Source organism: Acidaminococcus nyctereutis (genome assembly GCF_052216985.1).
Taxonomy (GTDB): domain Bacteria; phylum Bacillota; class Negativicutes; order Acidaminococcales; family Acidaminococcaceae; genus Acidaminococcus; species Acidaminococcus fermentans_A.
The window spans coordinates 1-55,257 of record NZ_JBQOUY010000008.1 but is presented as its reverse complement, the minus strand read 5'-3'; the positions used below and the strand labels follow the sequence as shown (position 1 = coordinate 55,257).

Annotated in this window: 64 protein-coding genes and 1 tRNA gene; 57 read left to right on the top strand and 8 right to left on the bottom strand. The window is 49.8% G+C overall.

Going from position 1 to position 55,257, the window contains the following annotated elements:
* Window positions 1–10 precede the first annotated feature (10 nt).
* The 5 genes from ACTUHY_RS05810 to ACTUHY_RS05790 are packed head-to-tail and all read left to right on the top strand — an operon-like array spanning window position 11 to window position 4,264.
* Entirely contained in the window at window positions 11–280 is a 270-nt protein-coding gene (locus ACTUHY_RS05810; RefSeq protein ID WP_012938827.1) for an ACT domain-containing protein, read from the top strand.
* A 12-nt stretch (window positions 281–292) separates the two neighbouring features.
* Window positions 293–1,654 carry a PFL family protein gene (locus tag ACTUHY_RS05805; RefSeq protein ID WP_442826961.1) on the top strand — a complete coding sequence of 454 codons (1,362 nt, stop codon included), beginning with the start codon at window positions 293–295 and terminating at the stop codon, window positions 1,652–1,654.
* Entirely contained in the window at window positions 1,654–2,286 is a 633-nt protein-coding gene (nth, locus tag ACTUHY_RS05800) for an endonuclease III (RefSeq protein WP_442826960.1), read from the top strand. The genes ACTUHY_RS05805 and nth overlap by 1 nt, the downstream gene beginning before the upstream one ends.
* 40 nt (window positions 2,287–2,326) lie before the next feature.
* Window positions 2,327–3,853: a hypothetical protein gene (locus tag ACTUHY_RS05795; protein WP_442826959.1), complete on the top strand. Its 1,527-nt coding sequence runs from the start codon at window positions 2,327–2,329 to the stop codon at window positions 3,851–3,853.
* Window positions 3,854–3,862: 9 nt separating this feature from the next.
* The gene (locus ACTUHY_RS05790) at window positions 3,863–4,264 is read left to right on the top strand and encodes a hypothetical protein (RefSeq protein ID WP_442826958.1); all 402 of its coding nucleotides are present in this window, start codon (window positions 3,863–3,865) and stop codon (window positions 4,262–4,264) included.
* A gap of 141 nt (window positions 4,265–4,405) precedes the next feature.
* Here the strand turns inward: ACTUHY_RS05790 and ACTUHY_RS05785 are convergent, their stop codons facing one another.
* Complete coding sequence (locus ACTUHY_RS05785; RefSeq protein WP_442826957.1) at window positions 4,406–5,545, bottom strand: site-specific integrase; 1,140 nt, start codon at window positions 5,543–5,545, stop codon at window positions 4,406–4,408.
* Window positions 5,546–5,877: 332 nt separating this feature from the next.
* On the opposite strand from ACTUHY_RS05785, the gene ACTUHY_RS05780 reads away from it, so the two are divergent.
* Window positions 5,878–5,964: transfer RNA gene (locus ACTUHY_RS05780), tRNA-Tyr, on the top strand.
* Window positions 5,965–6,731: 767 nt separating this feature from the next.
* Here ACTUHY_RS05780 and ACTUHY_RS05775 read toward each other — a convergent pair.
* The 3 genes from ACTUHY_RS05775 to ACTUHY_RS05765 are packed head-to-tail and all read right to left on the bottom strand — an operon-like array spanning window position 6,732 to window position 8,194.
* Complete coding sequence (locus ACTUHY_RS05775) at window positions 6,732–7,232, bottom strand: hypothetical protein (RefSeq protein ID WP_442826956.1); 501 nt, start codon at window positions 7,230–7,232, stop codon at window positions 6,732–6,734.
* Window positions 7,233–7,246: 14 nt separating this feature from the next.
* Window positions 7,247–7,570 carry a hypothetical protein gene (locus ACTUHY_RS05770; protein WP_442826955.1) on the bottom strand — a complete coding sequence of 108 codons (324 nt, stop codon included), beginning with the start codon at window positions 7,568–7,570 and terminating at the stop codon, window positions 7,247–7,249.
* 12 nt (window positions 7,571–7,582) lie between these two features.
* A complete protein-coding gene (locus ACTUHY_RS05765) occupies window positions 7,583–8,194 on the bottom strand; it encodes a LexA family protein (RefSeq protein WP_442826954.1) in 612 nt (203 codons plus the stop codon).
* Window positions 8,195–8,332: 138 nt separating this feature from the next.
* Between ACTUHY_RS05765 and ACTUHY_RS05760 the strand changes: the two genes are divergently transcribed.
* Window positions 8,333–8,545, top strand: a complete 213-nt coding sequence (locus ACTUHY_RS05760) for an XRE family transcriptional regulator (protein WP_442826953.1) — start codon at window positions 8,333–8,335, stop codon at window positions 8,543–8,545.
* Window positions 8,546–8,569: 24 nt separating this feature from the next.
* Window positions 8,570–8,836, top strand: a complete 267-nt coding sequence (locus ACTUHY_RS05755; protein WP_442826952.1) for a hypothetical protein — start codon at window positions 8,570–8,572, stop codon at window positions 8,834–8,836.
* Window positions 8,837–9,148: 312 nt separating this feature from the next.
* Here the strand turns inward: ACTUHY_RS05755 and ACTUHY_RS05750 are convergent, their stop codons facing one another.
* Complete coding sequence (locus ACTUHY_RS05750) at window positions 9,149–9,499, bottom strand: hypothetical protein (RefSeq protein WP_442826951.1); 351 nt, start codon at window positions 9,497–9,499, stop codon at window positions 9,149–9,151.
* A 56-nt stretch (window positions 9,500–9,555) separates the two neighbouring features.
* On the opposite strand from ACTUHY_RS05750, the gene ACTUHY_RS05745 reads away from it, so the two are divergent.
* The 21 genes from ACTUHY_RS05745 to ACTUHY_RS05645 all read left to right on the top strand — a co-directional run bounded on the left by ACTUHY_RS05745 (window position 9,556) and on the right by ACTUHY_RS05645 (window position 19,923).
* Window positions 9,556–10,314: a phage antirepressor KilAC domain-containing protein gene (locus ACTUHY_RS05745; RefSeq protein ID WP_442826950.1), complete on the top strand. Its 759-nt coding sequence runs from the start codon at window positions 9,556–9,558 to the stop codon at window positions 10,312–10,314.
* A gap of 12 nt (window positions 10,315–10,326) precedes the next feature.
* The gene (locus tag ACTUHY_RS05740) at window positions 10,327–10,737 is read left to right on the top strand and encodes a hypothetical protein (protein ID WP_442826949.1); all 411 of its coding nucleotides are present in this window, start codon (window positions 10,327–10,329) and stop codon (window positions 10,735–10,737) included.
* Window positions 10,738–11,044: 307 nt separating this feature from the next.
* On the top strand, window positions 11,045–11,338 hold the full coding sequence (locus ACTUHY_RS05735) for a helix-turn-helix domain-containing protein (RefSeq protein ID WP_442826948.1): 294 nt from the start codon (window positions 11,045–11,047) through the stop codon (window positions 11,336–11,338).
* Window positions 11,322–11,573 carry a hypothetical protein gene (locus ACTUHY_RS05730; RefSeq protein ID WP_442826947.1) on the top strand — a complete coding sequence of 84 codons (252 nt, stop codon included), beginning with the start codon at window positions 11,322–11,324 and terminating at the stop codon, window positions 11,571–11,573. Before ACTUHY_RS05735 ends, ACTUHY_RS05730 begins: the two co-directional genes overlap by 17 nt.
* 10 nt (window positions 11,574–11,583) lie before the next feature.
* On the top strand, window positions 11,584–11,787 hold the full coding sequence (locus ACTUHY_RS05725; protein ID WP_442826946.1) for a hypothetical protein: 204 nt from the start codon (window positions 11,584–11,586) through the stop codon (window positions 11,785–11,787).
* Window positions 11,784–12,428, top strand: a complete 645-nt coding sequence (locus ACTUHY_RS05720) for a hypothetical protein (protein ID WP_442826945.1) — start codon at window positions 11,784–11,786, stop codon at window positions 12,426–12,428. The genes ACTUHY_RS05725 and ACTUHY_RS05720 overlap by 4 nt, the downstream gene beginning before the upstream one ends.
* A gap of 283 nt (window positions 12,429–12,711) precedes the next feature.
* On the top strand, window positions 12,712–13,248 hold the full coding sequence (locus ACTUHY_RS05715; RefSeq protein ID WP_442826944.1) for a hypothetical protein: 537 nt from the start codon (window positions 12,712–12,714) through the stop codon (window positions 13,246–13,248).
* Window positions 13,245–13,508, top strand: a complete 264-nt coding sequence (locus ACTUHY_RS05710) for a hypothetical protein (protein ID WP_442826943.1) — start codon at window positions 13,245–13,247, stop codon at window positions 13,506–13,508. The genes ACTUHY_RS05715 and ACTUHY_RS05710 overlap by 4 nt, the downstream gene beginning before the upstream one ends.
* A complete protein-coding gene (locus ACTUHY_RS05705; RefSeq protein ID WP_442826942.1) occupies window positions 13,495–14,373 on the top strand; it encodes a phage replisome organizer N-terminal domain-containing protein in 879 nt (292 codons plus the stop codon). The genes ACTUHY_RS05710 and ACTUHY_RS05705 overlap by 14 nt, the downstream gene beginning before the upstream one ends.
* Window positions 14,366–14,887 (top strand): hypothetical protein, encoded by a 522-nt coding sequence (locus ACTUHY_RS05700; RefSeq protein ID WP_442826941.1) that lies wholly within the window; start codon window positions 14,366–14,368, stop codon window positions 14,885–14,887. The genes ACTUHY_RS05705 and ACTUHY_RS05700 overlap by 8 nt, the downstream gene beginning before the upstream one ends.
* A gap of 12 nt (window positions 14,888–14,899) precedes the next feature.
* The gene (locus tag ACTUHY_RS05695; RefSeq protein ID WP_442826940.1) at window positions 14,900–15,313 is read left to right on the top strand and encodes a YopX family protein; all 414 of its coding nucleotides are present in this window, start codon (window positions 14,900–14,902) and stop codon (window positions 15,311–15,313) included.
* Between the two features lie 222 nt (window positions 15,314–15,535).
* Entirely contained in the window at window positions 15,536–15,760 is a 225-nt protein-coding gene (locus tag ACTUHY_RS05690) for a hypothetical protein (protein ID WP_442826939.1), read from the top strand.
* Window positions 15,761–15,777: 17 nt separating this feature from the next.
* Window positions 15,778–16,134 (top strand): hypothetical protein, encoded by a 357-nt coding sequence (locus ACTUHY_RS05685; protein WP_442826938.1) that lies wholly within the window; start codon window positions 15,778–15,780, stop codon window positions 16,132–16,134.
* A 344-nt stretch (window positions 16,135–16,478) separates the two neighbouring features.
* Window positions 16,479–16,673, top strand: a complete 195-nt coding sequence (locus ACTUHY_RS05680; protein ID WP_442826937.1) for a hypothetical protein — start codon at window positions 16,479–16,481, stop codon at window positions 16,671–16,673.
* Window positions 16,670–17,050, top strand: coding sequence for a nucleoside triphosphate pyrophosphohydrolase family protein (locus tag ACTUHY_RS05675; protein ID WP_442826936.1), 381 nt, complete (start codon window positions 16,670–16,672; stop codon window positions 17,048–17,050). Before ACTUHY_RS05680 ends, ACTUHY_RS05675 begins: the two co-directional genes overlap by 4 nt.
* Window positions 17,043–17,432: a single-stranded DNA-binding protein gene (locus ACTUHY_RS05670; protein WP_442826935.1), complete on the top strand. Its 390-nt coding sequence runs from the start codon at window positions 17,043–17,045 to the stop codon at window positions 17,430–17,432. Before ACTUHY_RS05675 ends, ACTUHY_RS05670 begins: the two co-directional genes overlap by 8 nt.
* A gap of 81 nt (window positions 17,433–17,513) precedes the next feature.
* Window positions 17,514–17,945: a hypothetical protein gene (locus tag ACTUHY_RS05665; RefSeq protein ID WP_442826934.1), complete on the top strand. Its 432-nt coding sequence runs from the start codon at window positions 17,514–17,516 to the stop codon at window positions 17,943–17,945.
* 441 nt (window positions 17,946–18,386) lie between these two features.
* Window positions 18,387–18,638, top strand: coding sequence for a hypothetical protein (locus ACTUHY_RS05660; protein ID WP_442826933.1), 252 nt, complete (start codon window positions 18,387–18,389; stop codon window positions 18,636–18,638).
* Entirely contained in the window at window positions 18,635–19,066 is a 432-nt protein-coding gene (locus tag ACTUHY_RS05655; protein WP_442826932.1) for a hypothetical protein, read from the top strand. The genes ACTUHY_RS05660 and ACTUHY_RS05655 overlap by 4 nt, the downstream gene beginning before the upstream one ends.
* Before the next feature lie 130 nt (window positions 19,067–19,196).
* Window positions 19,197–19,469 (top strand): hypothetical protein, encoded by a 273-nt coding sequence (locus tag ACTUHY_RS05650; protein ID WP_442826931.1) that lies wholly within the window; start codon window positions 19,197–19,199, stop codon window positions 19,467–19,469.
* Entirely contained in the window at window positions 19,456–19,923 is a 468-nt protein-coding gene (locus tag ACTUHY_RS05645) for a hypothetical protein (RefSeq protein WP_442826930.1), read from the top strand. The genes ACTUHY_RS05650 and ACTUHY_RS05645 overlap by 14 nt, the downstream gene beginning before the upstream one ends.
* Before the next feature lie 34 nt (window positions 19,924–19,957).
* Here the strand turns inward: ACTUHY_RS05645 and ACTUHY_RS05640 are convergent, their stop codons facing one another.
* The 3 genes from ACTUHY_RS05640 to ACTUHY_RS05630 are packed head-to-tail and all read right to left on the bottom strand — an operon-like array spanning window position 19,958 to window position 20,789.
* Window positions 19,958–20,254: a hypothetical protein gene (locus ACTUHY_RS05640; RefSeq protein WP_442826929.1), complete on the bottom strand. Its 297-nt coding sequence runs from the start codon at window positions 20,252–20,254 to the stop codon at window positions 19,958–19,960.
* A 19-nt stretch (window positions 20,255–20,273) separates the two neighbouring features.
* Window positions 20,274–20,504, bottom strand: coding sequence for a hypothetical protein (locus ACTUHY_RS05635; protein ID WP_442826928.1), 231 nt, complete (start codon window positions 20,502–20,504; stop codon window positions 20,274–20,276).
* Window positions 20,505–20,555: 51 nt separating this feature from the next.
* Window positions 20,556–20,789, bottom strand: a complete 234-nt coding sequence (locus tag ACTUHY_RS05630) for a hypothetical protein (RefSeq protein WP_442826927.1) — start codon at window positions 20,787–20,789, stop codon at window positions 20,556–20,558.
* A gap of 362 nt (window positions 20,790–21,151) precedes the next feature.
* On the opposite strand from ACTUHY_RS05630, the gene ACTUHY_RS05625 reads away from it, so the two are divergent.
* The 28 genes from ACTUHY_RS05625 to ACTUHY_RS05490 all read left to right on the top strand — a co-directional run bounded on the left by ACTUHY_RS05625 (window position 21,152) and on the right by ACTUHY_RS05490 (window position 55,103).
* Window positions 21,152–21,556: a hypothetical protein gene (locus ACTUHY_RS05625; protein ID WP_442826926.1), complete on the top strand. Its 405-nt coding sequence runs from the start codon at window positions 21,152–21,154 to the stop codon at window positions 21,554–21,556.
* Window positions 21,549–22,889: a terminase large subunit gene (locus ACTUHY_RS05620; RefSeq protein ID WP_442826925.1), complete on the top strand. Its 1,341-nt coding sequence runs from the start codon at window positions 21,549–21,551 to the stop codon at window positions 22,887–22,889. The genes ACTUHY_RS05625 and ACTUHY_RS05620 overlap by 8 nt, the downstream gene beginning before the upstream one ends.
* Before the next feature lies 1 nt (window position 22,890).
* Window positions 22,891–23,130: a hypothetical protein gene (locus ACTUHY_RS05615; RefSeq protein WP_442826924.1), complete on the top strand. Its 240-nt coding sequence runs from the start codon at window positions 22,891–22,893 to the stop codon at window positions 23,128–23,130.
* A 3-nt stretch (window positions 23,131–23,133) separates the two neighbouring features.
* A complete protein-coding gene (locus tag ACTUHY_RS05610) occupies window positions 23,134–24,870 on the top strand; it encodes a portal protein (RefSeq protein ID WP_442826923.1) in 1,737 nt (578 codons plus the stop codon).
* Window positions 24,871–25,230 carry a Bbp19 family protein gene (locus tag ACTUHY_RS05605; RefSeq protein WP_442826922.1) on the top strand — a complete coding sequence of 120 codons (360 nt, stop codon included), beginning with the start codon at window positions 24,871–24,873 and terminating at the stop codon, window positions 25,228–25,230.
* Between the two features lies 1 nt (window position 25,231).
* The gene (locus ACTUHY_RS05600; RefSeq protein ID WP_442826921.1) at window positions 25,232–25,846 is read left to right on the top strand and encodes a hypothetical protein; all 615 of its coding nucleotides are present in this window, start codon (window positions 25,232–25,234) and stop codon (window positions 25,844–25,846) included.
* Window positions 25,847–25,860: 14 nt separating this feature from the next.
* Entirely contained in the window at window positions 25,861–26,856 is a 996-nt protein-coding gene (locus ACTUHY_RS05595; RefSeq protein WP_442826920.1) for a major capsid protein, read from the top strand.
* 18 nt (window positions 26,857–26,874) lie between these two features.
* Window positions 26,875–27,234: a hypothetical protein gene (locus ACTUHY_RS05590; protein ID WP_442826919.1), complete on the top strand. Its 360-nt coding sequence runs from the start codon at window positions 26,875–26,877 to the stop codon at window positions 27,232–27,234.
* A gap of 49 nt (window positions 27,235–27,283) precedes the next feature.
* Window positions 27,284–27,889 (top strand): phage connector family protein, encoded by a 606-nt coding sequence (locus tag ACTUHY_RS05585; protein ID WP_442826918.1) that lies wholly within the window; start codon window positions 27,284–27,286, stop codon window positions 27,887–27,889.
* 2 nt (window positions 27,890–27,891) lie between these two features.
* Window positions 27,892–30,702 carry a phage tail protein gene (locus tag ACTUHY_RS05580; protein WP_442826917.1) on the top strand — a complete coding sequence of 937 codons (2,811 nt, stop codon included), beginning with the start codon at window positions 27,892–27,894 and terminating at the stop codon, window positions 30,700–30,702.
* Window positions 30,703–30,712: 10 nt separating this feature from the next.
* Entirely contained in the window at window positions 30,713–31,153 is a 441-nt protein-coding gene (locus ACTUHY_RS05575; protein ID WP_442826916.1) for a hypothetical protein, read from the top strand.
* 4 nt (window positions 31,154–31,157) lie between these two features.
* The gene (locus ACTUHY_RS05570; RefSeq protein ID WP_442826915.1) at window positions 31,158–31,871 is read left to right on the top strand and encodes a virion core protein, T7 gp14 family; all 714 of its coding nucleotides are present in this window, start codon (window positions 31,158–31,160) and stop codon (window positions 31,869–31,871) included.
* Entirely contained in the window at window positions 31,868–34,003 is a 2,136-nt protein-coding gene (locus tag ACTUHY_RS05565) for a CHAP domain-containing protein (protein ID WP_442826914.1), read from the top strand. The genes ACTUHY_RS05570 and ACTUHY_RS05565 overlap by 4 nt, the downstream gene beginning before the upstream one ends.
* A 53-nt stretch (window positions 34,004–34,056) precedes the next feature.
* Window positions 34,057–42,738, top strand: a complete 8,682-nt coding sequence (locus ACTUHY_RS05560) for a hypothetical protein (RefSeq protein ID WP_442826913.1) — start codon at window positions 34,057–34,059, stop codon at window positions 42,736–42,738.
* A 53-nt stretch (window positions 42,739–42,791) separates the two neighbouring features.
* Complete coding sequence (locus ACTUHY_RS05555) at window positions 42,792–43,109, top strand: hypothetical protein (protein WP_442826912.1); 318 nt, start codon at window positions 42,792–42,794, stop codon at window positions 43,107–43,109.
* Window positions 43,096–43,446 carry a hypothetical protein gene (locus tag ACTUHY_RS05550; protein ID WP_442826911.1) on the top strand — a complete coding sequence of 117 codons (351 nt, stop codon included), beginning with the start codon at window positions 43,096–43,098 and terminating at the stop codon, window positions 43,444–43,446. The genes ACTUHY_RS05555 and ACTUHY_RS05550 overlap by 14 nt, the downstream gene beginning before the upstream one ends.
* Complete coding sequence (locus tag ACTUHY_RS05545) at window positions 43,406–44,023, top strand: peptidoglycan recognition protein family protein (RefSeq protein ID WP_442826910.1); 618 nt, start codon at window positions 43,406–43,408, stop codon at window positions 44,021–44,023. The genes ACTUHY_RS05550 and ACTUHY_RS05545 overlap by 41 nt, the downstream gene beginning before the upstream one ends.
* Before the next feature lie 135 nt (window positions 44,024–44,158).
* A complete protein-coding gene (locus tag ACTUHY_RS05540) occupies window positions 44,159–44,527 on the top strand; it encodes a hypothetical protein (protein WP_442826909.1) in 369 nt (122 codons plus the stop codon).
* An 87-nt stretch (window positions 44,528–44,614) separates the two neighbouring features.
* Window positions 44,615–44,929 carry a hypothetical protein gene (locus ACTUHY_RS05535; protein WP_279002048.1) on the top strand — a complete coding sequence of 105 codons (315 nt, stop codon included), beginning with the start codon at window positions 44,615–44,617 and terminating at the stop codon, window positions 44,927–44,929.
* A gap of 1 nt (window position 44,930) precedes the next feature.
* Window positions 44,931–46,766: a collagen-like domain-containing protein gene (locus ACTUHY_RS05530; RefSeq protein WP_442826908.1), complete on the top strand. Its 1,836-nt coding sequence runs from the start codon at window positions 44,931–44,933 to the stop codon at window positions 46,764–46,766.
* Between the two features lie 10 nt (window positions 46,767–46,776).
* The gene (locus tag ACTUHY_RS05525) at window positions 46,777–47,298 is read left to right on the top strand and encodes a hypothetical protein (RefSeq protein WP_442826907.1); all 522 of its coding nucleotides are present in this window, start codon (window positions 46,777–46,779) and stop codon (window positions 47,296–47,298) included.
* Between the two features lie 16 nt (window positions 47,299–47,314).
* Window positions 47,315–47,929: a DUF7338 family protein gene (locus ACTUHY_RS05520; protein ID WP_442826906.1), complete on the top strand. Its 615-nt coding sequence runs from the start codon at window positions 47,315–47,317 to the stop codon at window positions 47,927–47,929.
* A gap of 291 nt (window positions 47,930–48,220) precedes the next feature.
* Window positions 48,221–49,402, top strand: coding sequence for an acetyl-CoA C-acetyltransferase (locus ACTUHY_RS05515; RefSeq protein WP_442826905.1), 1,182 nt, complete (start codon window positions 48,221–48,223; stop codon window positions 49,400–49,402).
* 89 nt (window positions 49,403–49,491) lie between these two features.
* Window positions 49,492–50,643, top strand: coding sequence for an acyl-CoA dehydrogenase (locus ACTUHY_RS05510; protein WP_278675776.1), 1,152 nt, complete (start codon window positions 49,492–49,494; stop codon window positions 50,641–50,643).
* Window positions 50,644–50,784: 141 nt separating this feature from the next.
* Window positions 50,785–51,642: a 3-hydroxybutyryl-CoA dehydrogenase gene (locus ACTUHY_RS05505; protein WP_442826904.1), complete on the top strand. Its 858-nt coding sequence runs from the start codon at window positions 50,785–50,787 to the stop codon at window positions 51,640–51,642.
* A 24-nt stretch (window positions 51,643–51,666) separates the two neighbouring features.
* Window positions 51,667–52,455, top strand: a complete 789-nt coding sequence (locus ACTUHY_RS05500) for an enoyl-CoA hydratase-related protein (protein ID WP_278675774.1) — start codon at window positions 51,667–51,669, stop codon at window positions 52,453–52,455.
* A 101-nt stretch (window positions 52,456–52,556) separates the two neighbouring features.
* Window positions 52,557–53,666, top strand: a complete 1,110-nt coding sequence (locus ACTUHY_RS05495) for a glycoside hydrolase family 3 N-terminal domain-containing protein (protein ID WP_442826903.1) — start codon at window positions 52,557–52,559, stop codon at window positions 53,664–53,666.
* 63 nt (window positions 53,667–53,729) lie between these two features.
* A complete protein-coding gene (locus ACTUHY_RS05490) occupies window positions 53,730–55,103 on the top strand; it encodes an aminopeptidase (RefSeq protein ID WP_442826902.1) in 1,374 nt (457 codons plus the stop codon).
* Window positions 55,104–55,257: the final 154 nt, after the last annotated feature.

Genomic DNA, 55,257 nt, shown 5'->3' with positions numbered 1-55,257 from the left:
GATGTTATCTATGCGTATCGTTATGACCATCGTAGGTGTGGACAAAGTGGGCATCATCGCCAAGGCAAGCACGCTGCTGGCGGAAAACAATGTGAATATCCTGAACATCAACCAGAACATCGATGACGGATTCTTCAACATGGTCCTGATCGGCGACCTGGACAATGCGGCTGTATCTGTGGAAGCCCTGAAAGAAAAGGCCACGGCCCTGGGCAAGGAACTGGGCGTGGAAATCCGCGTACAGAGCGAACAGATCTTTACGGCCATGCACCGGATTTAAGGAGGCCCGTACATGTTCTACGAAATCAAAGATGTACTGGAAACCACCCGGATGATCACCCAGAATAACTTGGATGTGCGCACCATCACCATGGGCATCAGCCTCCGGGACTGCGCGGATCCGGATGTGAAGGTCTGTGCCCGGAAGATCTATGACAAGATCACAGACAAAGCCCGGAACCTGGTGAAGGTGGGCGAACAGCTGGAAGCAGAACTGGGGGTGCCCATCATCCACAAACGGATCTCTGTGACCCCGATCTCTCTGGTGGGAGAAGCCTGCCAGACGGACAGCTACGTGCCCCTGGCCAAAGCCCTGGATGACGCGGCCAAAGCCGTAGGGGTGAACTTCATCGGCGGCTTCAGCGCCCTGGTGGAAAAAGGGTACACCCATGGGGATCGGACCCTGATCCGTTCCATCCCGGAAGTTCTTGCTACCACGGACATCGTATGCTCTTCTGTGGCCATCGGTTCCACCAAGGCCGGCATCAATATGGACGCCGTCCGGGAAATGGGCCAGGTGGTGAAGGAAACCGCCCGTCTCACCGCGGACCAGGATGCCCTGGGCTGTGCCAAACTGGTGATCTTCTGCAACCCGGTCCAGGATAACCCCTTCATGGCCGGGGCCTTCCATGGAGTCACGGAACCAGAGACCGTCATCAATGTAGGGGTATCCGGTCCCGGCGTGGTGAAGCACGCCCTGGAAGCGGTCCGGGGAGAAGATATCGGCGTGGTGGCGGAGACCATCAAGAAGACAGCCTTCAAGATCACCCGGGTAGGCCAGCTGGTGGCCCAGGAAGCGGCCAAACGGCTGGATACCCAGTTCGGGATCATCGACCTGTCCCTGGCGCCCACCCCGGCGGTAGGGGATTCCGTAGCCCATATCCTGGAAGAGATCGGCCTGGAATCCTGTGGCTGCCCGGGCACCACGGCGGCCCTGGCCATGCTGAACGATGCAGTGAAAAAAGGCGGCCTGATGGCCTCCAGCTATGTAGGCGGCCTGAGCGGTGCTTTCATCCCTGTATCGGAAGATGCCGGCATGATCGCGGCTGTGGAAAAGGGTTCCCTGACCATCGAGAAACTGGAAGCCATGACCTGCGTGTGCTCAGTGGGGCTGGATATGATCGCCGTTCCGGGGGATACTACCGCAGAAACCATCTCCGCCGTCATCGCCGACGAAGCGGCTGTGGGCATGATCAACAACAAGACCACCGCGGTGCGGCTGATCCCTGTGCCCGGCAAGAAGGTAGGGGACAAAGTAGAATTCGGCGGTCTCCTGGGCTATGCGCCCATCATCGCCGTCAATCCTTTCAAACCGGATGTGTTCATCCATCGGGGCGGACGGATCCCGGCACCGGTACGGAGCCTGACCAACTGATGCGGAAGAAAGAACGGGTGCAGGCCATCTTGAAGGGCCTGGAGGAAACCTATCGGGGGCAGGGGACGGCCCTCCACTATGGGTCTCCTTTTGAGCTGCTGGTGGCGGTGGTCCTTTCGGCCCAGTGCACCGATGAACGGGTGAACAAGGTGACGGCCCGGCTGTTCCCGGAATTCGATACGCCGGAAAAGCTGGGGGCTCTCACCCAAGAACAGCTGGAAGAAAAAATCCGGGACTGCGGCCTGTTCCGCTCCAAAGCCCGGAATATCCTGGGCCTGTGCCGGAAGCTGGTGGAGGAGTTCCATTCGGAAGTCCCCCAGGACATGAAAAGCCTCCTGAGCCTGCCCGGAGTGGGGCGGAAAACGGCGGATGTGATGCTGAGCGTGGCTTTCGGCCAGCCGGCTATCGCCGTAGATACCCATGTGTTCCGGGTGGCCCATCGGCTGGGGCTTTCCGAAGGGAATGATCCCCTGGCCGTGGAACAGGATCTGATGAAGCTGATTCCCCGGTCCCAGTGGGGAGAGGCCCATCACTGGTTCATCTGGCATGGCCGGAAAATCTGCAAGGCCCGGAAGCCGGACTGCGGGGCCTGCCCGGTAGTGGACTTCTGTTCTTCCCGGATCTTGGGCTGAGGGCCTGTTGATAGCAAACAATGAAGTAAGGTGACAAACAATGCCGAATGTCTATGATGCAATAGAAAGTTTTTACAGTAATGATACCGGCTGGGAATTGGTGCTGCCCCAGGAAGATGTGGAAGCGTACTTCCGCCATCTGGGCTGGCACGGAGTGGATGACCCGGCCATGCAGCATCAGTGGGGACAGCTGGTGATGCTGTGCATCTATATCGAGAACGCAGAAATGACCTTGGAAGAGATGACAGAAGACGACATTGTGGATCTGGTTTCCTGGTGCGGCCGGAATGTGGTGGATTTCCAGGTTTCCTACGCTTCCGTGAAGGATTTCCTGGATACCCTGGGAAGCTTTTTCGTGTTCTTGAAGCAGGAGGGGAAACTGTCCAGTTCCCTGGCTCCCTATCTGGCCCGGGAACAGCTGCTCCGGGACGACGGAACCCTGGCCATCATCGATGAGAGCGGGGTGTATCTCCCTGGAGAAGAAGCCCGGGAAGAGAAGAGCGCCCCTCCCCCGGAAGGCAGGGTGTTCCTGAATGCGGGAGAATCCCTCCGAGGGGTGATGGAAGAGATCCATCAGTTTTTCCAGAAAGATGAATTCAACCTGGATTTTGACCGTTCCGTCACCCTGTATGAAACGGCCCTGGGGACCCTGGACCTGGAAAACGATGGGATGGATGCCTTCTGGCGGGGCTATTGGGATTATTTCCTCTTTGATTACCACCTGATCGAAGGGGACCTGACCCCTCTGGAATATTTCCGGAAGAATGGGCACAGTGCCTATCCCCAGCTGGTGAACGAACTATGCCTGGGGTTCCTGTCCATTTTTACCATCGAGGAGCCCATTGATGAATACCGGTATGTCTGCCGGGATTTCCTGACGGGAGAGCCCTATTACCTGACTTTCCCCCTGGAAGGGGAGACCCCCCTGGAAGACCGGGTCATGATGGGCCATGTGTTCTATAACAGGAGCATGGGGATGAACTATCTCCAGACCTACAGCCTGAAGCCCTTGGCCCGGAAACGGCTGCTGGAAGTGCTGACGGAATGCCGGGACTGGTACGATGTCCAGAAGCCCGGAGCGGACTGGACGGAATTCCTTTCCCGGCAGGCCCTGGTCTGCCGCCAGGTGCTGCGCCTCATGAGCAAGAATCCCGCCGGCTGCCGGTTCCCCTATGAGACCAGGCAGCAGGAATACCAGCCCAGCGTGCTGCCGGAGAACCTCTCTCCGGTGGAGAAGATCATCCAGGAAATCCTGCTGGTCAGCGGACGCAGCGAATACGATATTCGTCTCCTCCGCCATATGTGGGCGGACTTCCAGACCTCGGAGCCCTATACCGGTGCGCTGGAGGCCCAGGTGTGGGCGGCGGCTTTGGTGGAGAATTTCTTGGAGATCAATGAGAAGCGGGCTGCCCAAAAGAAACCTTTCTATCTGGAAACCTTCGGCATTCCCCACCGGGACCTGACCCGGGCCTATATGGAGATCCGGAATCAGCTGAAACTGGAACCATCGGATCCCCGGTACCTGGATGAAATGGGATTCCTGATGCTGTTTTCTCAATTTGTGTAGGAGTAATCTATGATCTGTAAGCATTGTGGACTGGAATATCCGGACGATATGGAAGCCTGCCCGGGCTGCGGCACGCCCAATGAGGACGTGGAAGCCCAGGTGATGAGCGCGGAAGAACGGGATTCCTTTGATGGGGTGACTATTGAAACAGGACAGGAGGGCCCTCGCGATGGGGACTGGAGAGTCTATGATCGGGAAGACCTGCGCCGGGAACAGGAAAAAGCGGCCCGGAAAGCCAAATGGCGAGGCATTTGGGAACTGGTGAAGATGAACGCCCGACTGGTCCTGGTGATGGCAGCCCTGCTCCTGGGCGTCGTGTTCCTGCTGCCCACCCTTCTGGGGTTTGCCCTGGTGGGGCTGGGCGCCATCCTGGTATGGACATTTTTTCGTAATTTTTTCATCAGATGGTAAAAAGAAAATTTTCAGTAAACTGGAGGCTTCCTTTTGCGCTATAATTGGAAGAAGAATCCCGGACACGCTTGAATACTGCGGTTCCGGGTCTTTCTTTTTATATGGACTGCACAAAAACTGCACGGGAAATGATTAAAAAAATTATTGCCCCATGAAGCGGGCGAATTGTTCTGCTACTTGCTTTCTCCGTCCTTTGGTGACGTGCAAGTAAATCCTCCGGGTCACGCCGTCGGCGGTATGGCCTAGCCGGTCGACTATCTCTTCTAAGCTGACTCCGGCTTCTGCTAGCAGGCTGGCATGGGTGTGGCGGAAAGAATGGGGATGGATGAACGGAAGGTCTGGGCAGAGCTTCAGCACGGCCTTGATATGCTCCCGCCAGTACGAACGATTTGTGGCTCGTCCTGGATCTGTAGGTGTGGTAAAAACGTAATTCTCCGGCTTGTGCCAGTGGCTCCCGGCGGCTAACCTGGCTCCGGCTTGCTCCCGCTTGTGCGATTTTAAAGCAGATAGAACTACGGCAGGAACGTCCAGGACGCGATTAGAACGGCGGGTCTTCGGCGTGGTCAATTTATATTTCCCTGCTGAATAGAACAAGGTCTTATTGACTGTAATCTGTCCGGCTGAGAAGTCAACGTCTTCCCATGTCAAGGCCATTGCTTCCCCGATTCTCAATCCGGTGTAGGCCAACAAAAGGAACATTGTGTAATCCTGCTCCGGGCGGGATGCTTTCGTGGCTTCTAAAAACTCTTCCAGCTGTTCCCGGTCTAAATAGGTCGGTAGCTTTACCCCTATGCTGTCGGGAGCTTTTGGAAGTCTTGCGAACTCCGTAGGATCTTTTGCTATGATTTCATACCGCCTAGCGTCCTTAAATATCATCTGTGCGCTGTTGTGGATGAGCCTAAGAGTAGATATAGCATAGTGCTTTGAAAGCTCGTTTATGGCGCTCTGATACGTTCGTAGGTCAATCTTCTGGATAGGGACCTTGCCGAACTGAGATAGCAAGGCGTTCACATCCGGGATCCGAGCCTTGTATGTTGATTCTTTAACCGTCAACCTATATCGCTCCATCCACTCCCGGCTGAACTGTTCGAACGTCAACGGGCTGTCCATGACATACGTTTGCCGTTGTATCTGCGTCTGCAATTCCCGGGCGGCGGCTTCTGCGTCTTTCTTTCTCTGGAAGCCCTGGCGGGACTTCTGACGGCGTTTTCCAGTCCGGGGGTCCATTCCTATATCAATCCGAAATGCCCACGTTCCAGCGGGCGTTTTGAAGATATACATATTGCCTCCTTGGGTCTAGGTCATAACGGTGGAATGAGGTATAATAATAATGCGGGTGGAATTGTCTCTGACTTATGTCTTTTTGTTCCATAGCACCTCCTTTCTTTACAGGAAAAGTCCTTGACCATGGGAGAAGCGGGCTTTCCAGATAAGCCATATGGCCATATGGCGTTTCGATTTTCACCGCTTCCATTTCTCCTTAGAATCCTCGGCTGGCCAATACCGGAGACTTCTTTTTCAGGCCGCTCGTGAAGGAAAAAAGCTGTGTTCCCGAATGGGAGTAGGCGAAAGCTTAGAAATCACATGCTCCTGGGGCTGGCCTGTTAACTCGTGGTAGGGTGTGGCTAGCGGTCAATGCCAGTGGACTGTAAATCCACCGCCTCCGGCTTCGAAAGGTTCGACTCCTTCCCTTACCACCATCTTTTAATAATACCGCCGGGTACAGCGATGGTGAAATACCAGCACTCCTGAAAAGTGTGGAAATTCGCTCCGGGGTATTCATATGGCCCGGCCGATTATGGCTAGCTAATCGGTTAACGGGTCCCCGGGATAAATATTGGACGCTAGCAGGGTTCGAATCCCTTCCCGGGCGCAATAAATTGGGCTTCCCTTCGGGGAAGCTCTTTTTTTTATGCGTAAAAGGGGCTGGAGTTTCCCAGCCCCTAGTGCTTAGTTATTATTATATCCTCTTTTTCCGGTGTAGGGGTTGGTGTTGCCGTGGTGGCTCCAGTTATTCCCCGTATATCCGTCGGGGTCACTCCTGTGATGTGACTGCACGTATGTACCATCGTGTCTGTAGTACCCGTTCACATACGTATCTGCAAAGCAAATACTAGACAGGGCCATTACTAACAGGGTGGTTAATGCCAAAACCTTTTTCATTCTTATCATCCTTTCCTTGACTGTATACCATATCGTGCAGGTGCACGGTATATCTTTATTTAAGGCCGACACACCTTACATGGCACGTAGCCTTCGTCAATTGCTTATTCTCTTGTTTCAATGTATTCCTTGTTGCTTTCTGACATACGTTGGACATACCTGCATCCGTCCCTATGGAACTTCCCTGTTCGGGTGTTGCCAACATAGGCGAACGCAGTAGAGCAGACTAAAACTAACATGGCGGTTAAAACTAAAATTTTCTTTCTCATAGGATAACCTCCATTCTTACATGAGCCTTTTGCTTTTATATCGGGGGAAGCTTCTTTAGCGTTTTGGCAACTTTTGGGCTGTTAAAATCGTCAAGATCGGAAACGCTGATATCTTGGGAATCGTGTTTTGTAATCCTCCCGGTTATAGCGGCGGACGACGCAGTATCTTGAATAATTGTTTGTGGCTCTATTATACATAACGCCATTAGCCCAACCAGTTTAGCCAGCTTAAAATGGTTTGCTAGCACAACAAAAGCAAGAACGCCCGGCCATGATATTCCAACATCCTTAGCCCTGCGCAATATATAGTTAAATTCTAATAATCTCAATCCGATAATGAGCCAAATAAACATAGAGCTAATTACGTTTCCTGTGCCGTTTTTAATAAGTGAAATTATAAAGCGGTGAACCTGTTCAATGTTAGCATAATAATAAAATGTTCCCAGGAATCCAATGAGCTCAATAACAACTATTCTTTTAGTAAACGCTTTTCTTCCCATAGGTTTAATAGAGTGGTTTCTTATAAGGCTTAACATTTTTCTTCTCCTTTCTATAAAATGTTGAAAAATTTTAAAATATCATACACTAGCAGAATAACTCCGACGGCAAACAATCCCATTGCTATTTTGTTGGGGATATACCCATATTTTCTTGAAAATGCAGACTGAAAATAATAAGGAACCTCTGGGTTATACCCGAACACTACGGTAATGAACATAGCTAGCAGGAATAGGCAATACCACACGGGTGCGAATATTAGAGCAATAAGAGGCAGAACAATGGCCAGAATGGGGGACAGAATTCTTACCTGCTTTACAAGAATACTAGAAATAAAATAATAGGCAATCAGAATTAATAGTTCTCCCCAAGTCATAATTCTCCTCCTTTATAGTTTCCCCCTTAGCTCAACAACCTTCCCGATGATCCTGACGGGGAGTTCTTCAATTTCCTTGTTGCTGTAAAAATGCGGACTATAAACCGCCATGTTATTTGCTATGAGCATAATGCCTTCTTCTGTCTTCTTAACTTTCTTTACTGTAGCTTCTCCACCGTTGATTAATACTATAGCCGTGTCGCCGCTTTCAATATCCTCTTGTTTTCGTACTACTACTATATCCCCTTCACAAATTCGAGGCTCCATGGAAGTGCCCTTTATCCGTAAGGCAAAGTGTTCCCCAGTGGCCGCCATAGCGGGGCTGATTTCTTCCCACCCGATTATATTTTCTACGGCATCTAACGGAATTCCGGCTACCACTGTTCCTAGGACGGGGATTTTTACAGCCTTTACTATGGGCGTTTCCTCCATGCCTAAAAGGTAGGACGGCTTAACGTCAAAAAGGCTTGCTAGTTTTTCGATTAATCCGCGCTTAGGATTAACCACGATTCCATGTTCATATTTATAGATTGCGGCCTTTTGAAGCCCCACATGCTCGGCGACTTCTTCCAGAGTCATGTTGTTCTTGATTCTCAATTCTCTCAGCCTGTCTTTGAATTCCATCGTCAGTTCTCCTTTCTTCTTATTATTGTCTTGATTATATCACGGCTGTTCAAAAAAATAAATAAAAATGTCTTGCAAGGATACGGAAGTTATGCTATGATATAAGTATCTTAAAAAGATACAAAAGGGGGTGATGAGATGAACAAGAATAAATTGCGGGCCGTCATGGTTTTAAATGACGACACTGTCAGAAGCCTGTCTGCTGCTATGGGGATGGCTCGACAGACCTTCTACAGCAAGATGAATGGAGCGTCTGACTTTAAACAATCCGAAATTGGATTCATCCAGAAACGCTATGATTTGACCGCCGAAAATGTAAATGAAATTTTTTTTGATTCTAAAGTGTCCTAAAAAGATACAAAAGGAGCCTAGACAATGAGAGAAATGATTATTTATAAGGGTTCTGCACTCCCGGTGCTTAGCATCGAAGAGGTAACAGAGATGGAAAAGAGACGGTTAAAAATGAAGTGGATTAAAACAACGAAAGATATTCCATGGTGTGGTAAATCCCTGGAAGAACAGACTGTCGTAACTGTAGTCAACGGTATTTTGGACTTGTTAAAAGAAAATCACATCAAACGGAACCAAGTGCAAGAGGTCTTTAGCTCCGTTGATGCGGTTCTTAAGGGAATGGAGATTTAAGGTGGCCGGAGGTGGATTGAATGATTAAAACCGACAATATCCCCAAGGGCACCATAATTTATTTCCATTTTGATAGTGGAGGCTTGGGAAAGGGTAAGGTAATAGGAACTGGAATGGATTGGTTAAAGCGTCCTTCCTACCGGGTCAGGGGAGAGGCCCCATGGCCTATAAGTGGTCAAAGGTTTTTCGTCCCAAAAACTTACGTTGTAGCGAAAGGCTATGTACCACGTTTCGATATGGAATGGGCGTACATAAGAGCAAATTTGTGGGTAAGGCTACAAATGATTTTTTATATCCTTGCCCACCGGACCCTTAGCAAAGAAGGGATATTACGGCCGCTATGGCTGCAATACCTGAAAGAAAACAGCTGATATATGCGATTTGCTTAGCTTTCTGCTCCTTATCCATACGATAACGCCAATCCTCTCCGGCTTCGGTCAGACAGAAAAGGTCGTCATCCCGAAGCATTGGGTATCCTTCCTTACACGGACCCTTGGGATCTTTAAGCACGATAAGGTTGCCGGGCGAATGGTCAGGACCGATACCCGCAAGCACACAGAAGCATTCGTTACAGAAATTTGGAAAAGCGCGCCGCAATTCGGCAAAAGAAACGGTTTCTTTTTCAAAAAGTTTTACGAGACGTTCTTTTTCTTGAACAGTCATTGGTACACACCCCCTATGGGAATTGTACCACATAAAAATTAAAGGAGGAAAAGTAAATGAACGGATTGCAAATATTCACAAAGCAGGTCCCAGTTTTAGACAGCAGAGAAGTAGCTGAGATGGTCGGAATCCAACACAAGAATCTTATTCGCAACATTGACCATTACATTGAAGTTTTGGGCAAGGGCTCAAAATTGAGCTCTTCAAATTTCTTTATCGAGCGCACCTACAATCAGGCTGGCAATGGTAAGGAAGTAAAACGCTACGACATTACCAAACAAGGCTGTGAAATGGTAGCCAACAAGCTGACGGGAGAAAAGGGAATCCTGTTCACCGCTGAATATGTGAAGCGGTTCAACGAGATGGAAAGCCCGGACAGCTACATGATCGAAGACCCTATCCAACGGGCAAAGGCATGGATTAAAGAGCAAGAACGGTATAATACCGCACTTGCTACGGTAAAAAGCCAACGTCAGTTAATTGGCGAATTGAAGCCGAAAGCCGACTACACCGACAAGATTTTATCCAGTAAGGGTACAGTGCCTATCACCGCCATTGCGAAAGACTACGGCATGAGCGGACGGGCAATGAATAAAGTCCTTGCTGATTTAAAAATCATCTACCAGATGGCGGGGCAATGGCTACTGTACAGCAGATACCAGGCGAAAGGCTACACGCATAGCAAGAGTTTCGCCTTCAACCACGCCGACGGCAGGCCGGACGTGAAGATGACGACAGAATGGACGCAAAAGGGACGCTTGTTCCTTTACCAAAAGCTAAAGAAGCATGGGATTCTTCCCATGATTGAGCAGTAAAAGGAGGGTGCTATGGAACTTATTGATATTCACATGAGGCTGACACCTAGTCAGATGTTCGAGCTTTCCGCATTGGTCCAGAAATGGCAGGACCATGAGCGGGATATAGAAATTAAAAAGCCGTGCCCCCAGACGGTGCTAGAGGAGTATAAGCCGAATGCCCCATCTATTGATGAGTTGAGTAATGAGGAAAAAGAAAAACTGTTCTTTGTTGGGGTTGAGGCAATTCGCCACGATAAGCTAATGGACGTTGTGGAGTTTGCGGAAAAACAGCTTCATATGTCACGCCAAAATTGGCGTTACATTTTTAAAAAAAAGACGTCTCTGCGACTTGGCGTATATTTGAGAATTGCTCGTTCTTTAAACACGACTTTTGAAGCACTTGTTGAACGAGGATGGGAGGCAAAGTATGGGAAAGCTTGAAAAGATATGGGTTCTGGCTTGCTTGCCATTTTTATGGGCCTGGCATGAGCATAATACGGCAACTTGCAGGGTAATCTACGTTATGGCAGTTGTTGCCGCTCTCTGTGGAGACAGCGGAAGGGGGATTTAAGTTGTACGTTTTGGAATATAAAACGGCCTTCAAGGGGCCAGAAATCAAAAGGGAGTATAGTTCTCTCGCTGAGGCGATGGCGGCGGCTCGTGATGAGTCTCTGTACAGGGCAACGGTCTGGGAGATGGACGGAGAACACCGGCGTTTAGTGATGAGGCGGTTCAAGGGGGTGTGAATATGGATGCAGTTAAAGTCCTGCATGAACTGGCAGAAGAGTTTGAATCCATGCAAAAACGGCTGGAGAGCCTGGAGGCATGGAGGGAAGTTAATGATATCTACCCAGAAATCCCTGGCGTGATGAGCGCTGGAGATGTGGCTACGGCCTTGGATTGCTCATTGGCAACGGCATACGACATTTTCAAGACCGGACGGTTAAAGACAGTTCGGCACGGGAAAGTAGTCCGCTGTACGAAGGAAGCCTTCATTCAGTGGATGGCAGAAGGGGGAGATGTAAATGGCAGTAATAACTGAACAAGACATTCCTGGGCTGGAAGAAGACCGGAAACTTCTGAAAGAAATTATCGGTTTCCATGAACGGGGGATGGCCATTAAACGACTCCCATCGGGGGAATACGAAGTTGATCCCGAGACGTTCTTTGTAATAGTTCCTGGAGAAGCGGAGAAAGGACCTGAAAACAAACAAGGTCTTGCGTGGTTCAGAAAAAAATGGGATGGCGTGAGGTTTTGTTGCAATTGGTTCGAATAAGGAGGTTGACGTGATTAATTATGTTGAGCACGTAAAATATTACAAACCTCGTTCAGAATGGGATGAGGCAATCGAGGAATATAACCGGAAAGTATATAAAATTTCCGGTTGGGGCGGATTTGATTTTAAGAAGCATATAAAACCAGACCCGGAACTGGATGCCATTCTGGCAGACATTGAACGAGCGTTCTATCCGAATGGGAGGGATAAATGATGGATGAAAGATATACAAAACTATCGGCAGTTCCAGAAGATGCGACAAAACCGATTTCCTTTGGAAAATTAAAGGGAAAGTCTGACATAAATCCACAATGGAGGTATGAAGCCCTTACCGATGTTTTCGGGCTTTGCGGAGAAGGATGGCGGTATGAAGTCACTGATACCAAAATGGTCCCGGTTCAGGCCACGGGGGAGCTGATGGTGTTCGTATTCGTCAACCTGTATGTAAAAGGGAAAGATGGTTGGTCAGCCCCTATCCCTGGAAGCGGCGGTGACTTCCTGATTCAGAAAGATAAAAACGGCCTTCATGGCAACGATGAAGGCTTCAAGATGGCTATTACAGATGCTCTGGGGACGGCGGCCAAGATGGTCGGGGTTGCGGCCTCGGTGTATCGGGGTCAGTACAAAACTAAATATCAGAAAGAGGTAGAAGAAGAACCTACTAAGCCAACGGTTCAATACGCAACTCAAAAGCAACAGAACGAGCTGGAAGTTCTGTGTCAAAAGACCGGATCTGATTTGAAAAAGGTTCTGGCATGGGTACATTGCCAGAACATAAAGGAACTAACCGTTCCGGCATGGCAAAGAGCGGTAGCCGGGTTGAGAATCAAGGAACAAAAGGAGGCGAAAGCATGAAGCCTCACAAGTCAATCTTGGTCCAGCCAGAAGACTGGAATGAATGTTGCGTGTGTGGCGGACGGGCGGAAGCCTGTCACCACATATTCGGCGGGCCGAACAGGAAGATATCCGATAGAGAGGGGTTCACGGTTCCACTCTGCAATCGTTGCCACAACATGAGTGACAACGGGGTTCACTTCAACATGAGCCTGGACCGCTTTATGAAGAGATGGGCACAAAAGAAGTATGAGGAAACTCACACGAGGGAAGAGTTCGTGAAGTTGATAGGGAGGAACTACTTATGAAGTTGATGGAAATAAAAGAGATGATTCCATCCGGGCGGGACACGGCTGATGTAACCATCACGGTGAGAAGCACGGCTGGTTTGGCGGAGTTTTCGGAGGCCGCCGCCAGCTTGAAGAAGGGGAAGGAATGGGAGGTGGAATTCAAGCGGGCACGGATGAAACGTTCCCTTTCAGCCAATGCTTATGCCTGGGTGCTATTGGATAAACTGGCTCAGAAACTGAAGGTGTCCAAAATCGACGTGTACCGGGAGCATATACGGCTATACGGTACATTCCAGATGCTCAGGATGAAGGCGGAAGCGTTTGACCGCTTCCGGGAAATCTGGGAATCTAACGGAATTGGCTACATTGCGGAAGCTTTGAGCGAAGAAAACGGAGAAAAAGAAATTCTGGCCTACCCAGGAACGTCTCAATATAACACGGCGGAAATGGCCAGGTTCATTGACGGACTCGTGACAGAGTGCCGGGAGCAGGGAATCGAAACAATGGAGCCGGAACGGCTGAAATCTTTAGTGGAGGCGTGGGGAAAATGAAGAGAAGAAGCAATAAAAAATACTGGGCAAAGCTGGGGTTCTTAATTCCAGTTCAAAGAAAACATTGGATTCAATTCCGCTTCAACCTGCCTTTTGTACCGGCTGGCTTCCCTGTGCTGAAAGATGGCAGGAATAAGCAGTGGCAAACAGCTCTGGAATTACAGTTCCGTAGCTGGGCAAAAGGAAGCTTGGAAAATATTCTGAGGGTTTTGAACGAAGAAAACTGGGGATTAAAAAATGACGGGCATGAAGTGGATTAAGATTGATACCGGGATTTTCGACGATTCGAAAATCCGGTTGATTGAGAGTATGCCGGAAGGAAATACTCTCGTCGTGATTTGGTTCCGGCTGTTAATTCTAGCCGGTAAAGAATTCACCAACGGTGTTTTCATGATTAATGACAAGATTGCGTGTACTGACGAAATGTTAGCCACGATATTTGGAAAACCCATCGCAACTATCAGGCTGGCTCTTGAAACGTTTCAGAAATTAAACATGGTCGATTTAATCGATGGAGCGTACTCAATACCTAACTGGAATAAATACCAGTCAGCTGATAAATATGAAATCAACCGGGCAAGGGACAGAAAGCGACTTCAAGAATGGAGGAAAAAGCAACAAGATAAAAAAGGAATTCCACAAATTAATACAACTTCTCAAAATGAAACGTTTCATGAAACGTTTCGGAAACGCAATGAAACGGCGACAGAAATAGAAGAAGAAATAGAAATAGAAAAAGAAAAAGAAAAATATAAAGAAAAAGCCGTCGCTGTTAAAACCCCCTTATCACTGATTCGGGAATTTTCCGGGGATAACAAGGAACTCCTTGAATCCCTAAGGGCATGGCTGGATATGCGGAAAAAAATGAAACGTCCGCTAACAGCCAGGGCTACCCAGCAAGCCCTTAAAAAGCTAAACGAGCTGTCTGGCGGGAACCAGGATTCCATGGTGAAAATCGTAGACCAGACTTCCCTGAAAGGATGGCTTACATTCTACCCAGTGAAAGACCAGCCTGGGACATTGGGTGGAGTCCTGGAACATATGGATGAAATAATCCCTGATACACCGGAGGATGATGCGGCAACAACTGCATGGTTGAAGGAGGAGGGAATACTGGATGATTAATAAACAGGCGTTGGCCTTGCTGGCGGGGGCTTTCCCCAACTTCAAAGACCAGCAAGCACAAGCCTACGGGGCTATGCTGAACGATATTCCAGGCCCGATTCAGATGGAGGCTGTGAAGAACGTTGTGAAAACGTGTAAGTTTCTTCCCTCGATTGCAGAAATCAGGGATGAAGCCAAGAAGATTACTTTGGCTGCCGCTGGAAAACAAAGCAATATCCCTGAAAAAGAATGGGAGGTTGTTTATAGGGCAATCGGAACGGTTGGCTATTACAGGATACCGGAATTTACCAATAAAATAACGGCTAAAACGGTAAAAGCTATGAGCTGGCGGTTGCTATGTGGGGCTGACGCCATCATGATGCCAGCTCTGAGAAGCCAATTCATTAAAACGTTTAAAGCCATAAAAGAACAAGAAAAAACAGAAAGGAGAATGGCGCGTTCAATGCAGGATGGGAGGCTGAAAGAACTGGGACAATCGGTACTGAAGAAGCTGGAGATCAAGGAAATCAGATAGGAGGTGGCGGAGATGCGAAAAATCAGATTCCGGGGATTTTGTCCCGACTTGGATCGCTGGCTGTACGGTGACCTGCTCCAGTGCGGTTCCCGTCTCGTGGACCATTACACAAAAATTGTCCCTGTCTTGGCCATTGTTGAGGAGGATGGAACAGCCAAGGAGATAGATCCAAAATCTTTAGGGCAGCTAACCTGGCAGGTGGACTGCAACGGAAAAGAAATCTACGAAGGCGATTTGCTTTACTGCCCGACTAATGGAGCCTGGTATGTAGTCAGGTGGACGCGCGTGGGGTTTTCTGTCCAGGACCCCAAAGCCCCAGGTCCGGTGGTTGTCAATTATGATATTCAGCAGATACTGCATGACTGCAGACTGATTAACTGTGGACCGGAGTACAGAGCGGATGGCGACAAGGAGAGACGAAAATGAAAAGACGAAGAATGTGGAAGGATTGCCGGGGGATAAAGATTTTAGAAAAGAACGTGTTTAAGGTGAGAGAGTTCCGGAAGCTTTGCAAAGCGTCAAAGAAGCTTAAATCAAAACGCTGCCAATGGTTTGTTGCGTGGGGAAACAATCGGTACAGGGCGAAAAGAAAGGCCAGAAAATTGATTAAGAAAAGAACGGGGCAATATGCGTAATGGAGGTGAAACCATGAAGAAAGAAGAACTGCTGAAACTGGAAGCCCTTGATGGGCCAAGGCTGGCAGAAATTGCCCATGAAAAGGTGAAGGGAAAGCCCACGGAACGTGCAATGGTTGCAGAGCAAATCCTTATCGGGAGATGGCCAGTGGGGCTGGGAAAGTTTTGTAGTGCTGACATGAGCCTTGACTACTACGAGAGAATGGGAAGCTCACACTTCCAAAAGAAATTCAAGTGAGGGGGAGAAATTAACAAATGGAACCAATCATTAATCCGTGGGTGTTTTATCTGATCGGTGTGGTTGACAAGCTGAGTAATGGCTTGGGAGTCTTTATGGCGGCGTGTGTTGGCGTTTTCCTGTTTGAGGGAATGGAATATATGGAGTTTGATGTAACGGAAGAAGAGAAAAAACAGTACGTCAAAACCGCCACAGTGGCGGGTGTCTTGTTTTTTGTAGCAGGCATTGTGTTTATCCTGCTCCCAGACAAAACGGTTATTTATCAAATGCTTGCCGCCAGCTATGTAACCCCAGACAACATTGGGGCTGTACAGAACAACGTGGTTGATTTCGTGGGGCAGATTGCTGAACAACTGGCGAAAGTGAATAAATAATCCACAGAGTTATCCACTGTCAAGAATCAGTATAATATTGCGAAATAACGAGAAAGGACAAAATATGCAAAGGTGTGAGAAGATTAATGTACAGTGGCCGGGAAAACCGGCCCCTATCGAAGCCCTGAGTCCAGAATTGAAAATTGCTATGCTACAGCAGGACCTGGATCAGGCGGAGAACCGGCAGGGGAGGATGGAAGGCTGGATGAAGAGAATGCGGGCGGAAATCGCTCGACTAAAAAAAGAGAACGAAGAGAATACTGAGGCCCTTCATTGCATGATGGATGCTCTCAACAACGTGGCATATCTGCGGAGCCGGGTCGCGTGGCTAGAAAGGATTAGAAATGAAAATCTACGTATTAGACGAAAGTAATTACATTCTGGCCCATGAAGATGCGTTAATATTGCGGGATTGGCTGGATGGTCAGGTCGAGAGGCTGGGAAGCTGGCCTATCGATGTGATGGACAACATTTTATACGCTCTAGAAGAAGCGGTGGAGAATGAAGCGGTTAACGCTGACGAGGAGGCGGAAGGATGAACTACGAAACGGGAGATTGTATGCCTGGAGGGTATGACTTGGAACAACAGCAGTCGGATGCTGCTGACATGAATAGAATTATTAACCAAAAGCTAGGCGCACGGGAACGGCTGGAAGTGCTGGCAGAAGAAGCGGCAGAATTGAGTCAAGCGGCGTTGAAGATGATCCGGGCTTATCGAATGGGCGGGGTAGTCAATCCGACACCTTTAACGCCAGAAGAGGCCCTGGAGAACCTATTTGAAGAGATGGCGGATGTTGAGCTTGCGGCTGAAACGTTGGGGTTGTATTACATGAACCGCGGAAAAATCGAAAAAATTAAAGAGGAAAAGCGGAAACGCTGGGCGGAAAGGCTGAAAGGAGCAGAAAGAAATGAATAAGGTAATTTTACTGGGCAGATTGGTACGTGACCCGGAGGTGAAGGCTTCTCAAAATGGGAAAATTTTTGCGCAATTCTGTATTGCGGTTGACCGTCCTTATGTTAAAGGGAAGGATAGGGAAGCAGATTTTATCAACTGTGTTGCGTTTAATAAGGCCGGGGAATTTATCGGCAACTACTTCAATAAGGGACAACGTATTCTAATCGAGGATGGAAATTTACGAGTAACGTCTTTCGAAAAGAACGGAGAAAAAAGATTTACGACAAACGTCGTGGCTAACAAAGTGGCATTTGTCGACAAGGCGGAAAAGAAAGCGGTAAGCACTGAGCCGATGAAAAGCTTTGGAACGGAAGTGGGGTATGATGACGAAATACCCTTTTGAGGAAGGCAAAGGCCCAGATGGGTGGATGTACTACATTAACGAATGGGCGCTAGTGAACGGATATGATTAGAGGTGAAACGGATGGAACGATATTCAACGGTGGGGAAGACGGGAAACGTTGACGACTATATCAACCCGGGGGCAAGCGATGAGCTACCCCCGCCCAGGGAATTGGCGGACGACAAGGAACATATCAGGATGCTGCAAGAAGATATTAAGAGATACGCGTGTCATGATGGTCAGCAACGTGCGCAAATTGCCGTTTTGAGAAAGGAAAACAAGCGACTAAGGATTCTATTAGGAGAGAAGGTAAAAGACGTTGATAAGCCAACTGTGCGCGAGCTACGGGGGTTAAAAAGATGGAGTTGTCCTGAGTTGGCAAGGCAAGCCGGGCTTACGTATGACTGTGTTTACAAGCGGGAAAGGAAGGTGTACGCATGGAAGGAAGAGCAGAAAAAGGCCGTAGCAAAAGCCCTTGGGGTGGCCGTGGAAAGTGTGGACTGGGACGGCTGAAAGAGGACTATTGTTTCATGATACCGGGTCGGCCGACTACAAAAAAGAATTCCGGCAGGTACTGTGGGCCTGGTCGGTTCCGGCCCTCGGCGGCTTATGAAGCGTATGAAGCGGTGGCGGTTCCGGCGCTAAAGATGCAGGCCAGGAAGGCGGGGATCAATAGCCCAATTGATAGCCCATGTAGGTTGACTGTCAGCTACTACATGCCTAACAGGGCGGCATGGCCTGACCTGGTGGGACTGATGCAGGCAACGGCAGACCTTCTGGAAGAGTCTGGAATAATCGAAAATGACCGATTGATCTTGTCCTGGAACGGGACTGACATTGCTGGAATAAGCCAGAACAACCCTCGGTGTGAAATCTGGCTGTTCCCTTGCTGGCTGGAGGGAAAAAACAGGGATAGGTGGGAGCTTGATCCCATGACAAAAAGGAGATTGGAAAATGGATACTACGAAGATTAGACCGGAAGTTCGGGAAAAAATAATAATGGTGTGTGACCTGTATGAGAACGGGCGACAGGACCTATTGAATTTGCTGCGGGTACATGACTTGGGGAAGAGAGGGCCGGAAATCACTTTAGCGCTTGCGTTGGAAAGTATTGACGATGATATGAAAATCCTACAGACGTTAAAAATGGAGTTGAAGGGTGAGCAGGCTATGGGGCATCTGAAGCAGGAATGGGGGATGAAATGATGGAAAACAAGAGAGTTGACTGGACGAAGGTATGTATAGCTTGCCAGCACTACAAAAACGGTTGTGGTGGGCATTGGACTTGGCATTTTGCGGGGTGCGACGGAAAAAATATTCGAGGGTACAAAGAATTTGCTGATGTTGTTTGCGAAATTTTTGACGAACTGAAAGCCTTGTACAAGAAAAAGGCGGAACAGTATGCACAAGGGGACCCGTTAGCAAATTTCCGGGGAGGTGCGGCTCTGCAAGGGCTAAATCCGGAATCTTTGGACGATTGCTTTAAAGTCCTTTTGGGATACGATGATAAGCATATTGCCTTTGTCCATCAATCCGGAAAGCTGGGGCCGAAGGTGGAAGAATCGCTGGGGGACAATGCTGTCTATTCCATCATTGGAATGGCCATGTGTAGAATCAAACGTGGTGAATGGTAATGAAGCTGGATGCGTGGCAGGTGTGGCTGTTGTTCGCTCTGATCATTCTGGGACGGCCTTGGAGCTATGCTGAACTGGTCTTTCTCGGGATCGTCCTGGGGGCGTGTTGGGCTTTAAGGGAGTGGCGAAAATGAAGTTAAGAGTTAATGCTGGATACGTGATGATTGAACGGAGCAAGGTGGATTTCCATGGGCTTCTTCTTCCTTACGATAAGCGAGAAGTGAGCCGGGGAAAGGTGGTAGGGATGGGGACTTGGAGGAATGGAAAGGGGGATAGAATCATCCCTCGTTTCCAGACTGGGGACGTGGTACAGTTCGAACCCTGCGTGGGATATGAATTTAATGACTATCTCTTTATTCCCTATGAGTATATCTACGGAGTTTATGCCGATGATAAAAGATAAAATCTATAAAGCAGTGGAACGTAGGCTGTACACCTACGAGAATCTGCGGCGGGCTGTGATTGATGCACGGGCGGAAATGGACGGGAGAAAGGGGGTAATGGAAGGCGGCGGGGGTCATGCGTTTGTGTCTGATCCAACGGCGGCCCAGGCCATAAAGCATTTTACCCCGCTCCGGGAGGTATTGATCTCCGACGGTAGAGGAAACATAGAAGAGGTGTACAAGCCAGAAAAATGGCTGTATCTCATCGGATCGGTGTATCAGCAAATGGAACCGGATAAGCGGGCGGTTATAAAGGCGAGATACTGGGACAAGAAGCCTACGGTTAATATCTCAATCAATTATCCGGCGGGGCAGAGAACGGTTTACACTTGGTGCAACGAATTTGTGCAGGAACTATCTTTACTGGCGCTGAATGAAGGGCTGGTAAGAATAAAAAAGAACCCTGGGGATTAACCCCAGGGCTTTTTTTAATATTCAAATGCTCCTTTCATTCAGCAATATCTGGGGAGTAGATTTCCGGTTCCTCGTCATATCTTCCATGGTAATCTTCTCCACATTCACCTTCGACGAACGTTTCTTTTTCAGTATATCCGTTTTCGGCTTTCTCCGCTTCCTCTTCAGGGACGGCAACAATGTATGTTGCCCAGTCGGCGTTGTACTCTTCGTCTGGGTGTTTGTCGACATCTAGCCAAAGTTTCAATTGCTCACGGGCTTCTTCTAAGGAATCGAAAGAGAGGGAAGCACCAAACGCTTCAGTCGTCTCCGTTCTCACGATGTACTTCATGATTACAGCTCCTTTCCGTTCATTCAGCATGGAGACTGAAGACTTCTTCGGCCCCATCTTTGACTATGATTAGCAGGGAGTGAACGGCGCCAAAGTCCTTGACCAGCTTCTGCTGTATGGGTTTCATTTCCTGGATCAGGTTCTGAATCCAGACGTCCATTTTCTGTTCAGCTTCCACAGGCACCTCTATGATCTTGTAAGCGTCTTCCTCGCCGTTGTTTTTGTTTACAAAGTTTACAAAACATTTCATAACTGCTCGCTCCTTTCAATAGGTGGCGGGGCTTTGAGCCCCGCCCGGCTTTCAGTCTTCGTTCTCTTCGATGTCTTCCAGGATTTCGCACAGGGTTTCTACTTCCCAGTCGGTAAAGTTGTACTGATACTGGAGGTCTTCCCGGTCATCGGCCCTCCAGCCGGAACCATAAAGGTCCAGGGCCAGTGATTTCAGTTCATCCCGGGTGTGCTCTTCGTAACCTTCCCCGACCGCTTCATCCCTGAGTTTATGGCTCCCGTCTTCCTGCTCTTCCCAGAGAGTCAAACGGCTCTTTTCACAGGGGTTGGCTTTGGTGGTTTTCCAAGCATCGGCAATTTGTTCCCAGGTGCCGACCTCGATGGCTTCCCCTGCACGGCCGACTTTCTCGTACGTTTTTTAAGTGCGTGTGGGGCGAAGCTGATCATAGAGTCAGCCGACGGGACTAGAACGCCTATTAATGTTGATGACGTTCCGAAGCTTGTCTTAGGCAAGCGAAGGGTAGGGACTGGGAGACCGAAAAAGGCTTGAAAAGCTTGTAAAATGCTTGCGTTTGCGGCAAATTTTAGCGGTAATATGAGCTATAATTGTAAATAAGGGAGTTAGGAGTTGTCTTGCGAGACGACTCCTATTTTTTATAGGTGACAAAAGTGGAACTTAAATCTCTAGGATTAAAAGACAACCACATAAAATTTTTAACTCTCCTAGCTGCTGGAGAACAGCCGGAAAACGCCTACAGAAAGGTGTATCCCAAGGCTGGCAAGAATACCGTCAGCACAAATGCAAGCAGGCTGAGACGACGGCTAGTTAAGATGGAAGGCGTGCAGGAATGGCTGGATGCTCATTACGCCAAGAGAGAGCAGGAAAATCCCTTGCTTCTGACCATAGACCAAAGGAAGGAAATCCTTGCAAAAATGATACTGCACGGTAGGCCATCAGAACGTCTCAAGGCTCTCGACATATACAACAAGATGGAATCTGTCTACGAACGCCGGACGAAGGTAGAAGGCGACGTGGCTTTCACATTTGGGTGGGAAGGCGAAAAGGATGGCTAAACACATCACTATCCCTTATGAGCCTAGACCACTGTGGGAGAAGGAAATCCATCCTGGGCTGGAGTCCCATCGTTTTTCCGTCCTCGTTTGTCATCGGCGCTTTGGCAAGACGGTTGGCGTGGTCAATCATTTGATAAAGCAGGCGTTGCGATGCCGCAGGCGGGCCCCCCAGTACGCATATATAGCCCCGTTCCAGAGGCAGGCAATCCTTGTAGCATGGGCTTATATCAAGTACTACACGGCGGTTATCCCTGGCGTAAAAGTTAATAACAGCTCATATTATGTTGAGCTTCCATCGGCTCATCTGGACAGCCCAGGCGCTCGTATCTACGTCATGGGAGCCGACAACCCGGATGCGCTCCGGGGCATGTACCTGGACGGCGTTATCCTGGACGAGTACGGCCAAATAAAAGAAAACCTCTGGGGCGAAATCATCCGTCCGGCTCTAGCTGACCGCAAGGGCTGGGCGGTTTTCGTTGGTACGCCAAAAGGACAAAATGGTTTTTTTCAGAAGTATCAAGAGGCGTTGAACCATAATGATTGGTATCACTGCTTATACAAGGCCAGTGAAACCGGCGTGATTGATAAGGAAGAGCTGGCGTCCATGCGGGATTCTATGAGCGACGTGGAGTACCAGCAGGAAATGGAGTGCGACTTCACGGTAGCTGCTTTTGATGCACTGCTAAGTGGTGATGACGTCCAGAAAGCAGTGGAAAGAGTCTACAACGAAAATCATTTAGGCGGCTCCGTGAAGGTCATGGGGGTTGATATAGCCCGTTTCGGCGGTGATAAAAGCTGTATCGTAATGCGGCGTGGGCTGATGGTCCTTCCACCTGCACGCTTTGCAGGCATGGATACCATGACGCTAGCAGGAACGGTTATCAGCTATATCAATAAATTTAAACCCGATGCTGTATTCATCGATTCCGGCGCAATGGGCGCAGGTGTGATAGACCGTATACGTCAGCTGGGATACTCTGTTATCGAGGTGGCGTTCGGCGGGAAGGCTACGGACGATAACCGATATTTTAACAAAAGAACTGAGATGTACGCCAAATGTGCAGAGTATATCAAGAAAGACGGTGGCGCGATCCCTGACGATGCAGAGATGAGGGAAGAGCTAGCCAACGTCTATTATGGATACGACAACCGAGGCAGGATGAAATTAAAAAGTAAAGATGAAATTAAAGAAGTGCTAGGACGTTCCCCGGACACGGCGGATGCCCTGGCACTTACTTTTGCACAGCCGGTAGCACGGCAGGCCGATTACAACGTGGGAAACCACGCTAGAGTGATGTGTAATACCAGCTATGACATTTTCGGGGGGATATAAAATGTGCGGAAATCCGTTTAAGAAAGTTAGCACTCCAAAGATTGTAACGCAGGAAGTTAAAGCGCCTGAACCTACTCCTACGGCTCCGACGATGACGGAAATCAACGCCCAGGAAGAAGGGACAGCGTTGAGCGAAGAAGTCGCCAGAAACAAGAAGAAGAGAGGATATGCCTCTACACGGACCAGCACGCAGAACACCATTGCAGGAAGCGCGCAGGGCGGGAAAACCACTTTGGGGTAGAGCATGGAAAACGAAATTATGACCATAGCCAGCACGGCTACGGGAGATAAACAGATTAGAAGCGAACCGCCGGACCGCCAGAAGCTCAACCAGAGAATGAAAGCACTAATGAATGAACGGATCCGGTGGGCGGACCGCTGGAAAGAGATCCGAAACTATGAGCTTCCTTTCATCGGCCATTTTGACGATACAGAGGACCGGACGAATCCTGCACGTCGCAGGGATACCAACATCGCTAATGGTACAGCGTGGATGTGCGATCAGGTTTTCGCCGCTGGCGTGCTGTCCGGGCTGACTCCTCCTTCCAGAAAATGGTTTAAATTTACGTTCTCTAACAGCCAGCTGAACGAAAACACAGACGCTTTGAAGATTCTCGATGTCCGGCAGGAAATCGTGGAAAGCGTACTGGCTAAATCCAATTTCTACAACAGTGTTCATTCCGTTTACATGGAATTACCATTCGGGCAATGCCCTTTAGGCGTGTTTATGGACAGGGAAAAGGGCGTCAGATTCGTTCCCATGACCATTGGCACCTACTACCTAGGGACAGATGGGAACGGGCGTGTAAACACCATTGCAAGGCGTTTCCGGCTGTCTCTGCCTCAGCTGATAGATTACTTTGGCCGGGATGCCCTGCCGGAAAACCTGAAAGCTATGGTAGACCGCGGGGAAACCAGATACGAGAAGAAGTTCCTCGTTAATTGGCTCTGTGAACCGAACAACGAGAGCTTGCCGGGGATGATTGACCGGCTGAACATGCCGTTTAAATCTGTCTACTGGCTGGATGGCTCGAATGAGAGGGAATACTTGTATGTAGGCGGTTTTGAATCGTTCCCTTGCCCTGTAGCACGGTACAACGTAACGGGTAATCAAGCTTATGCTACTGGCCCGGGATGGTGGGCCGAGGGCGACAGCAAAGGCTTGCAAGTGCTGAAGAAGGATTACCTTACAGCTATAGAGCTGAGCGTTAAACCGCCTATGCAAGGCTCCGCAGATTTAGCCATGACGGGCGTAAACATGATTCCAGGTGGCTTTACACCTACAAACATGAACAGCGCAATACAGCCACTTTTCAACGTCCAGACTAATCTCAGCTATCTTTCCGACGAAATACAGCGCACTGAGGACCGTATAAAAGAGGCTTACAGCGCAAATCTCTTTATGATGCTGGACAACCTGGGAACACACAACATGACGGCGCAGGAAGTACAGGCGAGACAGTCGGAAAAGCTGTCCCAGCTCGGACCTGTAGTAGAACGGCTGCAGGAAGAGTTCTTAAATCTCATCATCGATAGAGTCTACAACATCCTTGACCGGGAGCACGTGTTCCCGCCTATCCCTGATGAATTTCAGGAACTGTTTGACGCAGAAGTGAAGGTTGAGTATATCAGCCCACTTGCTCAAGCTCAGAAGATGAGCGGGGTTGTTTCCATCGAACAGACCATTGGATTCATCATGCAGATGGCGCAGGCGTGGCCCGAAGCTTTAAAGAGCGTGGATGCCTTAGAAACCGTCAGCAAATATATGGATTACCTGGGGGCACCTGCCCAGATGCGTAAGGATCCGGAACAGATTCAACAGGAAATCCAGGCTGAACAAGAAGCACAGGCCCAGGCCCAGCAAGAGCAACAGGCTATGATGGTAGCCCAGGCCGCACCGAACATCACGCAGGCCGCCAAGAACGCTACTGAGGCCGCCAACGACGGCAACCCGGCCTTGCAGGAATGGATGGGGATGTAAATGAAATATGAAACCGTCCACGACACCAGTAAGGCTTCCTACTGGCACCAGCGATTCTTTCAAGAGGAAATCGCTAGGCTAGACGGGGAAGCCTATAAATATATGCTGAATGATCCTAGAGGAAGATGGTTCCTGATGCGGCTGTTTGACAACACCTACGTGAACGCTACGACTTTCACAGGAAACAGTCAATCCTTCTTCAATGAGGGAAAGCGCTCCGTTGGGATAAATGTCAACAGAAAGATAGTGGAAACTCTAGGAATTGAAGGTATCAAGCTCCGCCAGCAGGCAGAACTGGAATACATTAAAGTTCAGAAGGATGCAGAGCGCATGATTTCTGAGCGGGAAGAAGAGGGATGACATGAGCGAAGAAACCACACCGGTACAGAATGACACCGAACCGGTAGAACCGACGCCAGAAGTTGAAAAACCTGCTGAAAACACTGAACCGACTGGGACGCTGGCCGGTAGTGCTGGGGAACAGAACGAGGAAACTCCGACTACTCCTGAGGCGTATGACTTTACCCAATCCCTGCCGGAAGGGATGGAACTGGACCAGCAAGCGGCAAATGAATTTAGCGATATCGCCAGATCCATGAGCCTTACCAATGAGCAGGCGAACCAGCTTGCTAAGTACGGCATGAGTTATGCGCAGAACATGGCAAAAGCCATTGAACAACAGCAGATTGCAGAACAGCAGGCGTGGGCCGATGAAACCAAGAAAGCTTTAGGCGCAAAATACAACGAGGAAATCAGCTATGTTGGTACAGCTTTGAATAAGCTGGAACCCCTTGTCCCAGGGCTGAGACAAGCCCTCAACATCGGCGGTATCGGCAACAGAATAGAGATTGTGAAAGCACTTGCCCAGGTTGGGCGTATGGTCAGTGAAGATTCCGGCCATGCGGCTACTGATACGAGTGCTGGAGAAGCCTATTCTACTAGATACCCGAACACCAACTTTAACAGCTACAAATGAAAGGAGCATAAATTATGCCTTATGCTGTAACTCTTAACGATATCCAGAAACGACTGGGGGCGAACAACGCCTTCCAGCCTATCATTGAAATCCTGAAACAGTCCAATCCCATCCTGGAAGATATGCCTTTTGCAGAAGGCGACCTGCCCATCGGGAACAAGACTACCATTCGAACCTCCCTGCCGTCTCCGTCTATCAGACGTGCTAACCGTGGTACGGCTCAGACGAAATCTGACGTGAAGCAAGTCATTGATCAGTGCATGTACCTGGAAGACCGCTCTTGTGTTGATACCCTGCTGCTGAAAGGGAAACCCAATCCCGAAGCCTATCGTGCTTCTGAGGATGATGCACACGTAGAAGGGATGGGGCAGTTTGTTGCCAAATGCTTTATCTATGGTGACTTGACCGACCCCGCCTACACTGACACTTTCAATGGATTTTTAGTCCGCTACCCCGTCGAAGATGGCGACAAGGGAACCCGTGGGTATCAGGTAATTTCCGCAGGCACTAAGAACACCAGTGGCCATAACACCTCCGCATTGATTGTTGATTGGGGTGACAGAAAGGTGACTGGGATTTATCCCAAGAACATGACCGCTGGCCTGGATACTAAAGATCTGGGCGAAGGGGATGTGTACGATTCCGATGGGAAACCGTTCCGTGCTGTGCAGACTCTCTACAGATGGCAGGTTGGCCTCGCTGTGCAGAACCTCCGCTCCGTAGCGGCAATCCGTAACATCGACGTAGATGCCCTGTCTAAGTTCACTTCTGCTCAGGCGGCAACCTTCATGAATAAAATCATCTTTGCTAAGAACCGTTTACAGCTTCCTAAATCTCCCACCATGTACGTTTCTGACACCGTTTATTCCTACCTGGAAACCTTCTTGCTGGATAAATCTAACGTACATGTGACTCGTGAGATGAGAGAAAACCAGGCTCCTCTGCTCCGCTTCTCCGGTATTCCGGTTAAGAAGATGGATTGCATGACCGACACCGAAGCAGGGTTTTGAGTGAAAGGGGTATGAAATATGCTTTTTGATAAAGAGAATATGTTCTTTGATGGGGAAGCGGCTTCCGGCTTTGCGTCTGGCAAGGCTTCTCCTGGCATTTATAACCAGGGCGGCGGGGATGCCGTTGCCCCGCTGTATGTAGTAGTACAGTTGGCAGGCGGCTCTGGCAAACTGGATTGCACGGTTCAGACCGCTTCCAAGTCTGACTTTTCCGACGCAACCGACGTGGCTACTTTCTTTGGCAAAACCGGAGATAAGGGTATCGTGACCAAAGCCTTCCTGCCCTATGGGTGTAAAGAGTATATCCGAATTAAACTCTCCGGGACTGCTACGGGGAAGGTAACTGCCGGGCTGACCGACGTTGTACCGATTGAATAACCAAAGGGGAAGGGTAAAACCTTCCCTTTTCTTTTGTATGGGAGCAATTATGAATGAAGTTGATATTTGCAACCTGGCCTTGAATTTTCTGGGTAAAGGCATTATCAAGAGCTTATCTGAGAATACCGAGCTTGCTAGGACCTGTAAACTGCATTATGACCGCTATAGAAGAATCCTCTTAAAAGATTACAGCTGGGAGTTTGCAGAACGCACTATTAAGCTGGAACAGGTAGAGGATTTCGGCGACAACGTGAAGGGCTGGGATTATGTCTACCGCTATCCAGATGACTGCTTGCAAGTGCTGAAAATCTATGACGGTGACGACCACAGGAAGGATGACAAACGGGAAAAGTTCTTTGTCCAGACGGTAGATTATCGGCTGGGAACGAAGGTAATCTGCTGTAACCTGGAAAACGCCTTCATGGATTATGTGTCCAATGAAGAGGACTGCAACTACTTCTCCGAAGAATTTGTAGAAGCGCTGGCGCATTATCTGGCATATGGCATGGCCCAGGCATTAACCGGTAGCGAAGCCAAGGCCCAGACGGAACTACAGTACATGCAGAACGCGTTGTATCAGGCTAAACTCCGCACGGCGCGGGAACGGGAACACGAGCCTTCTTTGCCGCACAAGTACTTTGATGGGAGGTTCTGACGATGAGCCAGAAGGAACAGTATTATGACTTTCAGCCTTCCTTCAACTCTGGAGAAATCTCTCCTGACGTTGCGAACCGTACCGATTTAGACAAATTCCGCTCTGCACTGCTGAAAGCCCGTAATTGCTTTGTTAAGCCTTATGGCGCGGTATATCGCAGACCCGGGACCAGATTTGTAGCCGAGACGAAGTATCCAGGCAAGAAGTGTATCCTGCATGAGTTCGATTATAACGCCACAATATCTTATCTGCTGGAAATCGGTGTGGGCTATATCCGGGTGTACAAGGACAACACCTACATGAACGTGGAAATAGCTACTCCGTTCACCGAGGAAGATTTAGACAACCTCCGCTTTGCTCAATCTGCTGACACGCTCTTCATCGCCTCCGGAACGCATAATGTACAGCTCTTGCAACGGTATACGGATGTTGATTGGAGATTGTCAGAAATGGACCTGTCTTCCCCCTATTTTGACGTTGCAAACGGCAGTGAAGGGCTGAACGGGAACGTACCTGTATACAACCCTAGCATTAAGCTGAACCTAAGGTTTAGCACGCAAGGGAGCTTCATCTTCACGGCTCCGGCAACTGGGACTTATACCATTGTGATAGCCGGGTCAGGCGGGGCAGGTATCTCTGTTTCTCATGGTGGAGATGGATGGGGACAATGGCTTGCAAATGGTGGTTCAGCAGAAATAAAAACAGTTACAATGCGCTTAACCGCTGGAACGGTATACCGCGGGGTCGTAGGATCTAGACCAAATAACTTGTGGTATGAAGGAGACTACAACAGAAATGCTCCGGACGGCGGAACAAGTTCCTTTAATGGTCAATCTGCTAGAGGCGGTGGAGGGGCTAATTATCACACTGATTATCGGGAAGGTGGACCGACAGGATATACAAACAATGGCACTAACTACGGAAGTGGTCCTGCTGGAGGCTCTTTCAAATGGCATGATAAAGGCGTTGTTGACTCTGAAACACAGCCCAAGGGCGGATATGTAAATATCTCTTGCGATATCAAGGGGGATAACAATTATCGTGCAGACGGGTTGTGGCCCAGTGGCGTGACTGGGAATATCACGCTAAATTCTTCTACACGACTGTTCCGGGCTGGCCTAGTTGGTTCTTGCGTTAAGCTCTATCATAATATGCCGTCTCAGACTGTAACAATGGAAAGCACAGGAAGTGCAACGTCTGCAGCTGTGCTTGCGGGGAAATCCTGGAAATGTGTGACGCACGGCAAATGGGGAGGCACAGTTACCCTGGAGGCTTCTACAGACGGCCAGACCTGGAGACAGTACAGAGTTTACACTTCCAAGTATGCGGATAACAACGGGGATTTCAACGCTAGCGAAACAGGTACGGTTGACGAATATACCTATATCCGCGTGAAAACAGCCATTACGGGCGGGACTGTAACCGTTGACCTTACCAGAATGACCTACACCCATGAAGGCTATGCACAGATCACCAAGTATGTAAGTGATACGCAGGCTCAGGCAAAAGTGATTAAGCAGTTCGGTAGTACCGAGAAGACGGCCCTCTATTCTATGTCCTGTTGGTGTCCAGAATATGGCTATCCTAGATGTGTAGGATTCTTTCAGGACCGACTGATTCTGGCGTCTAATAAGCTGTATCCCTACGCGGTGTGGATGAGCCGGACAGGGGACTATTATAATTTCTCCGTTGAGAAAGCTGATGGAAAGGTGACGGATGATTCCGCCATCATGCTTTCCTTAGTGAACCGGAAGGAATACGCTATACAACATATAGTAGCCTTTACGGACCTATTCATCTTTACCGATGGAAACGAATGGATTATTTCAGGCTCTAGCACGGTTACCCCAACGGCCGCAAGCCCCAGGGTACAATCCGCGCGGGGATGTGAAGGAGCAGAACCTATCCTTGTGGGCGGTCGTATCGTCTATATCCAACGGCGGGGAACGTCTGTCAGGGACTTTGCTTATTCCTATGACACGGACAACTATGACGGGGCTGACTTGAGTATCCTCGCTAAACATTTGACCGAGAACCGGCAGATGATAGATGGAGCCTATCAGCAAGACCCCAATTCCATGCTGTACTTCATTACCAGTGATGGCAAAATGAACATGCTGACTTATGTCGCAAACCAGAAAGTATATGCGTGGTCCAGCGTGGATACAGAGGGGAAATATGAATCCGTGGTGAACCTTGTATCCGGGTATCGGGATACCGTCTATGTGGTTGTATCCAGGAATTTGAACGGGCAGACAAAACGGTTCATTGAGTATTTTTCCGACTATCCTGATACAGAGGACTGGATGGAATACGCAATGGTAGACTGTGCTGAACAATGGAGAAACGAGCAGAGAAGCTCTTCTATCACCGGGCTTGACCGTTTTTCCGGAAGCAAAGTCGATGTGCTGGCCGATGGAGAATATTACAAGGACGTTGCGGTAGATGGCAACGGTGGCATTGTCCTTCCCAAGGAAGTATCAAAAGCGACGATCGGGCTAAGGTATACCAGCGAGATCGAAACGCCTAACCTGGAAGTCAACGGGCAGACGGTGCAGGGGAAATACAAAAAAGTCTCTGAAGCCATTCTCCGGATGACCAGGAGCCAGGGCGGGGAAATCGGCAACTCTTCCTCTTTTGTTGACCCTATTGTATATCCCGAAGATGGGCTGTACAGCGGGGATTTAGAAACCGTAGTACCTAACCAGCCTACAGGTGGTTACGAGAAGCTTGGGAGAGTTTATATTAAGCTAGATGAACCGTATCCGTTCGAATTGAGCGGCGTTATAAGGGTGGTGAGCTTTGGTGGTTGATATCAGACCAGTGAGAAGGGAAGATTATGAAAGCATTGCGAAAGAACTTTATGAGAACATTCGTTTTGCGGACCAGCTGGAAATGGTGCAACTTCATCGGAACAGTTGGCAGTATGTGTATGATTCCATGCTGTCCTCTGATATCCTCTATCAGGCCAGGGACAAATCCGGGAAGCTCCTGTGCTTGGCCGGAACAGCCCCTATAGACGGCGATTTATATAGCTGCGTATGGTGCCTAGGGACGAAGGAATTAAGCCGTCACAAGCGGGAATTTGTGGCCTATGGCAAGGTCCTCATGAAGGAATTCCTGGTGCGAAAACACGCATTAAAGAATTATATCTGGAGCGAAAACAAAGAAGCCCTCACATGGATTAAACATATGGGGGCTGAATTTATGAATCCTATCAAGCTAGGGGATGGCGTGTTCATCCCTTTTACCATAAGGGGGTGAAACTATGTGTGGAGTTATAGCAGGACTTACAGCGGCCATGACCGGCTTACAGATGTACGGCCAGCGACAGCAGTATAAAGCACAAGAAGCGGCCTATAATGCCCAGGCGCAGGCGGCGGATGCTAACGCAAAAATCATGGAACAGAATCAGCGTATCAACGATCGTAAAGCGGAAAATATCGCTGATGCTTATGCGTTCCAGCAAAGTAAACTGGATGATAAACGCAGATTAGTACGAGGACAGATTGCCGCGGCACAAGGGGCTTCCGGCTTGACTGGAGTCGGCTCCGGGCTTGATATCCTGGGGGCTTCTAACGAGGCATACTATCAGGACAGCATGAATCTTTTGCAAAACCAACGTAATGATATTTATAGCAATCGCATTGACAATTGGAACCTGGAGAACCAGAAAATAGGCTATATGAACCAGGCTAACGCTTATCGTTCGGCCGCAAACAACGTGGCACAGCAGGGAAGGCTTGGGATGCTGTCTACCCTGGCAGGCGGTGCGCTGTCTATTTATGGGATGAAAGGCTCTAACCAAAACACCAGCTCAACCGGTAGCGGTACATTGTCCGTAGGGAATACCAAACTAAACGGTTATACCGTTACCCCCTGGAACAGCGCAGGACGCTGGGATGAACCGCTGTCTATCGGCAGTTTCGGAAAATGGAAGAATCCTAACCATATCTTCCAGAAAACGAGGTACATTAAATGAAGCTGACCAATTATTCTCCTACGGTACAGCCCAATGTGATTAATGGCAGGGGCAACCCGGTCAGCAATCCTTCTGACGCACGGGCCTGGGGCGCTGATGTTAGTGGTATTAATGCTCTTGGTAATGCGGTCGGTATCGGATTGAAAATGGCCGAAGATGATATGACCGCAGATGTCACTAATGCGATGAACGAATACAACAAGCGTATGGATGATTTGATGTTCAATCAAGACACCGGCCTTGCGTATTTGAAGAATGAGAACGCACGGAACGTTACCCAGCTCTATCAAGAGGGCGAAAAGAAAATCCGGGACGAAGTATTCAAGATGGTTCCGAAGTACAAGAAAGCGCAGGACCTTTTCTTACAGAAGGCCGATGCTTCCACCATTGCCGGCATAGAGGATACCCAGAAACAGGCATACCGGGAGCATCAGAATTATCAAATGGCAGTCACCAATGATGCTATTGAAACGGCTCAGATTGCCATATCTCATAACTACGCTAAAAAAGGATTCATCGGCCAACAACTGAGAAATATGCGGGCGGCAATCTATGCGAACGGACAAGCCTATGGGGCGCAGTGGTGCAAAGATAAATATGAGGAAGTCGCCGGGAAAACGGTTGCTGATGCACTGGCACAGGCAAAAGCAGACGACAACCAAGAGGCGGCGAATGATATTCTCAACGACTATGGGAGCATGGTGAACCCTGCATATATCCGGCAGTTCATCGCCAGCAATAACGCACAGAAAATCCAGAACATGATGATTAGCCAGAAGAAAGAGCTGGCACTCAAATACAGGAATGACCCGGCAGGGCTGAGAAAGGCCATTGCGGAAATGACCATAGATGAACCTTCTACGGGGAACTATGGTTCCATGATTTTGGGCAGTTTTCGTAACTTGATTGGTTCTCCTTTTGATATTCCGGGCGGTACAGGGTGTGTCTACTACTCTTTTAAGGCGGTCAGGGATGCCGGTTTTGATGTGCCAGATATCAAGGACACGGACAATGCAGAATTATGGGCGAAGCAGAAAGACGTAAACCTGTGGCGTGGGCCGGACTACAAGCCACAACCCGGCGATATGGCTATCGTTTCTAACAGCCAATATGCCAACGGCCACGCCGGCATCGTTACAGAAAACGGTGTTATTCAGGCCGGGAACCATGACGGGGCCAGGGATGTATACGAAACTCCCGACACAGACCCGGAAAGCGGGCTGGGCGGCAAAATCTATGGCTATGTTGCCTTCTCTCAGCTGAACGGGGGAGGGGTAGGCCCGGCAAAACAACGGCACTGGACTCCCGCAGAACAGGAACAGCTGTACAAGGCAACCTTGGGTGAAATCTCCCTGATGGACGCACAGGACAGAAAAGCAAAACACGATTCTCTGGACAGTGCGAAACAGCAGATGGCCGATATAGCTTCACAGGGCATCTATGATACACAGACATATCTGGACATCGCAAGGCGGTATGAAGGCGTGAATGGATTAACCATGGCCGATTTGTTGCCCTTAGTAAATTCTTTTGCCAACAGTGGGGCTGGCATTGCCGGGGTAAGCCGCAGAGGCGGTTCCGTGGGGGCTGATGGACTTACGGCGGCACAAAGACGGGAACAGAAAGCAGACTGGGCTAAAAATGTAGCAAGCGGGACCATAACTCAGACACAGGCGGAAAATGCGCTGGTTCTCATGGGTATTCCCAAGGGTAGTTCTACGTGGAATAGCTACATGAAAATTTGGAACCTTGCTTCCACCGGCGACTTGAACATTCCTTCCATGAAACTGAAGTGGCACACCGAAGGCCGTCCGGACGGTGAGTTCAAGTACGCACTTCCCTACATGATGAACTACGTCATCGGCGAACGGCAGAAGGGGAACACAGTTTCCCAGGGTGACGCCTACGCCGCACTGGTGGATGGGGAACAGACCATGGACATTTGGGTCGGCGAAGCAGGGGATGAGAAACGGAAGGTTAAAAAGAACGCTTTCTACAACGCAACCGGCGGCTATTACAGAGATGAAGAAACCGGCATGACATACGCAGAGAACGTGGATGAACCTTTCTACATGAGTGATGCTGAAATTAATGATATTGTAGGGAGCGTTCCGGCAGAAGATGATGATTAATTAAGGGGGTCGCAAAATGCGACTCCCTTTCTATATACCTAGGAGGACAATCAATGCCTTATAGTGTAGAAGAAGCGCTGTCTATCGCAAAGAGCGAAGGCAAGAGCAATAAACTGAATAACGACGTTTTGAAAAGCCGGACTGTGGACCCCGACAACCTTCCGGCGTTCATGAAACCACAGCCAGAACCGAAGTCTATCGGGCAGGCGGTAGAAGAAGCCATTACCACCGCAGTTGGTAATCCTTTCGAAGCCAGGGAAGAAGAAGCAACGTCCCAGGCACGGGAACAGTACAACGCTTACCAGAATGAAGAGATTGCCCAGCCGGTAGGCGTGGGCACTATGCTTGCGTCCGCTCGGCAGTCCATCAATGATACGTTGAACACTCCCGTGTGGAAGTCTTTCGGTGGTGCAGTGCAAGCGGCAGAAGATGCCGCCTCCGCCCGGGCCGCAGATAGCGAAGCAGAATACAGAAAAAGCATTGATGATGTACAGAATCCCATTGCTCCTACTTATGACAACCCTGTAGACACGTTCTTCCATGCTGGCTTGGCGGGAGGACTTGTCGGTGACAGCTATAAAAAGTCCGTAGAAAATACTCTTGCTTTCACTTCTAACTGGGTCCGTGGTACGGAAATCTATAATAACTTCAACTTCCAGTGGGATACCCCAGAAAAGAATAGAATGTCCGAAGAACTGGCACGGGCCTATGGGGTGAACTCCGGTATCTTTTTCGGGGACAGAGATGCCTATATCAAGGGCGCACAGATTTTGGCCCAGTTCAAGATTGACAGCCGGGTGGGGGATGATGTAGACCGGAACGATCCGGAAGCATTTAAAGCATACCTGGCAGAATATTATCCTTCTCTTGCTAACGCTTCCCAGGATGACTTTGAATCCCTGATTAAAAATGCAGAGGATGTAAAGGCGGTCCAGGAAATCATGAAAGTCCCTGGCCTTGTGGCAGAAACCTTTGCCAATTCCAGTGAACGGGCAGATATCTATGGGAAAGCATATCTAGAAGGCCGTACCCTGACCGAAGATGAAATCGCACGGGCTGATCAGCTGACTAAAAGGCTGGAAGAATTGAACAAGATGACCCCGCAGACTACCCTTCATCCTCTTATGGGTATCCTATCTCAAACGGGTATCCAGGTGGCGGGGATGGGTAGTGATGCCGCAGTTGGGGCTGTTGCCGCTGGAATTCTCGGTGGCGGGGCATACATGATGGGCGCTCCGGCTCCGATTGCGAAGAAGATTGGTTCTTATGCTTTCAAGTTCGGCACGATGGCCGGAATGTATCGCAGACAGGTAGGGGAAAAGTATATCGAATATCTGTCCTATCAGAATGAAGATGGGACTAGAACTTTGACTCCCAGAGAAGCTAAAATTGCGGCAACCATTGAAACGGGCATTGAAACCGGTATTGAATTCTGGAACTATGACGCTATCATGTCTACCTTGAGTGGGGCAGATAGGAAGGCCATCCAGGATATTGTTGCGCGGAACAAGGGGAACGCAGAGGCCATTAAAGGCGGTTTGAAAGGGTATCTCGCTACAGCAGTGAAATCCTGGGCGCCTAGGGCGAAAGAAGAAATCCTGGAAGAAGCCTACCAGAGTGCAACAGGGGATATTGTTCATAATGCCATTGTAGCAACCCATCCCCAGACTACGGAAAAGATGGTATCTGTTCCGGAAATTACGGCTAATTCCATGGATGCTATGGCAGATGCGGTTCCCTCCGTTGGCGGTATGATTATCGGCGGGGATATCCTGTCTAACATCAAAGGTGTCCGCTCCCTGGCTAGCATTGCACGGCTTCACAACACCATGACGGAAGAAGCGGTAGATAACGCCTTTACTGGGCAGGTTCTCCGGGATATCCAGGAAAACCAGAAAACCAACAAACTTTTCAAGGAAAACCCAAAAGCCTATATGCAGGTCATTAAGACTGAAATGGGTAATGCGGGGATGCCTAACGTCTATGTAGACGTTGAAATGCTGATGAATGAAAAGGGCGGGGCTGAATTGGTCCAAAAATTGGGACAGCAATCCGGATATTCTCCCTCCGAAATCCAGCAGGTGATTGAATCTAAGGGTGACCTGGAAGTTCCTACGGAAGTCTACTGTCAGACCGCTTTACCGGCCTCCGACAAGATTGTAGATATGACCACCTCTTCCCCCGATATTAACTGTACCGCACGGCAGAAAGACACCATCAAGAGATTCCAGCAGAATGTTAAGGCCCTGGCGGAACAGGACGAACAGGAAGTACAAGAAATCATCCCGACTATTGTCAATGAAAATTTCTCTGACGAGAATGAAAGGAAGCTGGCTTCCGAAATCATTTCCGGCAGTCCTAACGACGTGCAAAACGCCTATAGGAAGGCATTGCGAGGCGCTGAACAGGAATACAAGAACATCCTTAGAGAGGTATGGGAAAGAGAAGAAGCGGCCAGTAAAGAGAACCACGATGGAACTCGGATCGTTGAGGATAAGTACGCCGATGACAACGGGAATGTACGAGTGGTTCATAACCATGGGACGTGGCGTGATAAGTGGTGGACGGACTATTTCGGTATTCAAACCCCTACGGTTGAGAAAAAAGAACAGTTCGCTTATGACATCATGACCGGGGCGGTCGCTGGCGGGCCTAACTCTCTGGCTCGTATCCGTGATATGGCCGCTAATGCTGGGGACATGGATGAAGTAGGCAAGATTGATGCCGAAATGAAGGCCAATAAAGAACGGCTTGATGCTATGGCCAACACCATTGCGACTCTCCGAGGAATGAAGGACAAGATCGCAAAAATCCAGAACGTGGAAACGACTATTACCCGTGGTATGACTCCGGAAGCCTATAGAGTGTATCAGCGTACTACGGACTTGCTAAACCATTCTGTTGGCGTCAACAAAAAGGTTCAGCAGGCCGCACGGTATGACGGCGTTTTGTTCGCTCGTATGTGCCAACGGCTGGCGGAAGAGTGGACTAGACAGGGGAAAAAGACAACGGCGGAAGACGTTGCAAAGGGGCTTAACATAGTCCCGGCTGGCGGCGTGGCCGACGGTAAAACTCTTGCTCAAATGAAAAAAGACCAGCTTACCTATGTGTTAAATAGCCATGGTGATATAGATTTTGGGTATATTCCGCAGGCAGTGGCTGATGATGGAACAATTTTAAAAGGCGCTCCAGTTCGATTACAAATTGGATTCCATCACAAAGGTTCTACTTATGGGGTTGGTTATGCTCATTTGTTACGACATCATGTTCAAAATGTGCACGGGGGAATAGAAGCGGCTATTAAGTATATTCTTTCTAATATTGACTCTATCACTCAAAATAAAAAAAGAGTAGAGATTCGTTCTTATTTGAATGGAACTCCAGTAGCTCTTATATTAAACTTAAACAAAGATAATTCTACTAACGAAGATTTTTATACTGTTGTAACACTTACTCCACAAACTGTATCAAGAATGAATAAGGAAAAACAAAAAGCACTTACCTTTGGGGGGCGGCTAACTCCTCCTCCCGTTTCCAGCCACGGGGCTATTCACACCAGTTCGGGTTTTAATGCTGGACCCAACACCGGATTAAAGCCTAGAAAGGTAAGTGCTTTTGGTACTGTTAGTTTAGCAAATGCAAAAAAACTTGTCAAGAAAAATACTTGGCTGAACCAAACCGCTTGGCACGGTTCTCCGAACAACTTTGACAACTTCATGTTATCTCACATGGGAGAGGGTGAAGGAGCGCAGGTTCACGGCTGGGGCCTGTATTTTGCTAAAAATCGAGATACCGCAGAACGTTATAAGGTATCGACTGGCAACACAGCAAATTTCCTTGTGGGCGGAAAAGAATACTATTCCAACGGCGATTGGATTTATGAAGCAGATGGGACACCCATTGGACATTCTTCCCCTCTGAGTATCCTTGCTCCTTTTATCGACGAGGATAGTACGCAAGAATCCGTGTTAAAAGACGTCGACAAATATATTAAAATGGATAGTGCTCCAGACGCTTCCGAGGGGGAAAAGCAGGAACTGGAGCGGTTGAAAAAAGCTAAAGAGGTTCTAGAGGGCGGCCGGTTCTCTATGAAAAAGCCTTCCGAAAATCACCGTCTGTATGAAGTCAACATTCCCGATGATGACAGCTTACTGGATGAACAAAAGTCTTTTTCTGAACAGCCGGAAAAGGTGAAACGTGGGATTGAACAGGCTTTTAAATCCGTCGATGATAACTTAAAAGAGAACTTGGTGAAACGGGTTCTTGATTACAACGATGAAGGCGACGTGCTGGGCAAAAACTATGTGTTCGATGAATACAAGGCAGAACACCAGAATGAGGACGGAACAGTCAACTACGCTGACTTTTTCAAAGAGCTTGACAAGAAAGATTACGGCGTTGATGGGCAAGCGATTTACGACGGGTTTAGCAGTGTTGGTGCTAATTTCGTAAATGGTTTCAATGATGAGAACGCTAGCAAGCTTTTAAATAAGTACGGCATTAAGGGCATTACTTACGAAGGAAGCAAGGATGGGCGCTGTTTCGTTGTCTTTGACGATAAAGCCATTTCCATCATCGACAAGTACAACCAGCAACAAGCCCAGATTCAAGGACAGACCACAGTTACCGGGGATATGATCTCCTTGTTCGATGCGGCAGACCAGTCCACGTTCATGCACGAATCTGCACACTGGTATTTAATCAATATGCAGAAGCTGGCACTCAATGAGAACGCTTCCCAGCAGTTCGTGGAAGATTTCATGACCTTGCAACAGTGGTTCGGCAATAAGAAGCTGGATGCAGATATTTCCGTGGAACAGCACGAAAAGTTCGCACGAGGGTTCGAGGCGTATCTCCGCACTGGCAAGGCTCCGGCTCCCCAGTTGCACGGTATCTTCAACCGCTTCAAATCTTGGCTGACTTCTATCTATCGAGATTTTAAACAGCTTGGTGGGAAGCCTACGAAAGAAGTGACGGCAGTCATGGACCGTATGCTTGCCACGGAAGATGAAATCTCCATGGCCATGAAAGAACAGATGGTCGATGACTTCAAGCGGGCTGGCGGTATGAAGCTCATGTTGGATGAGAACGCAAGAACGTGGGAAAGATGGTATCAGAAGGTCAGGGAAGAAGCGGAAGCAAAGGTGCTTGAAAAGGCGATGAAAGACCTGGAAGAAGCAGACCGGAAAGATATTGCAGAAGCAATCGAAGCTAAACGGGAACAAGTCGCTTCTGAGATGGGCCAAGATGATTTCTGGCGGGCTGACGAAATGGTCCGCATGAACGGCGAGAACCTGGATGTACTGGCAGATTTCAACTTGACGCCTGAGGAATATCAGGAAGAATTAAAGAAGCGTGGTGGTAGTTTTGAAGCGGCCCTGGATGCCCAAATGAAAGGGTTTACCGAGGAAATGCAAGAATCCAGGCTGGACACAGAAACTCTGTATGAGGATGCCAAAAAGGCCGTGCAGGACTCTGAATATCAAGAGATGTTGCACGCTCTGGAATATGAAGCCCTGGCCGCAAAGGCGAAAGCCTACATTGCCGGGGAAGACGAAGCCGCCGCAAAAGCACAGGCAAGAGAAGATAAAGCAACGGAAAAGGCTAATAATGAAGCGGCGGAAGCGGCTGAAAAGGCTAGGAAAATTGCTGAAAAGCTGGAAGTACAGGAAGACCAGAGGAACGAGAAAGTCAAGGAAGCTCAAACGGAAATGCGGAATATGAAGGCGGGTATCCGGATCGTGCGTGATACCGTGTTGAAGACCGTTTCTGAACGGCGGGCAATGGCACGGCAGTCTCTTTCTACTCTCCCCATCAATCAAGCAACCAACGTAGCCTTGTGGGCAAAGAAGCTGGGGCAGAAGCAGTATGAAGTATTCCGGCTGATGAGCAAGGGCGAATGGGACAAGGCGGCTAATGCTAAGCAACAGCAGTTATTGCTTGCGGCTATGGTCACTGAATCCGGGCGTTTCAAGAAGCTGATTGACCGGCAGGCCGCTAGAATCCAGAAAAATATCCAAACTCTGCAAAAAGGAAATGAACGGATGCCAGCGGCTGAACGCTATTGGTATCAGCATTTAGCCTACGTCCTGGGGCTAGCCAGAAATGACGGACTTCCTCCTTCTAAGGGGATTCCGAAACTGGAAGAACTTTTCCTTTGGCTTACCGGCTCTCCCAATGAGAAGGAAAGTGAAGTCAAAATCCCGCAGTGGCTCGATGCCCTGGGAAATCAAACCCAGAGAATTGGGATGGAAAAACTCTCTCCCAATGGCTGGGAATATGTGAATAAAATCATGAAGGCGCTCTATAAAATGAGCCGCCAGAAAGATAAGCTGAACGTTGTCGAACTAAACGGCGTAAAGGGTGCTCGGATTGACGAGGCCGCGTCCGCTCTGGCTGACAACCTGATTGAGCATAACGGGATTCATATTAAAGAAGACCCATATGACGCAAACCGCTGGACAGATAAGAGAAAACGGAACATGAAGGATGCAAAGGATTTCCTCGGCAGTTATTTTAACAAGCTGATTGCTCCTCTTACCATCTTCCAGCGCATGGATGGGTATATCGGCAAGACGGGCAAGAATGTTACCGGGCTGGCCATTAAGACCTTGTATGATCCTGTTATGAGGGCGACGAACGAGGAAATCAAGCTACAGGCTGAATTTGCCGCAGGCTTGAAAGATGCGTTCGGGGCTTATACAGGGGAAGAATTGGATGATATCAGGAACAAGAGGATTTACCGCTTTGGTAACCGGCTCCTGACCAAAGAGCAGATTATGTGCATGGCCTTAACCGCTGGCACTGAATCCGGTTATAAGCGTGTGTTGGACAACGAGCCAGTGGGGCAAGAGTTTAAATCTCTGCAAATCCGTGAGAGGGTTGTTGCGGACCTGTTCAATGATGTTCTAAAGGAACTTGATAAGCGGGACTGGGCAACTATCACCAAGGTGTGGAATCTGATGGGTGCGCACTATGAAGATGAATCCGGCGTGAAAGAACGGACTACCGGTATCCCCCTGGGGAAACTGGCACACCGGTCCTTCTCTGTAACGGGGAAGGATGGTAATACTTATCAGCTCCGGGGCGGGTATTATCCTGTGGTGTACGACTCTGACCAGTCTGTCAGAACAAGCAATTTAGAAGAAGTGGATACCCTGAAATCCATGGCTCCTGGCGTTGCACGTATGGGACAGGGTAAGGGCTTCACGAAATCCCGTGCAACAACGGTAACTGACCGTCCTCTGAGCTTGTCTTTTGATGTCATCGGCAACAAAGGCGGGGAAATGATGCACTATATCGCGTTCCGGGAAACGGCCTTGGACGTGAATAGAATCATCAATGATCGAAAATTCACCAAAGCAGTAGTTGACTCTATGGGAATGGAAGAATACAAAGCCTTGCGTGACTGGGCCTCTGATATCTGGCAGGCTCCTAAAGAGGGTAAAGAGTGGTATGACCGTTTGGTGAGACGTCTCCGGACTCGGACTACGGCGGCAGTCTTGATGTATCGTACCTCTACGATGCTCCTGAACGTTGCCAACGCTCCGCTGATGATGATGTATTGCGGGGTAGACAACTTTGTCTCCGCTTTTAAGGATTTCTATACCCATCCGGAACAGAACCTCCGGCTTGTGAATGGCCTCTCTCCGTTCATGGCTAAACGTTCTGAGCGGATGGATACGAACCTTAGGGAAGCGATGGAAAGCCAGAACAAGAAGCTCCATGCTTCTAAGCTGACGCAGGCAATCATGGGCAACGGCTTCAAGCTCATTGGAATGACCGATAACATGTTCGCCTATCCTTTGTGGTATAGTGAATATCGCAAAACATTGAATCAGGAAATCCAGATGGGGCATGATAATGAAACCGCACAGCGAAACGCCATTTCCGCAGGTGACAGGGCGGTAGTACGTGTCATTGGTTCTGGCGAAATGAAGGACCTTTCCAAGGCCCAGAAGGGCGGGGAAATGGCCAAGGCGTTGACCATGTTCTATACCTTCCAAAACGCTCTCTACAACATGGCGGCTAATAAGTACTACGCAGGTTTGCAGGCGGCTGAACGGGCTGGGAAAACCGGCTGGAGAAGGTATGCCAGTCGGCAATTCATGGCTCCTATGGCTCATTATCTCTTATTAGGGATAATGGTCAACAGTGCAATTGAAATGGGTATCCGGGGCGCAATGGAAGCCCTGGGCGGGGGCGACGATAAAGAGAAGAAGGATGCGGCCTATTGGCTCCGGAAATTCTCTCAAACCTCCATGGATAACCAGGCGGCTACTATCCCTATCCTACGGGATATCTGGCGTCCTGTTTCCCGCTCTATTTTTGAGCCCGATGCTAAGTGGTTTGGTAATTCCGCTAAGATGACCAGTGCGCTTGACTCTTTTGTACGGCTGTCAGATGCGGGAGTGACGGCTAGTTCTGTAATCAAGAACGACGGAAAGAAAAACCTGGCTGACATTGTGCGGGATGGGGGCCGGGCAATCAACGGAATTGCAGGTTCTCCTGATATGTTGTCTGATGGTATCGCCAACTCTATCCAATACTTCCTGTACCCCAATTCTGAACGGGATCTCCGCCAGCTCATGGGCGCTATTGTCATGGATCGGAAGCTGTCTAAGCCGAAAAAGAACACGGCGAAAAAGACCGGCGACCCGTTCAAAGATGCCAAGCGAAAAGCCCAGCGGGAAAGAAATGCCGCAAAAAAGAAGGCTAAGAACAAGGTAAAATAGTAGTGATATAGGGACCTGATTGCAGGTCCCTTTTCTGTTAAAGGAGCAACTACATGGACGAAGTTTTTCATATCATTTTAGGATCTGTCATTCCAGCAGTCGGCGGTTATATCTGGGGAAAATATAAAAGATATCAGGAAGAGCAGAACCGAGAGAAGCAGGAATACGAGCTGATTAAGCAGGGCCTCCAGAGCCTTCTCCGGGACAGAATGCTACAAGCCTATCATTGCCATAAAGAAAAAGGCTATGCTTCCAGTGCCGACAAAGGAGCATTTGAAGCGATGCACACAGCCTATGCAGGGCTGGGGAAGAACGGCGTGATGGATACCATTTATAAGGAATTTATGGTGTTGCCAGATGAAATGGTTTAATACGATCCGGAACGGGATTATCAAGGCACTGGATAAGACTGGGAAAATGAAAGTGCGGGGGCTTCCCCGTGCTCTTGTCATTCTGCTCATGGTACTTATCCTGTTGATCATAGCCCTATACATAGCAGGGTGGGTGTTTGTTTGGTACTATAGCGGGAAAGTGGAATTTATCGCTCTGAATGAATTACTACGGACCATAACGGGAACAGCTTTCATAGCGGCGGTAGGGTTCCTGGCCAAGGCTCTCATTGATGAAGATGAGAATGGCATCCCGGATTATTTAGAAGAGGAAAAAGATGAAACGAGTAACACTGAAAGACATAGAGACGATGGCTAAAACAGCCTTCCCTGCTTTGTGGCAGGAAGCTAAGCAGATGGGGAGAGATGTAAAAATCTATCTTCACTGGACGGCTGGCCGGTACGGTCAGATGTACGATGACTACCATCTGAACATTGACCAAGACGGTTCTATCTGGGCAAGTACAGATGACTTTTCCGAGACGCTTGCTCACACATGGCATAGAAATACAGCATCTATCGGAATTACGCTCTGTTGCGGATATGGGGCGACTACCGAGGATTTGGGGGAATACCCGCCTACGGTAGCGCAGATTGATTCTATGGCGCAGGTTATTGCCGTCCTTGCTCCGGCATTGTGGTTGACTATTGATTCTAAAAGAGTAATGACCCATGCGGAAGCGGCAGACAATATTGACGGCATGTTACCGGAAGGCGATGAGTACGGACCTAACAACGGATGTGAAAGATGGGACCTGCAATTCCTAGGAACAGATGATAGTCCAGAGTGGATTACGGATTACAATGACCCAAGGACGGGCGGAAATGTAATCCGCGGAAAAGCAAATTGGTATAAAAACAAGTTCGAAGCGATGAAAAGTAACGACGAAGGTTGATTAAAATTTTTTGAAACGGCAAAACGCTCATACGTCTACATATTTAGCTTATGAGCGTTTTTCTATTGTTATGCTATAAACTATATTCGAATGAAAATTTAATGGCCTTAAATCTAAAATATGGGGGTGAAATTTTTGAATGAAAGCCAAAAAATTAAAGTTGCTCTCGTTGGCATTGTGCTTTTTCTTGTTTTGGCTACCATCTACGTGTTTTGGGTCCCGGCTTCTGACCGAGGAACAGTACCAGAAGTTACTGTCCATCAGTCAGAGACAGGAAGAAATATCCGAGACGCTGAACAACGAGCTGACGCTATCAGAAACTCAATTGACCGAGCAACGGAAAGCGTTGGAAGAGTGCAGAACGGAATTGATGAAAGTACAAGAAGAGCTAAAGAAGTCCAAAAGTCAATCGGAAGAACTAAAGCTCTCATTGAAGAAAGCAGAAGACTCTCAGAAGAAAGCCGAACAATCCTTAAAGGATTACCAAAAGTTGATGACAAGTAAATTAGCTACGGCTAAACGGCAAAGGAATTTTTGGGGGCTAGTTGCCGGGTGTGCGGTAGCGGGTTTAATAATCGGGGCGGTGAACTAATGTTTAAATTCACACTGGAAGATGGGCTGAAATTCACACGAGGGGATACCGGGGAAATCCGTCTGAAATCTATCAAAGATGGGACGGAATACACGGATTACACGGCAACTCTTTCTATCAAGAAACATATCAACGATAAAGATTATGTAATAAGAAAAGAGTGCGACAACAATCAATTCGATTTTACCCATGAGGAAACGGAAAACCTTGTTCCGGGGAAATATGTGATGGATATTGAATATCGTGCTGATGGGATGGTTTCCACTCTAGGGGTATGGCCGTGCGAAATTCTAAAGGACGTGACAAGGGGGTAACATGAGCGAATATAAAGTAGAGATTTCTTCTGACAACACAATCACAGTCGGTATCCCTTCTACGGGGAATGGTGTGGCCGGACCTCGTGGGGAAAAAGGATACTCTGCATACGAGCTTGCAGTCAAGAACGGATACACAGGCACGGAAGAGGAATGGCTCAAGTCTCTGCAAGGTCCCCAGGGGGTGAAGGGCGATACCGGGGCTGTGGGGCCTGCAGGCAACAACGGCGCTGATGGCAAGGCTGGCGCTGACGGAGCAGATGGCTTGTCTGCCTACGAGATTGCTGTACAGCGTGGATTTAATGGGAATGAAGACGCATGGCTACAATCTCTGCAAGGCCCGCAGGGAGAAAAAGGCCCAGCCGGGGCTGACGGGAAAAACGGGGTGAACGGCGTAGACGGGAAAGACGGGCTGTCGGCCTATTCTATTGCCGTTAAGAACGGCTACACCGGGAGCGAATCCGAGTGGGCCAACAAGTGGCTCCGGGGAACAATCGTTTCTGCTTCGACCGACTCCGACGGCAACATGCTCTTGACCGACATCAACGGCAATACCATCACCACCCCGCTCAAACCTCTTGCAGAGGCGGCAACAAGTGCAAAAGAGGCGGCCACGTCTGCTGGTAATGCAAAGACCAGTGAACAGAACGCCAGTGCCAGTGCCGCCGCTTCGGCTGTGTCTGCTACGGACAGCGCCAATAGTGCAAAAGAGGCGGCCACGTCTGCGGCCAATGCGGCGGAAAGCGCCAACATTGCGACTTCCGGTCAGGTTAATGCTGACTGGAACGTGACGGACAGCACGAGCAAGGCGTTTATTAAGAATAAACCACAAGTAATAGATGAGCAGGGAGTAACGACTATTGCACAACGCATCACGGATGCTGGACTGGATGACGTAATGCTTTACATGGCAAACGGTATTACTACAAAAGCTTTAACTGTGTATGAGGAGTCTTCCGTCCCCACAGCGAACGCTGGCAACAGCAGTAAAGCCATTGCTAATACCGAGTTCGTTGCGAAATCCATCGCCGCTCTAGTCAACGGCGCACCCGACCAGCTGAACACACTTAACGAGCTGGCAAAGGCTCTGGGCAACGATTCCAACTTTGCATCTACCGTGACGACGGAGCTGGCAAAGAAGCTGAACAGCACCGAAGCCGAAAGCACGTACGCAACGAAGACGGAAGCCGGGGTGACGTACCAGATTAAGCGCAACACGGCTTACAAGGTTAGCGACGTACTGACCTCTCCAAGCCTTCCACCGGGCTGTGTAATCGTCGTGACTCAAGCAGGGACGACGGGTAGCACAGAGCCGGACTGGACGACCGTTAAAAGTAACATAGGGTGGGTGATAACTGATGGAACTGTAACGTTTTACATCAACGATACACTGAGCAAACACAGTATAGGTGACATTGTCTATAAGCCAACGACAAAGACAGGGAAACACGAGTACCTTCTGCCTTTGGATGGACAGACAATCGACGGGGATAAATATAAACGGCTGGTGGATTATCTGGGGACGGCGACGCTACCGAACCTTAACGGGCGTTATCTGAGAGCGGACACCACGCCGGGGCAGATAGTGGAAGCGGGGCTACCAAACATCACTGGTTCGTTTGGGAAAAATTACACATTTCAAGACCAAGTCAATGCAACGGGAGTAGTTTCAGAACAGCATTACAGCACATCTTCTAAACCATATGGAGATAATAACAAGAATGGGGCTGCTGCCACTTATAACCTCGACGCTTCCCGTTCATCTGCTATCTACGGTAAGTCCACCACAGTGACCCCGTTAACCTATACCGTGCGAGCTTTTATCTGCTATGCATAAAGGAGTAAACATGACTGAATTTACAGACGGAACGGCGAAATTTATTGTTACAAATTCTGGTGGAGTACTACCCGGAACTGTAACAGCGTTCTCCGGGACGTTTAAAGACGGATACCCGGTTGACAAAAACACGGGGGTGGTAAACCGTGAATGGCACTTATGCGATGGGACGAATGGTACGCCGGACTTGCGAAACCGCTTTATCTACGGCGGGACAGGGACGAACAACGGGGCAACGGGCGGGGAAGCAAGCCACACACTGACGGAAGCGGAACTGCCGAAGATTACGGGCGATGCCCAGTTCCGGCTGGTAGGTAGTAGCACCAATATTATAGGTGAATTAAAAGATGATGCGTCGAAATCCGGAGTCTTTTCATTTATCCCGTCTGGCGGCAGTAAATGGGGCACCAGTATGCAATTCGGAGATCCGGCCACCCGTAACGCGGACGTTTTACACCTTGCCTTCGGCGGTAATCAGCCCCACAACAATATGCCACCGTACTACGTGCTGGCGTTTATGATGAAACTGTAAATAAGGAGCTTACAACTTGAAATATTTTGTGTATGCACCATTGCAGATTATCTGTATGGTGTTCTGCTATTTGACCAACTGGCTAGTGGTTCTGTTCGGAACAGAAGAAGGCCAGCTTCCCGGCTTGTTGAATCTCTGGAACACATGGGACGACACGCTGGACAACAAGACAGATATAGGCCGTATGCCTCAATTCCTGCGGTACAAGTGGGACGAGCATTATCAAGCCTATACGGTACAGCTGAACGGTCGGACGGTCTATCGGGAACTCCTGGTCAAGCCGTTTACCACAGCGGAAAAGATTAAAAGATATTTTTGCCGGGTACATTGGCTGTATCGCAATTGTGCCTACGGATTTGCCTACTATCTTTTCGGGGAAAATGCGTTTCCTCCCTTCCAGCTGGATGAGAAGGAATATGGGTATTTCATCCATGGGAACGAGGGAAGTATCCCTCTCCGTGATGGGTGGCCGGTAATAGTCAGATATGAAAACCCGTGGGCCTTTAAATGCACGGCTCCGATTAATAAAACATGGCGCTGGGAAATCTACCTGGGGTGGAAGATTCAACGTCGGCTGACCATTCCACACCGGGCAATGCTGGCTTTCCGGGTGTGGATCAAGCATCGGTGAACTGCACATAAACTGCACAGAACTTATTTCTTTCTAAATTCTAAACATGATATAATATAACAGAAGTTACCAAAACACTGATTTTACCTTAATTGTATGAAAACGACGAAAACATTGAAAACGAATTGCCAGTGCGCTATAATTAGTGTATAATCAAGTCCATAAGAAAAGCCTGATTGCAATTGCCTGATCCGATCAGTGTTGCAGCAGGAAGGGCCCAAGGCCCGGATTGCTGTCAATGGATGCAATACTGTTTGTTTCTAATTCAATTTTAGAAGGGATGGTTTTGTTATGCGTGAAGTTGTCATTGCAAGTGCTGTAAGAACGGCTATCGGTAAGTTTGGCGGAAGCCTGACCCCGCTGTCCGCTCCCCAGATGGGTGCCGTCGTCATCAAAGAGGCCCTGAACCGGGCTGCTTTGAAGCCGGAACTGGTGGACGAAGTCATCATGGGGAATGTGCTCCAGGCAGGCCTGGGCCAAAACCCTGCAAGACAAGCTGCAATTTTTGCCGGACTGCCCGTAGAAGTCCCTGCTTTTACGGTCAATAAGGTCTGCGGTTCCGGTCTGAAATGCGTGGAACTGGCTGCCCAGTCCATCCTGGCTGGCGATAATGATATCGTGGTAGCCGGCGGTATGGAAAGCATGTCCAACGCTCCCTTTACGGTTCCCGGCAAAGCCCGTTGGGGAATGAAGATGGGCGATCAGAAGATGATCGACGTGATGATCCGGGACGGCCTGTGGGATGCGTTCAACGATTACCACATGGGCATCACCTCGGAAAATGTCGCGGAAAAATTCGGCGTCACCCGGGAAGACCAGGATGAAGTGGCCTGCCGTTCCCAGGCAAGAGCTATCGAAGCCATCAAGAGCGGAGCCTTCAAAGAAGAAATCGTCCCTGTGACCATTAAAACCAAAAAAGGCGAAAAAGTCTTCGATACCGATGAATTCCCCAGAGAAGGGACTACCATGGAAGTCCTGGCCAAACTGCGTCCGGCCTTCAAGAAGGGCGGCACCGTTACAGCTGGCAATGCTTCCGGCCTGAACGACGGGGCGGCTGCTCTGGTATTGATGACCGCTGACAAAGCCAAAGAACTGGGCATCAAACCGCTGGCCAAGATCGTATCCTACGCTTCTGCCGGTGTGGATCCTGCCATCATGGGCATCGGGCCCATCCCTGCCAGCCGGAAAGCCCTGGCCAAAGCCGGTCTGGAAGTCAAGGACATGGATCTGGTGGAAGCCAACGAAGCTTTCGCCGCCCAGACTGTAGAAGTAGGCCGGGAACTGCAGCTGGATTGGGCTAAGACCAACGTCAACGGCGGTGCCATCGCCCTGGGCCACCCCATCGGTGCATCCGGTGCCCGGATCCTGGTCACCCTGCTGTATGCCCTGAAACATAGAAACAAGAAACTGGGCCTGGCCACCCTGTGCATCGGTGGCGGCATGGGTACAGCCACTGTAGTGGAAATGCTCTAAGCAATCCAGGGAGCACTGCTTCCTGAAGCGGGGTTCCCTCTAAAAATCATCCTTACAAAAGGAAAAAAAGAGGAAAGAGGTATATCACTATGGATTTTAACCTGACAGAAGACCAACAGATGATCAAAGATATGGCTGCGGAATTCGCACAGAAATTCCTGGCTCCTACGGTGGAAGAAAGAGACAAGAACCATATCTGGGATCGGAAACTGATCGACAAGATGGGCGAAGCTGGATTCTGCGGCATCTGCTTCCCGGAAGAATACGGTGGCATGGGACTGGATGTCCTGAGCTATATCCTGGCAGTGGAAGAACTGTCTAAAGTAGATGATGGTACCGGTATCACCCTCAGCGCCAACGTTTCCCTGTGCGCTACCCCGATTTACATGTTCGGGACCGAAGAACAGAAACAAAAATACCTGGCTCCCATTGCAGAAGGCACCCATGTAGGGGCTTTCGGCCTGACCGAACCTTCCGCCGGGACCGATGCTTCCGCTCAGCAGACCACGGCTGTCCTGAAGGGTGACAAATACATCCTGAACGGCTCCAAGATCTTCATCACCAACGGCAAGGAAGCCGATACCTATGTGGTATTCGCCATGACTGACAAGAGCCAAGGCGTACATGGGATCTCCGCTTTCATCCTGGAAAAAGGCATGCCCGGCTTCCGCTTCGGCAAGATCGAAGACAAGATGGGCGGCCATACCTCCATCACCGCAGAACTGATCTTTGAAGACTGCGAAGTCCCCAAAGAAAACCTGCTGGGCAAAGAAGGGGAAGGCTTCAAGATCGCTATGGAAACCCTGGATGGCGGCCGTATCGGCGTAGCTGCTCAGGCTCTGGGCATTGCTGAAGGCGCTCTGGCTGCTGCTGTGAAATACTCCAAAGAACGGGAACAGTTCGGCCGTTCCATTTCCAAATTCCAGGCTCTGCAGTTCATGATGGCTGACATGGCCACCAAGATCGAAGCGGCCCGGTATCTGGTATACCATGCTGCCATGCTGAAGAACGAAGGGAAACCGTATTCCGAAGCTGCTGCCATGGCCAAATGCTTCGCTTCCGATGTGGCTATGGAAGTCACCACCGATGCGGTACAGATCTTCGGCGGCTATGGCTACACGGTGGACTATCCGGCAGAACGCTACATGCGGAACGCCAAGATCACCCAGATCTACGAAGGCACCAACCAGGTTATGCGGATCGTAACCTCCCGTGCCCTGCTGCGTGACAAGAAAAAATAATCTTTTCTACCAAGAAAGAGAAACTGGGGGGGCTGGTGTATGCCAGCCCTTCCTTTACAGAGAGGATGGGGACCCTCTCCTGCAAGTTTCACCAGGATTCAAGATTTGCTCATTTATGAGGTAAAAAGGAGATCTGTTACTATGGAACTGAAGAAAGTTATGGTAATCGGCGCTGGCCAGATGGGCAGCGGTATTGCACAGGTCATGGCTGCTCATGGGGTAGAAGTGACCCTGCGGGATATCAAACAGGAATTCGTCGACCGGGGCATTGCCAAAATCGAAAAAAGCCTGGCGCACAGTGTCACCAAGGGCCGTATCACGGAAGAAGACAAGAATGCTACCATGGCCCGGATCCATGGGGTCGTGGATCTGACTCCGGAAGCCTGCGATGTGCATCTGGCCATCGAAGCGGCTACGGAAAACGTGAAGATCAAACAAAGCATCTTCAAGGAACTGGATGAAAAGCTGCCGAAAGATGCCATCATCGCCAGCAACACCTCTTCTGTTTCCATCACCATGCTGGCTGCCGGGACTTCCCGTCCGGACAAATTCATCGGCATGCACTTCTTCAATCCGGCTCCTGTAATGAAGCTGGTGGAAGTGACCAAGGGCCTGGGGACTTCCGAAGAGACCTTCGAAAAGGTCTTCGAACTGGCCAAAGCACTGGATAAGAACCCGGTGAAAGTCAACGATGCTCCTGGGTTCGTGGGCAACCGGATCATGATCCCCATGATCAACGAAGCCATCTTCACCCTGAGCGAAGGCGTTGCCAGCGCAGAAGACATCGACGCCGTTGCCAAACTGGGCTTCAACCATCCCATGGGGCCTCTGGCTCTGTCCGACCTGATCGGGAACGATACGGTCCTGGCCATCATGGAAGTGCTGTACAAGGGCTTTGGCGATCCCAAATATCGTCCGGCTCCTCTCCTGCGGAAAATGGTAGAAGCGGGCTATCTGGGCCGCAAGACGGGCAAAGGTTTCTACGACTATAACAAATAATCGATCTGGATAGGGGTGTCACCCATGTACGAATATAAGAATTTGTTGGTAGAAATTGCAGAGGACGGGGTCACGACAGTATCTGTCAACCGCCCGAAATTCCTGAATGCCCTGGATACGGCTACCCTGCAGGAAATGAAAGACTGCTTCAATCGCCTGGCGACGGATCCGGAGGTCAAAGCCGTGATCATCCGGGGATCTGGTGAAAAGGCGTTTGTAGCCGGTGCCGACCTGAAAGCCATGAGCACCATGACCGCTGTGGAAGGGAGAGATTTCTCCAACTTGGGCCACGAAGTTTTCGATGCCATCGAAAAGCTGCCGGTGGTAGCGGTAGCGGCCGTCAACGGCTATGCCCTGGGCGGCGGCTGTGAACTGGCCCTGGCCTGTGATTTCCGGTTTGCTTCCACCACGGCCAAATTTGGCCAGCCGGAAGTGAACTATGGGATCATCCCTGGTTTCGGCGGTTCCCAGCGGCTGTCCCGGCTGATCGGGAAAGGGTATGCCAAGGAAATGATCTATACCGGTGCCATGGTGGATGCTCAGGAAGCGTTCCGGATCGGACTGGTGAACCGTGTGGTGGAGCCGGAAGAACTGATCCCTGCCTGCGAAGAAATCTGCCGGAAGATCATGAAAAAGGCACCCATCGCCATTGCCAGCGCCAAAGATGCCATCAACCGGGGCGCCAGCATGGATCTGGAATCCAGCCTCAGCTACGAAGCCCAGGTGTTCGGCACCTGCTTCGCCACCCTGGACCAGAAGGAAGGCATGAAGGCGTTCCTGGAAAAACGGAAACCGGTGTTTATGAATAAGTAAGGGCTGTTGCGCAGCCTGTCAAAGAGCAGCTGTCAACTCAGTAGCCGAAAGAAAGAACCCGCCTTTGCAGACGGGTTCTTTTTATACTGTGAGGAAAAGATATGAAAAAACTCTGGTTTTGTATTTTTTGCATCCTTCTGGTGGCTGTTGCCGGACTGGTGCTGCGGCCATCTTTCTCGAAAGGAACTGAGGAGGGGAAGCCGGACCAGGCGGATCCTCTGGCCCAAAAAATCGCTGCCATGACTCCGGAGAAGAAAGCCGGGCAGCTGATGCTGGTGGGGATGGACGGGACGGGACCTTCTGCCGCTTTCCAGAAGGAACTGCAGGAAAACCACTATGGAGGGGTGATCCTGTTCGACCGGAATATGGCGGATCCGGCACAGGTGAAAACCTTGAATACCCGGCTCCAATCCCTGGCCCAGCCAGCGCCCCTTTTCATCGGAGTGGACGAAGAGGGGGGACAGGTGGCCCGGATGAAGGACAAATTGCCGGCGCCGCCTTCCCAGGAAGCCATCGGTCGGACGGGGAAACCGGAACTTGCGGAGGCATGGGCGGTCAAGACCGGGAAACAGCTGAAAGCCCTGGGCTTTAATCTGAACCTGGCTCCCGTGGCCGATGTGGGCAGCGATGCCGGCCGCAGCTACAGCAAGGATCCGGCCACTGTGGCAAAATTTGTGGAACAGGCCTTGGCCGGATACGGAAAAGTCCCCCTGATGGCCTGCCTGAAGCATTTCCCCGGGTTGGGGAAGGGTGAGGAAGATACCCACAAGGGGCGGGTCACTGTCTCTGCCAGCCGGGACCTTCTGGAACGGGAAGATATGCTGCCCTTCCGTCAGGCACTGGAAAGATTTCCAGAGCCCCGGTTCGCCATCATGGTGACCCATGTGGAGTACCCAGCCCTGGATCCGGACTGGCCCGCTTCCCTGTCCCAGGTCATCATGGGAGAACTGCTCCGGAAGCAGCTCCAATTCGGCGGTCTCATCATCACCGATGACCTGACCATGGGGGCAATCGCCGGCCGCTGGCCTCTGGAAGAAGCAGCGGTCCGGGCACTCCAGGCCGGAGCAGACCTGGTGATGGTGTGCCATGGGCCGGAAAAGATCCGCCAGGTCCACAGCGCCATCGCCCGGGCCATCCGGGAGGGACAGCTGCCCCGGGATCAGGTAGACCGGTCCCTGTACCGGATCTTCCAGGCAAAGGAAAGACTATAATCTGGAAAATATGGTATACTGGACGCAGCATAGAGAAAGAGAAAAGAAAGAGAGGTTTTCACCATGAACGAACCATACAGCAGAAAAGAGTCCGCCTGGGCGCGGATGGACGAAACCGAACGGCAGGAGACCTTGGCCTACGGAGAACGGTATAAGGCGTTCCTGGACAGGGCCCGGACGGAACGGCTGGCTGTGCGGGAAATCCTGGCACAGGCTGAACAAGCCGGCTTCAAGCCCCTGTATGAGGCCAAAGAACTGAAGCCCGGTGACAAGGTCTACTGGAACCAGAAAGGAAAAGCCTGTATCCTGGCCGTAATCGGGGAGGAACCCGTCCATGAAGGGCTCAAGATCGTGGGCTCCCATATCGATTCCCCCCGTCTGGACCTGAAGGGGAACCCGGTCCACGAACAGGATGGGGTGGTGTATTTCCGGACCCATTACTACGGAGGCATCAAGAAGTACCAGTGGCCCTGCCTCCCCCTGGCCCTGGTGGGTATCATCCATACGAAGGACGGGCGGACCCTGGACGTGAACATCGGCATGGAGGAAGAGGACCCGGTGTTCTATATTACGGATCTATTGATCCACATGGCCCAAGACCAGATGAAGAAGACCCTGGCGGAAGGGGTGACGGGGGAACAGCTCCAGGCGGTGATCGGCACTCACGCGGAAAAAGACCAGAAGGTGAAGGACGCCCTGATGGCCCTCTTGAAGGATACCTACGGGGTGGAAGAGGAAGATTTCACCACGGCGGAACTGGAACTGGTCCCGGCCCTGAAAAGCCGGGATGTGGGCTTTGACCGGTCCCTGATCGCCGGTTATGGCCAGGATGACCGGGTGTGTTCCTATGCCAACCTGGAAGCCATCCTGGAAGCGGCTCCCGGCCGCAAGACCCAGGCAGCTTTGTTTGCGGACAAGGAAGAAATCGGGTCCTATGGGAATACGGGGATGCAGTCTTCTTATTTTGCCAAATTCGTCATGAAGCTATTGGCCATCCAGGATAGGGGCAGCCTGCTGGATTTCTATGAAACCATGGAAAACAGCGAGATGCTCTCCGGGGACGTGAACAGCTGCCTGGATCCCATGTTCCCGGAAGTGACGGAAAAGGACAACGCGGCCCTTTTGGGCTACGGAGTGGCCCTGACCAAGTACACCGGCGCCCGGGGCAAGGCGGGCAGCAACGATGCCAACAGCGAGTTCATCCAGAAGATCCGGACCATCTTCAACGCAGCCGGGGTGGCCTGGCAGATCGGTGAACTGGGGAAAGTGGACCAGGGAGGCGGCGGCACCATCGCCTACATGCTGGCGGACTGGGGCTGCGAAGTGGTGGACTGCGGCACCGCCATGCTGAGCATGCACTCTCCCTACGACCTGCTGAGCAAAGCCGATGCCTACGAGACATACCGGGCGTACAAGGCGTTTTTTGAGAGCAAATGAAAAAAGGGGTTGTTGCATGCGCAACAGCCCCTTTTTTGAGGTCTCGGGTCTCGAGTCGTGAGTCTCGAGCCGTTGGATAGAACCTGTCCCCATGGCCAGGTTCTTTTGAAGGTGTAGAACCAGTATCGTGCTGGATATAGAAACGAATATCTTA

Excerpts from the sequence above, each read along its gene's own strand:
- ACTUHY_RS05810 (WP_012938827.1), top strand. The coding sequence starts at position 11 with ATGCGTATCGTTATGACCATCGTAGGTGTGGACAAAGTGGGCATCATC.
- ACTUHY_RS05805 (WP_442826961.1), top strand. The coding sequence starts at position 293 with ATGTTCTACGAAATCAAAGATGTACTGGAAACCACCCGGATGATCACC.
- nth (WP_442826960.1), top strand. The coding sequence starts at position 1,654 with ATGCGGAAGAAAGAACGGGTGCAGGCCATCTTGAAGGGCCTGGAGGAA.
- ACTUHY_RS05795 (WP_442826959.1), top strand. The coding sequence starts at position 2,327 with ATGCCGAATGTCTATGATGCAATAGAAAGTTTTTACAGTAATGATACC.
- ACTUHY_RS05790 (WP_442826958.1), top strand. The coding sequence starts at position 3,863 with ATGATCTGTAAGCATTGTGGACTGGAATATCCGGACGATATGGAAGCC.
- ACTUHY_RS05785 (WP_442826957.1), bottom strand. The coding sequence starts at position 5,545 with ATGTATATCTTCAAAACGCCCGCTGGAACGTGGGCATTTCGGATTGAT.
- ACTUHY_RS05775 (WP_442826956.1), bottom strand. The coding sequence starts at position 7,232 with ATGTTAAGCCTTATAAGAAACCACTCTATTAAACCTATGGGAAGAAAA.
- ACTUHY_RS05770 (WP_442826955.1), bottom strand. The coding sequence starts at position 7,570 with ATGACTTGGGGAGAACTATTAATTCTGATTGCCTATTATTTTATTTCT.
- ACTUHY_RS05765 (WP_442826954.1), bottom strand. The coding sequence starts at position 8,194 with ATGGAATTCAAAGACAGGCTGAGAGAATTGAGAATCAAGAACAACATG.
- ACTUHY_RS05760 (WP_442826953.1), top strand. The coding sequence starts at position 8,333 with ATGAACAAGAATAAATTGCGGGCCGTCATGGTTTTAAATGACGACACT.
- ACTUHY_RS05755 (WP_442826952.1), top strand. The coding sequence starts at position 8,570 with ATGAGAGAAATGATTATTTATAAGGGTTCTGCACTCCCGGTGCTTAGC.
- ACTUHY_RS05750 (WP_442826951.1), bottom strand. The coding sequence starts at position 9,499 with ATGACTGTTCAAGAAAAAGAACGTCTCGTAAAACTTTTTGAAAAAGAA.
- ACTUHY_RS05745 (WP_442826950.1), top strand. The coding sequence starts at position 9,556 with ATGAACGGATTGCAAATATTCACAAAGCAGGTCCCAGTTTTAGACAGC.
- ACTUHY_RS05740 (WP_442826949.1), top strand. The coding sequence starts at position 10,327 with ATGGAACTTATTGATATTCACATGAGGCTGACACCTAGTCAGATGTTC.
- ACTUHY_RS05735 (WP_442826948.1), top strand. The coding sequence starts at position 11,045 with ATGGATGCAGTTAAAGTCCTGCATGAACTGGCAGAAGAGTTTGAATCC.
- ACTUHY_RS05730 (WP_442826947.1), top strand. The coding sequence starts at position 11,322 with ATGGCAGTAATAACTGAACAAGACATTCCTGGGCTGGAAGAAGACCGG.
- ACTUHY_RS05720 (WP_442826945.1), top strand. The coding sequence starts at position 11,784 with ATGATGGATGAAAGATATACAAAACTATCGGCAGTTCCAGAAGATGCG.
- ACTUHY_RS05715 (WP_442826944.1), top strand. The coding sequence starts at position 12,712 with ATGAAGTTGATGGAAATAAAAGAGATGATTCCATCCGGGCGGGACACG.
- ACTUHY_RS05710 (WP_442826943.1), top strand. The coding sequence starts at position 13,245 with ATGAAGAGAAGAAGCAATAAAAAATACTGGGCAAAGCTGGGGTTCTTA.
- ACTUHY_RS05705 (WP_442826942.1), top strand. The coding sequence starts at position 13,495 with ATGAAGTGGATTAAGATTGATACCGGGATTTTCGACGATTCGAAAATC.
- ACTUHY_RS05700 (WP_442826941.1), top strand. The coding sequence starts at position 14,366 with ATGATTAATAAACAGGCGTTGGCCTTGCTGGCGGGGGCTTTCCCCAAC.
- ACTUHY_RS05695 (WP_442826940.1), top strand. The coding sequence starts at position 14,900 with ATGCGAAAAATCAGATTCCGGGGATTTTGTCCCGACTTGGATCGCTGG.
- ACTUHY_RS05690 (WP_442826939.1), top strand. The coding sequence starts at position 15,536 with ATGAAGAAAGAAGAACTGCTGAAACTGGAAGCCCTTGATGGGCCAAGG.
- ACTUHY_RS05685 (WP_442826938.1), top strand. The coding sequence starts at position 15,778 with ATGGAACCAATCATTAATCCGTGGGTGTTTTATCTGATCGGTGTGGTT.
- ACTUHY_RS05680 (WP_442826937.1), top strand. The coding sequence starts at position 16,479 with ATGAAAATCTACGTATTAGACGAAAGTAATTACATTCTGGCCCATGAA.
- ACTUHY_RS05675 (WP_442826936.1), top strand. The coding sequence starts at position 16,670 with ATGAACTACGAAACGGGAGATTGTATGCCTGGAGGGTATGACTTGGAA.
- ACTUHY_RS05670 (WP_442826935.1), top strand. The coding sequence starts at position 17,043 with ATGAATAAGGTAATTTTACTGGGCAGATTGGTACGTGACCCGGAGGTG.
- ACTUHY_RS05665 (WP_442826934.1), top strand. The coding sequence starts at position 17,514 with ATGGAACGATATTCAACGGTGGGGAAGACGGGAAACGTTGACGACTAT.
- ACTUHY_RS05660 (WP_442826933.1), top strand. The coding sequence starts at position 18,387 with ATGGATACTACGAAGATTAGACCGGAAGTTCGGGAAAAAATAATAATG.
- ACTUHY_RS05655 (WP_442826932.1), top strand. The coding sequence starts at position 18,635 with ATGATGGAAAACAAGAGAGTTGACTGGACGAAGGTATGTATAGCTTGC.
- ACTUHY_RS05650 (WP_442826931.1), top strand. The coding sequence starts at position 19,197 with ATGAAGTTAAGAGTTAATGCTGGATACGTGATGATTGAACGGAGCAAG.
- ACTUHY_RS05645 (WP_442826930.1), top strand. The coding sequence starts at position 19,456 with ATGATAAAAGATAAAATCTATAAAGCAGTGGAACGTAGGCTGTACACC.
- ACTUHY_RS05640 (WP_442826929.1), bottom strand. The coding sequence starts at position 20,254 with ATGAAGTACATCGTGAGAACGGAGACGACTGAAGCGTTTGGTGCTTCC.
- ACTUHY_RS05635 (WP_442826928.1), bottom strand. The coding sequence starts at position 20,504 with ATGAAATGTTTTGTAAACTTTGTAAACAAAAACAACGGCGAGGAAGAC.
- ACTUHY_RS05620 (WP_442826925.1), top strand. The coding sequence starts at position 21,549 with ATGGCTAAACACATCACTATCCCTTATGAGCCTAGACCACTGTGGGAG.
- ACTUHY_RS05615 (WP_442826924.1), top strand. The coding sequence starts at position 22,891 with ATGTGCGGAAATCCGTTTAAGAAAGTTAGCACTCCAAAGATTGTAACG.
- ACTUHY_RS05610 (WP_442826923.1), top strand. The coding sequence starts at position 23,134 with ATGGAAAACGAAATTATGACCATAGCCAGCACGGCTACGGGAGATAAA.
- ACTUHY_RS05605 (WP_442826922.1), top strand. The coding sequence starts at position 24,871 with ATGAAATATGAAACCGTCCACGACACCAGTAAGGCTTCCTACTGGCAC.
- ACTUHY_RS05600 (WP_442826921.1), top strand. The coding sequence starts at position 25,232 with ATGAGCGAAGAAACCACACCGGTACAGAATGACACCGAACCGGTAGAA.
- ACTUHY_RS05595 (WP_442826920.1), top strand. The coding sequence starts at position 25,861 with ATGCCTTATGCTGTAACTCTTAACGATATCCAGAAACGACTGGGGGCG.
- ACTUHY_RS05590 (WP_442826919.1), top strand. The coding sequence starts at position 26,875 with ATGCTTTTTGATAAAGAGAATATGTTCTTTGATGGGGAAGCGGCTTCC.
- ACTUHY_RS05585 (WP_442826918.1), top strand. The coding sequence starts at position 27,284 with ATGAATGAAGTTGATATTTGCAACCTGGCCTTGAATTTTCTGGGTAAA.
- ACTUHY_RS05580 (WP_442826917.1), top strand. The coding sequence starts at position 27,892 with ATGAGCCAGAAGGAACAGTATTATGACTTTCAGCCTTCCTTCAACTCT.
- ACTUHY_RS05570 (WP_442826915.1), top strand. The coding sequence starts at position 31,158 with ATGTGTGGAGTTATAGCAGGACTTACAGCGGCCATGACCGGCTTACAG.
- ACTUHY_RS05565 (WP_442826914.1), top strand. The coding sequence starts at position 31,868 with ATGAAGCTGACCAATTATTCTCCTACGGTACAGCCCAATGTGATTAAT.
- ACTUHY_RS05560 (WP_442826913.1), top strand. The coding sequence starts at position 34,057 with ATGCCTTATAGTGTAGAAGAAGCGCTGTCTATCGCAAAGAGCGAAGGC.
- ACTUHY_RS05555 (WP_442826912.1), top strand. The coding sequence starts at position 42,792 with ATGGACGAAGTTTTTCATATCATTTTAGGATCTGTCATTCCAGCAGTC.
- ACTUHY_RS05550 (WP_442826911.1), top strand. The coding sequence starts at position 43,096 with ATGAAATGGTTTAATACGATCCGGAACGGGATTATCAAGGCACTGGAT.
- ACTUHY_RS05545 (WP_442826910.1), top strand. The coding sequence starts at position 43,406 with ATGAAACGAGTAACACTGAAAGACATAGAGACGATGGCTAAAACAGCC.
- ACTUHY_RS05535 (WP_279002048.1), top strand. The coding sequence starts at position 44,615 with ATGTTTAAATTCACACTGGAAGATGGGCTGAAATTCACACGAGGGGAT.
- ACTUHY_RS05530 (WP_442826908.1), top strand. The coding sequence starts at position 44,931 with ATGAGCGAATATAAAGTAGAGATTTCTTCTGACAACACAATCACAGTC.
- ACTUHY_RS05525 (WP_442826907.1), top strand. The coding sequence starts at position 46,777 with ATGACTGAATTTACAGACGGAACGGCGAAATTTATTGTTACAAATTCT.
- ACTUHY_RS05515 (WP_442826905.1), top strand. The coding sequence starts at position 48,221 with ATGCGTGAAGTTGTCATTGCAAGTGCTGTAAGAACGGCTATCGGTAAG.
- ACTUHY_RS05510 (WP_278675776.1), top strand. The coding sequence starts at position 49,492 with ATGGATTTTAACCTGACAGAAGACCAACAGATGATCAAAGATATGGCT.
- ACTUHY_RS05505 (WP_442826904.1), top strand. The coding sequence starts at position 50,785 with ATGGAACTGAAGAAAGTTATGGTAATCGGCGCTGGCCAGATGGGCAGC.
- ACTUHY_RS05500 (WP_278675774.1), top strand. The coding sequence starts at position 51,667 with ATGTACGAATATAAGAATTTGTTGGTAGAAATTGCAGAGGACGGGGTC.
- ACTUHY_RS05495 (WP_442826903.1), top strand. The coding sequence starts at position 52,557 with ATGAAAAAACTCTGGTTTTGTATTTTTTGCATCCTTCTGGTGGCTGTT.
- ACTUHY_RS05490 (WP_442826902.1), top strand. The coding sequence starts at position 53,730 with ATGAACGAACCATACAGCAGAAAAGAGTCCGCCTGGGCGCGGATGGAC.